Consider the following 49801-nt stretch of genomic DNA (forward strand, 5'->3'; position numbering starts at 1 on the left):
ATCATGCACCCGCTGTCGTAAGTAAATTTATAAGCGTGATCTCGCTTTTTATGCCAATCAATCTTACCTACATCGGTAAATACGGTTTTATACCCGTCATTTATAGAAACTTTTGCCTTCGTCCATAGATACATTAAGGTATTATCATGCGAAAGATGACAAGCCGAGCACTCGGCTTTGACGCCAAGTTTGTTGTTGCCTCCGTGAACGTCGTTTTTATATGCCGTTACCATAGGATTCATAGTATGACACATAGTGCAGAATTTATCGCTTCCGGTATAATGAAGCATATCGGCGATACCGATTGATGATATTAAACCTATAAATATGCCAAGTACAACCGACCAAACAAAAAACTTCTTTTTCATACGGATCCTTCTTGTAACATTTTATTTTCTTTAAATATTATAATAAAATATTTAAATTATTATACCTAAGCCGGAATTAAAAATTATTGACGAAAATCAATTAATCTTAATTTGATATTAAATATTAGTTATCAAAAAAATCTTTAAGTTTATCTTCGGAAATACTGATGATTTTATTATTTGAGTCCAAATTTACAAGCTCTTGGGCTTTAAATTTAGCAAGTATTCTTGAGAAAGTTTCAGGAGTTATGTTTAAAATAGAAGCTATTTTGATGTGTTTTAAGGCATTAAAAAGATCAGAGTGATTTACTAAAAATTTAGCCACTTTTGCCTCCGAGCTTAAAACAAGCTCTTGATGGATAAGTTCGCTTGCGATTTTTAGTTTCTGAGATAGAGATTTTATGATGCTGACTGAAATTTTAGGATTGGATAAAAATTCTTTGTAAAATTTATCGTAATCTATCTTTAGCACTTCGCCGGAAGATACAAATATCGCCGTAGCGGGAAATTTGATATTTTCAAAATTCGCAAGCTCAGCGACAAAGGTCATGCCATTTAGCTGATGAAGGAAAATTTCCTTGCCCTTAGGCCCGATTTTATAAAGTTTCAGCGAACCTTTTATCATGAGATGAAGCCACTTTGACTCCTCTCCTTCCATAAATAAAAACTCGCCTTTTTTATATTTCTTAACTATGCTTATATCTTCAAGTCTTTTAAGTTCGCTTTCATTTAGCTCGTTAAAAAATCCTATTTGCCTAAGCATTCCTCTGTCCACTGCTGTTTTGATTATATTAAATTTTCATGAAGGAGAGCTCCTTCATGAAATTAATTTTATTTTCTAAGAAGATCTCTAATCTCAGTTAGCAATACTATATCTTCGCTTGGAGCGGCAGGTGCTGCAGGAGCAGGCTCTTCTTTTGGTTTTTTAAGTGAATTTATAGCCTTGATAACACAAAAAATACAAAATGCGATTATTAAAAAATCAACCGTAGTTTGAATAAACGAACCGTAATTAACCGTTACGGCAGGCGCTTCGCCGGCAGCTTCTTTAAGCACAAATTTAAGATCGGTAAAATTTACTCCTCCGGTTAAAACTCCAACGATAGGCATGATAACGTCGCCAACCAATGATGAAACAATCTTACCGAAAGCCCCGCCGATAACGACACCCACAGCCATATCAAGCACGTTACCGCGCATCGCAAATTCTTTGAATTCCTTAACGAAACTCATTTAGTACTCCTTGTGATTAAATTTTATTAGATATAAAATTCGATTTAGTTTTAAGACGCTAAATGAAAATCAAACTAAATATTGCGTTATTATAAACAATTTTGTTTAACACATTATTTACATACAAAATGCTATAATCAAGCCCAAATCAACTTAAGGAAATGCTCAATGTATCGTTTTGCACCCTCTCCTACGGGAGATATGCATCTTGGAAATTTGCGCGTAGCTATATTAAATTATCTTTGCTCTTTACAAGATAAAAGTGGCTTTATAGTGCGCATAGAAGATACCGATAAAGAAAGAAATATAGAAGGAAAAGACCAAGAAATTTTAGAAATTTTAACTAAATTCGGCATCAAATGGGACCAACTCTACTATCAAAGTGAGAATTTAAAATTCCACCGCCAGCTTGCTTCAAAACTAATGATAGATAAGCGAGCGTTTGCCTGCTTTTGCACTGAAAGCGAACTGGAAGCAAAAAAAGAAAACGCTAAAGCCAAAGGCATAGCATATCGCTATGACGGCACTTGCGAAAGGATGAGCAATGAAGAGGTTTTAGCCTGCGAAAAGCCTTTTGTAATCCGCATGAAAAAGCCAAAAGAAACGATGAAATTTACAGACGCTATCAAAGGCGAAGTAAGCTTTGAGCCTGAAAATGTCGATAGCTTTGTCATCATGCGTGCCGATAAAACCCCTACTTACAACTTCGCCTGTGCGACTGACGATATGCTCGAGGGCGTTACTTTCGTCATACGCGGAGAGGATCACGTAAGCAACACGCCTAAGCAAGAGCTTATCAGAGAAGGGCTTGATTACACGAGTAAAATTCGCTATGCACATCTGCCTATCATCTTAAATATAGAGGGCAAAAAGATGAGCAAGCGTGAGAACGAAAGTAGCGTAAAGTGGCTGCTTTCTAAAGGATTTATGCCGGAAGCCATAGCAAACTATATCATATCGCTTGGCTATAAAGCTCCTGTGGAAATTTTTACTATAAAGGACGCTGCACAGTGGTTTGACATCTCTAAAGTCTCGCCAAGTCCTGCGAAATTTGACATCAAGCAGCTAGAGCACATAAATAGAGAGCACATTAAGCTTGCTAGCAGTGAGCGACTTGCCGCACTTAGTGGATTGGATGAAAATTTAGCGGGTCTAATCAAATTTTATACCCAAGAGGCAAGCTTGCTAAACGAGATCAAGCAAAAGATAGAGGCGATATTTGCGCCAAAAAACATTCCTGATGAGTTTAAAAACGAGTGCGAGATCATAAAAGGCGCTGCAAATTCATTGAATTTAGATGAATTTCAAAGCTTTGACGAGTTTAAAAAGGCTTTAATGAGCGCTACAAATTTAAAAGGCAAAAGCTTTTTCATGCCGCTTAGAATTTTGCTTACAAACGAACAGCACGGACCTGAACTAAGTGAGTTATTTCCGCTCATCAAAGGAAATTTAAAGGAAATTTTAAAATGATTTTATCAACTCTCATCTCGGCCATAGCAAGTATTTTACAGATGGTTGTGCAAATTTACGTTTGGGTCATCATCATCTCAGCTATCGTTAGCTGGGTAAGACCCGATCCTTACAATCCTATAGTCCAGCTTCTTTATCGCTTAACCGAGCCCGTATATGCGCTTATAAGGCGCTTTGTGCCGACCGTATTTGGTGGCATAGATCTAGCGCCCATCATCGTGCTTTTGGCTCTTAAATTTATAGAACTATTTTTCATAAGGCTACTCTTTGAATTTGCTGCTTCGCTTTAGCCTTATCTTGTCCGTATTGAGCGCATTTGCTTTTGGCGGAGTAAAAGATTTTGAAGAGATAAAGGATAAGCCAAAGGGTTTGGCAAAAGATTACTATATATATAGATTAATCAGCGAAGGCAATTACACTAAAAAGCAAGTTGAAATTTTAAACGAAGATATTTTTAGGCGCTCTCCTACGATGCTAAAGGTTCTTGATACTATCATAAAGCCTAAAAAAGTCGCTTCAAACTGCGATCCCGTAAATGCTACAAATATAATGGACGCAAATTTAACCTGCCAAAGAACTCTGCTTAGAGTGCCTTTCATGATGAAGATAAAACAGGCCCAGAGGGCGCTTTTAGCCGATAAATTTGACGATATAGATAAAAACGTCGCAAGAAGACTAAGGGCGCTTAACGCTAAAAATGCCGCTTTAAAATTTGCCGATCAAAACGACACGGACGCGTTTATAGCACTATTTAACTCAAGCAGTCAAAAAGACAAAGAGAAATTTAACGTCAAATTTGAGCCTCATTTTATGAATTTACTTTCAAACCAAAAATCGTTTCAAAAGATCGCAAGCAGTCTTGTGATAGATAAAAAAATGGTTAAATTTAGAGAAAATTTCTTAAACATTGACGCTAACGCTTCAACCCAGCAGCACTCTTACATGCTAGGGCTTAATGCTATTTTACTTGATTCGCCGCACATCGCGCTTAAATTTTTTAAACAAGCCGAAGAGAGCTTTCAAAACCAAGGCGCAAAGGACGCCGCAATTTTTTGGCAATACCTCATAACTAAAAATCAAATTTTACTTGAAAAGCTAAACAAAAGTAGCGACATAAACATCTACACTTTATACGCAAACGAACTAACGGGCAAAGAAATTCCAAAAGTTTTTTCGCCGACACCTACCAAGCAAAAGCTTGAAGACTACGACATCAAAGATCCGTTTTTATGGCAAAAAACCTTTGCTATCGTAAAAGAAGTAAATGCTACTAAAGCTCTTGAATTCGCAGAGCTTTTCAACACCAAAGAAACACTTGGGCAGCACGCTTACTTCATGGAAAAAGCAAGCGGATATAAAGATCACTACTTTGTCATGCCGTTTTTAGAAGAACTTGAGGATATAAACGCAACCAGAAAGGCTACGATTTATGCTATCGGCAGGCAAGAAAGCAGGTTTATCCCATCTGTAATATCGACATCTTACGCACTTGGGATGATGCAGTTTATGCCCTTTCTTGCAAATCACATCGGCAAAAAAGAGCTTATGATAGAGGGCTTTGATCAAGACGATATGTTTGATCCGAGGGTTGCTTTAAAATTTGCAGATCACCACTTAAACTATCTTGAAAAATTCTTGCACCATCCGCTCTTTATAGCTTATGCATATAACGGCGGCATCGGCTTTACCAAGCGCATGCTTCAGCGCGGAGATCTATTTAACGAAGGAAAATTTGAGCCGTTTTTATCGCTTGAGCTTGTGCCATATGCCGAAAGCAGGCACTATGGCAAAAAAGTGCTTGCAAACTACGTTATATACTCGCACTTGCTTAATTCCAGTACATCGATTTTGAAACTTTTTGAAACTCTAAGCTCACCTGATTTGACGGATAAATTTCGAAAGAGAGATTAAGTTTATCCGAACTCTTTTCAGGTGCGCTTACTTCGATATATTTCCCCCACGGCATTTGAAATGTGATGAGCTTTAAAAGCTCGTCATTTTCGTCTAAAATTCTGGTTTTAATGCCGCTTATGTCGTTATTTAGACTAAAACTTTTTAAATTTACGTCAGCATCTTTTGGGTGGATGGCGATTATAAATTTCTCATCTTTGTTTTCTTTTATAAGCTCGCTATGAACGGGGTTTAGATAAGTTCCTAAAATCAAAATTTTAAAATCTTGTTTGATTATTTCACTCTTGCTCGTATAAGCCAAAAGCTCGTTTTTAAGAGGTTCGTGAATGACAATTTTATTAGAACACCCTAAAAAAGCCGTCATAAGAGCTAAGCATATCAGTAGATTTTTCATAATAATACCTTGAAATTTTTTCTTATTTTATCTTTAATTTGGGTAATTTTTGCTTTAAGAAAGCCTAAATTTGTTATAATCTTACGAAAATTTAGAAGTTGGAACTAGATGAAAAGATTGGCAATGGCGTTTTCAGGACCCTCAAATAGCGGCAAAACTACGCTTATATTAAAGGTGGGGCAAAAATTTATAAAAGACGGACTAAAGGTAGTTATCATTAAGCACGATCCGGGTGACAAGGCTCGCTTTGACGTAGAGGGAAAGGATAGCTATAGATTTAGCGAGATAGGTGCTGACGTGGTTGTACTAAGCCCCACGCGCACGACATACTTTTCAAAAGAGCAAAAGAGTCTTGATGAAGTAGTGTCTATGGTGGGCGAATTTGACCTACTGTTAGTAGAAGGGCTTAAAACCCTGCCGCTTCCTAGGCTAAGCGTGTTTAAAGACGAGATAAACACTGAATATATCGGATTTTCAAACGCGATCGCAAGTTATAAAAAAGAGTGTGAATTTGATATTTTAAATATGAATTTAGACGATATAGATACTATTTGTGAGTGGATTTTACAAAACGCAAAGGCTTTATGATGGAAAGAATTTTTGAAACAATTAAACAAATCGCCGTTAAAATCAGCAACGAGATAAAATTTGCAGATCTTGGCTACACCGATCACGCAAACGCCACTGGAGACACCCAGCTTAAGCTTGATGTGCTAAGCGATGAGATCATCACGCGCGAATTTGCAAATTTAGATTGTGTAAAAGCTCTAGTTAGCGAAGAAAAAGATGAGATGCTCTCACTAAACGAAAATGCAAAATTTATCGTAGCCTACGATCCGCTTGACGGCTCAAGCTTGGTTGATGTAAATTTTGCTATCGGCTCGATATTTGGCATATATGAAAACGAACTAAAACCTGAAAATTTAGTAGCTTCAGCGTATAGCGTTTACGGTCCTAGACTTGAACTCGTTATCTGCACGGATAAGCCAAAGCTTTATAGGCTCAACAAAGAGGGCAAATTTCAGTTTATAAAAGATTTGCAGCTAAAAGAAAAAGGCAAGCTAAACGCCACAGGTGCCACGCAAAAAGGCTGGAGCGATACGCACGCTAAATTTATAAGAGAGCTTTTTGAGCGAGGGTATCGCTTAAGATATTCAGGCGCAATGGTAAGCGACTTGCATCAAATTTTGCTAAAAGGCGGCGGGCTTTTTAGCTACCCGGCTACCACCGATGCGCCAAACGGCAAGCTTAGAGTGCTTTTTGAAGTGCTGCCTTTTGCCTTTATCTATGAGCGCGCAGGCGGAGTTACGAGTGACGGCTACTCTGCAAGTCTTTTTGATATAAAGATAGAAAAAATCCACCAAACCACACCATGCTTCTTTGGCTCCAAAGAGGAGATAAAGACTCTGCATGAATTTTACGGAAGCAAAAATGGCTGAAGAGCTTAAGCAAAAAGACAAATTCGAGCTTGAGCTTGATAACCAAATAGACATACTAAAGTCATGCCAATCTCAAAAAAACCTAACAAGCTGTTTTGCCTGCGAAAATTTATTTGAATGCGAAATTCGTAAAAATTATGTTGATGCCGTCTATAATTCAATGTCCAAGGGCAGCACCGGCGGATTTGATTTTTAATTAAGGAAGATTATGAAAGCTTATATAACAACACCTATTTATTATGTAAATGACGTTCCTCATATCGGACACGCCTACACTACGATCATCGCCGATACGATGGCTAGATTTGCAAGGCTTAAAGGCGAAGAGACGTTTTTTTTAACAGGAACCGATGAACACGGACAAAAGATAGAACAAGCTGCGCAAAAAAAAGGCAAAAGCCCAAAAGCATACGCAGACGAGATAAGCGCAAAATTTAAAGAGCTTTGGGATGAATTTGAGATAAGTTACGATCACTTTATCCGCACAACCGATGAGAGCCACAAACTAACCGTTCAAAACGCTTTTAACAAAATGCTTGAAAAAGGCGACATCTACAAAGGCGAATACGAGGGTTTTTACTGCGTTAGCTGCGAGACGTTTTTTACCCAAACTCAACTTTTAGATAACGAGTGCTGTCCTGACTGTGGGCGACCGACAAACTTAGTCAAAGAGGAAAGCTACTTTTTTAAACTATCAAAATACGAAGACGCCCTTCTTAAATGGTACGAGCAAAATGAGCAGTGCATACTTCCAAAAGGTAAAAAAAACGAAGTCGTAAGCTTCGTAAAAGGCGGGCTTAAAGACCTATCTATAACTCGCACCAGCTTTGACTGGGGCGTAAAACTACCTGCAAATTTAAACGAGCCAAAGCACGTGATGTATGTCTGGCTTGATGCTCTGATGAACTATCTTTCAGCACTTGGCTACACTAGAGACGGCGAGAAAATGGGCTTTTGGGAAAATGCGGTGCACTTAGTCGGCAAGGATATCTTGCGCTTTCATGCGATTTACTGGCCAGCGTTTTTGATGAGTCTTGATTTGCCGCTTCCTAAGCATATCGCGGCACACGGCTGGTGGACCAGAAACGGCGAAAAGATGAGCAAGAGCAAGGGCAACGTAGTCGTGCCAAAAGAGGTTGCAGACGCTTATGGGCTTGAAAATTTCAGATACTTTATGCTGCGTGAAGTTCCGTTTGGTCAAGACGGGGATTTCTCGCAAAAAGCACTTATCGAGCGCATAAACTCAGAGCTCAGCAACGATCTTGGAAACTTACTAAACCGCATAATCGGAATGAGTGGTAAATACTCAAACTACGAGGTTTCAAGCAAAGATGTAAAAAAATACCATAAAGAAATCTTGGACGAATCAACAGCTCATCTAAAAGCAGCTTGTGAGAATTTAGAAATTTTTGCCACAAATCGCTACCTAGAGGAGCTTTGGCGAGTACTAAATATCGCAAACGCAAGTATTGCAAAATTTGAGCCTTGGAATTTGATAAAAGAGGGCAAAAACGATGAAGCAAACGCTCTTGTAAGCCTTTGTGCAAATTTGCTTGCACGTGTAGCGATCTTGCTAAGTCCTGCGATGCCAAAGACTTGCGAAAAGATAGCTAGAGCGATGAAATTTGAAATTTCAACACAAAATTATCAAAAGATAATACTTGAAAACGAAGTTTTAGACTTTGTTTGCGAGCCTACGGCGCCGCTCTTTCCAAAGATAGAAAAAGAGCTTATGAGCACTCCTGTGCCAAGCATAGCCGAACTTAGCAAAGACGAAACGCCAAAGATAAAGATAGATGAGTTTAAAAGGTGTGTTATCAAAGTTGGAACTATCCTAGAAGCTGCAAATATCGAAGGCAGCGACAAACTGCTTAAATTCAAAATAGATCTTGGCGAAAGCGAGCCAAGACAGATCGTATCGGGAATTGCTAAATTTTATGATCCAAAAGAGCTTGTAGGCAAGCAGGTTTGCGTGCTGGCAAATTTAAAAGAGGCTAAGATATTTGGCAATATCTCTCAAGGCATGATACTTACGGCAGAAGACGGCTCGCTAGCGCTGTTAAGTCCTATCTCAAGCGTTAAAAACGGAGCGATCGTCGGCTAAATGATGAATATAGAAAACTTAAAACGTCTAATCAACGGCGGCAGCATGAACACGCCAAGTGTGACAAGCGTTGTTGATTTTTCGTTTGAGGCTAAGAGTATTCGCCAAGGGTACGCATATATAGGCATAGACGCTACGCAAGAAGACATCAATGAAGCTACGGCAAACGGGGCATACGCGGTCTTGGTCGATAAAGAGTGCGAGATTACCGACAAGGAAGTCGCATTTATCAGAGTTGATAATCTAAATACGGCCATCATGCGCTTGGTTCGCTTTGAGAGTAGCTCAAAAAGACTTAAATTCTGCTCTATAAATGCCGTTCAAAAGGCTATCTTAAAGCGCATGAGTCTAGCAAAAAACGCATCTATCCTTCCAACTGACATCAAAGAGCTCTTTATCAAAATTTTTCACGCCAAAGAGGGCGATACGTTCTTTTGCGATGATCTTAAAATTCTCTCTAAGGTTGCGCCTTTTTACGATACCGCATGGACAGATATGAGTGCTGAAGCCATAAATGAAGGCTCGATTTTCTTTACGACTCTTATTTGTAGCGGCATCTATTATCAAAATTTGGCTATATCCAAAGTCTTTAAAGGATTTTTAGCAGGGCTCATAGGATATCTAAGCAAAAACGAGATTGAATTTAGACTCGGTGATCTGCGAGGGATCGAGCACTTTGAGCCTATATTTATAGATAGAAATTTTAAAATCACTCCATTTGGAGCAAGCTTTAGGGCTTTTATAGTAGAAAACGACGAATCTCTTTTTGAGATGGAAGCAAATTTTTTAAGGCGAAATTTTAGTGAAATGATAGAAATTTGCGTTCCTGCTAATTTCAGATCAAATTTAGAACCAACCTTTGTTTTTAACGATTTAAGTGAACTTAAAAAGCTTACAAATTTCCGCTACTCGCTTGTTAAATGCCAAAAATCAGAACTGGAAGCGATGCTAAACAAGCAAGACAAAGAGGCGAATTTATTCGGATTTTAAGCGGCAATCCTGCCAAAATTAAATACAAAAAACTGCTTTTGATGACTTAGTCTAATTAATTTTACTTGTGTATTATAAATTCTCTTATCGACACTATTGATAAATTTACTTACCGATAGATTCTTTGCAAACTCCTGAGTTAAAAGCAAATTTGTTTAGCTTGTTGTTTTCTTATACCTTATCTCATCTCTTACGCCCGCTTGCTTAAATCCTCTAAGCCTAAGCAAGCAGCTATCACACTGCCCGCACGCCTCCTCTTCGCTCTCATAACAGCTCCAAGTAAGCTCTAAAGGCACTTTAAATTCCAAAGCCTTTTGCACGATATCAGCCTTTGTAAGATTTACAAGCGGGGTTTTTATCTCTATCTTTGTTTTTATAGCCGTGCCTTCGTTTATAACCGCCGTCATCTTATCTATAAACTCGCTCGTGCAGTCAGGATAGCCGCTTCCGTCAGCCTCTATCACTCCGATATATATCGCTTCGGCACCTTCTTTTTCGGCAAGTGAGGCGGCGATTGATAAAAATATTCCATTGCGATACGGCACGTAAGTTATGGGGATATCTTCTCCAAGGCTATTTTTAGGAACGTCTATAGATGTATCGGTTAGTGCGCTACCTCCGATATGAGCGATGAAGCCAACATCAAGCACCAAGGATTTGCTTACGCCAAGATCGGCGCAAATTTGATAAAAAGCCTCGCGCTCTTTTTTCATGGTGCGCTGATTGTAATCAAAATGAAGCGCTATTATCTCATATCCGGCACGTTTTGCCATATAGGCGCAAAGAGTGCTATCCATACCTCCGCTTATGATACAAACCGCCTTTTTCATCTGCTGCCTTTGGTCTAAATTTGATGTTTTGCTTTAAATTTGAGTTTATACATGCAAAATTTAGCTAAAATTATACTCAAATTTATCAAAGGAAGCCTTATAAATGATACTTTGCGAAGATGATTATCCTGAAATTTTAGATGAAATTTGCGAATTTTTAACAAGCGGCGACGTGGAATTAAGTTTCGTTGATAATGAGCAGATGAGAGAGATAAATCTAAGCCAAAGGGGTATCGATAAGACAACCGATGTGCTTAGCTTTCCGCTTGTTTATCAACTTCATTTGCCTCTTGGATGCGTTGTGATAAACACAAACTTGGCAGAGCAAAAAGCTGTCGAACTGGAGCATGAAAGAGATTCCGAAATAGCCCTGCTCTTTACGCACGGCTTACTTCACCTGCTTGGCTTTGATCATGAGATAGATAGCGGAGAAATGAGAGCTAAGGAGTGCGAAGTGATAGAGAAATTTAGCCTTCCAAAAAGCCTGATAGTGCGCACTATGGATGAAGATTAAGAGGCTTTCTTTTTCTCTTTTTTCTTCTCCTCTTCGAGTTTCTTTTTCTCTTCTTTTTCAAGAGTGCTTTCGATAACGTATTTTTGATCTATGTAGCCAAGCTCTATAAGCTTGTTAAAAATTTTAGCCGTAAGCGGTCCTGCGGCAAGTCCGCCATGTCCGCCATGTTCTATGATGACGGTTACGACATATCTTGGATTTTCATAAGGACCGTAAGTAGTCATCCACGCATGAGAGCGCTGAAGATACTTCATATCTTCTTCTTTCATACGTTTTTTCTCGGTTTGCGAAATCGCTACGACCTGTGCGGTTCCGGTTTTTGCAGCAAGCTTTAGCTTTGCCTCCTTAAAGTGCTTAAACGCCGTGCCTTTTTGGTGATTTGCGACCTCATACATCGCTTTTCTTATATAAGGAAGCTGTTTTTTCTCAAAAGCCGTGAATACATCATCACTTTGCTCAAATTTAGCCACCTCTTCACCCACGCTATGCAAAAAATGCGGTGTGATATTTTTGCCGGTTGCAAGCATGGCGGTATGTCTTGCTATCTGCATAGGAGTTACTAAGAAATTTCCCTGCCCGATGGAGCTATTTAAAGTCTCGCCGTGATACCAAGGCTGACCGTACTTTTGCATCTTCCATTCACGACTCGGCACGATTCCTATAAATTCATTAGGTAGATCAACTCCGGTTTTTTGACCAAAGCCAAGGCGCTCCAGCACCGGTGCGATAGCGTCTATACCGATTTTAAGACTACCTTTGTAAAAATAATCATCACAACTTTCTCTAATCGCCGAGTTCATATCTACAAAACCGTGTCCGTACTGGTTCCAGCACCTAAAATTTCGCCCGCCGACCTCAAGAGTGCCGCTACAATAATACCCCGAGCTTCTATCCATCTTGCCTGAATTTAAAAAAGCAAGCGCAACGCCCATTTTGATAACCGATCCTGGCGGATAATGCCCGTTTACCAGCTTATTTAAAAAGGGATGATCTATGCCGTTTATCAGCTCGTCCCATTTGGCTTTTGAAATTCCCGTCACAAAAGGGTTTAAGTCATACTCAGGAAAGCTTCCCGCCGCTAAAATCGAGCCGTCTCGCACATCCATCACGATAACAGCACCTGCGTCTTTGTCAAAAATTTCTTCCACATATCTTTGCATCTCAAGATCGATGCTTAGAGTGATATCTCTGCTCTTTGGATAGGTCATAGATATCTCTTCTACCTGCTCGTTTAGGGCATTTACCTTTATCTTCCTCACACCCTCCTCGCCTTGCAAGATAGAGTTGTAAAACCTCTCTATACCGCTTTTGCCCGTGTGATTAGTAAGCTTGGCGATAGGGTCGTTTAAAACGTCATCTTTGTTTGCTCTTCCTACGTAACCGATGATATGAGAAGCAAGGTGCGAATACGGATAATGCCTTTTGGAAGCGGGCTTGACGCTTAAAACCTCACGAAGCGAAAGCGAAGAGATGTGAGGTATCATCGTGTCATAATCGATAAAATTTATGATCTCGATGAAGTCTTGATTATAAGGCGAATCGGCTTTAATGTAATCGCGTTTTAGCTTGGTAACGTTTATATCTTCAAAAATTTGAGCCAAATTTAAAAGCTCTTCGTCTAAAATTTTACTCTTGCTTAAATGCGGCTTGACAGATACCGAAAATCCAAGACGATTTACCGCCACTGGATTTCCTTTAACGTCTAAAATTTGACCTCTTACAGGCGGGATGAATTGAGATTTTACTACGTTTTGCTCGGCAATCTCTTCGTAAATTTCGTTTGACTTGATACTAATGTGATAAATTCTAACAAGCAGCAAGATCCAAACGCTAAATATGACGGCAAAAACTATGCGCATTCTCATGCAAATCGCTCGCGAAATAAGATAGTCGCCAAAAGAGCTTCAAAGGCTATGTAAATAAAATACCTGTGGTCAAAATTTAGCATAGGTAAATTTGCTACGTAGCGCAATAGTAAAGTGATCAAACAAGTCATAAAGTATCCGCTTGCGACAAAAACTACAAGCAAAATTTCACGCGATTTAAATGTTACAAGCAGCCAATCAGAAACCAGATAATAAAACAGCAAAAACCCTATCATCGTAGAAAAAAGCGCATATCCATGCACCTGCTCGGCAAAAATCAGATAAAAGATAGCAAAATACCATCTTTTGTCGTACTTTTTGACTTTTTTATTCTTTTCGATATTTAAGATAATCATATAGGTAAAAAATATGCCTATAAGCGGCGGCAAGTAGGTAGCTACGCTTGTGGCGGCTTGATATACAAGCAAAAACGCCGTCCAAAGAGCGAATTTTAGAATTTGTAAATCAGAGCTATTTCGTCGCATACCGGAAAATGCTTGCATTTAATACAATCGGCCCAAATTTTTTGCGCAGGCAAATCAGACTTTGGAATTTCAACAAAACCAAGCTTTTCAAAGAAGCTTTTTCGGTAAGTTAGAGTAAAAACGGTCTTGATTTCATACTCTTTAGCCTCCCTAAGTATCTTTTGCACGAGCTTGCTTCCAACTCCGCCGCCTCTTAAATTTTTAGACACTACAAGGCTTCTAACCTCGGCTAAATTTACAGTATGTATATGAAGTGCACAAAACCCGACAACCTCTTCTTCCTTACCGTCTTCATGCAAACAAGCAAGCATATAAGACCTGATATTGGTTGAAATTTCATCATCACTTCTTGGCAGGATAAGTCCGCTTGCAACCTCTTCACGGACAAGCTCTTGCATAGCTTTTATATCCTTTAGTTTAGGCTTTCTGAAGTTTATTGCGCCGTTCATCTATACACCCAATGCGTTTTTTACTATCAGCTCATTAGCCTTATCAATGCCTATCTTTTTAAGAACGGATACAAAGTGAGCGTTTGGATAGGCCTTTAAAGCTGCGCTTTTTTCGCTTTGATTTAGTTTATCCGCCTTTGTTAGGATGTTTAAAATTCTCTGATCGGCTCTTAAAAAGCTTTGCAGGTAGTCATTTACATTTTTATCTATCTCAAGATCAAAATGCCTACTATCTATAAGATGAACGAACAACTTGATATTAGATCTTTGTTTTAAATATTCGTCTAAATTCTTCTTCCATTCGTTATGCATACTTTTTGCCACTTTTGCATAACCAAAACCGGGCAGATCGACAAATACAAGATTGATTCTTTGCTCATCGTATTCGTAGCCTACTTCAAAAAAATTTATAAGCTGAGTTTTACCTGGAGTAGAAGAGCTTTTGGCTAAATTTTTATGATTTACAAGAGCGTTTATAAGGCTACTTTTGCCCACATTCGATCGTCCCAAAAAAGCAACCTCGCTACCGCTAACAGGCGGAGCTAGGGAAATGTTTGGCGCCGAGATTAAAAATTTAGCATTAAGCGCTCTAATCACTTGTTCTTACTCTTTTCTTCAACCTGAAAGATAAATTTAACCGGCTTTTTGTTGCCGCTATTTACATTATACGTTCCGCTGTTTTGATTTACGGTTATCTTTTCGCCGTAGACTTTTTTATCGGTTTCTTCTTCGTGCAAAAAGCCGTTTCCGTTTATAGTGTATAAATTCGGCGCAGGCTCGTAAATAAGCTCGTTTCCGCTTCCGTTGTAATTTTTATTTTGTATGATGACTTTAAATTTGGCATCTCCGCTGGCTACATATTTAAGAGGGTTTCTTTTAGCGTCAAAGTATATCAAAACCTTATTTGCCGTTAAAATATCCTTGCCCTTTTTTATATTTACATTTCCGCTAAATTCGCTTATAAGCTTTTTTTCATCGGCGTAAAAATCATCGGCAGTTACCTCTACCTGCTCCGCAAAAAGAGCCGACAAACCAAATAAAACAAAAGCCCAAATTATCTTTTTTCCTCTATCCATGCGCGGATTCCTTTTACATATGTTCTTTTTAAATTTGTATCATATACCAAAGCATCACCTACGACTTTGTCGCCATTTTGAGTCATCACAAACGAAGTATCGGATACCGCGAGCTTTGATTTGATATCATACACCACTTCATCCGAGACAAATTTAAGCCCATCGCTACTTATATAATCAACGTTGCCTTTAAATTTAATCGTATCGTTTTGATAAAACGCCTTATCGGATGTTAAATTATGCTCTTTATTATCTTTTATAATCTCGGCTTTAAAGCTAAGAAATTCATCCTTATCGCTATACCTGTTCCACTCGTCAGCCTCGTATCTTGCGTTTATGATAGTGGAATTTAGCTCATAATCAATTACATCGTTTATCTTCATGCTCGCGATAGAATTATCAGGCTTTATACTCTGAGCATGATACGGATCTTGGATAGTCAGATAAACCATCGCTACGCTAAAAATAGATATAACGAAGTAAAAAATCTTTATAACCAACGCTTAGACCACTCTTCATAAAGATTTTCATGCTTTATCAAAATTTCAATCATCTGCCTAATCGCGCCATTGCCACCCTTAAAATCAAGCTTGGTTTTTACATCAAGTTCTTTTATGGCATTTTTTGGCTTGAAGCTCCACTTTACAGCCTTTAAAAGCTTATAATCGTTATAATCATCGCCTATAGCGGCTGCATTTTCAAAGCCTAGTCCTTCGAATTTTAAAATTTCTTCAGCTACGGCAAATTTATCGCTTACGCCTTGATATACGTGATCTATCTTTAAATTTTCAGCTCTTCTTTCTACGATTGCGGATTTTCTTCCTGTTATGATGGCTACTTTTTTACCGAGCTTAAGCCAACTTTCTATAGCGTATCCGTCTTTAACATCAAAGAACTTAATCTCCTCGCCGTTTGCACTATAAACTATCTTACCGTCAGTCATACATCCATCAACGTCTAAAAATATTATCTCTATCACAGCACTCCCTTTGTGCTTGGAACTCCGATTCTTTCGTTTTTAGCAAGCGCTCTTCTAAGAGCTACGGCTAGAGCTTTAAAGCTTGCTTCTATGATATGGTGAGAGTTTTTACCGCGAATTTTAGTTATATGAAGCGTGATATTTGCATTAAATGCAAGAGCTTGGAAAAATTCATTAACAAGCTCGATATCAAAATCACCTACTTTGCCATCGCTAATACTTTCATAAACCAAAAAAGGTCGGTTAGACAGATCAAGGGCGCAATCAACCGCCGCTTCATCCATTACGACAGTAGCCTCTCCAAATCTTTCTATCCCATTTACCGGATAAATGATCTCTTTTAAAAGCGAGCCTATAACTATGCCCGTATCTTCAACCGTATGATGAAAATCTATATGCAAATCACCTTTTGCAATAAGCCTCATATCAAACAAAGCATGCTTACCAAAAGCTTCAAGCATATGATCAAAAAATCCTATACCTGTGTTTATCTCGCACTTTCCGCTTCCATAAATTTCTAAATCTAAGCTTATATCGGTCTCTTTAGTCTTTCTTATCTTTTGCACGCTTACTCCCTTGCGATAAATGCGCCTTCTATATGTCCTGCCTCAATGAAGTCTCTGGCCTCGTTTTCGCTTCTAAATCCTGTTAAGAAAACTCTATAAATCGGCTTATTATCAAACGTATATTTTCTAATTTCGGCGGTATAGTTTTTAGTTGAGTGCTTATTTTTGTAAGTTGTAGCACCATTTAAATTTCTAAACGCTCCGATTTGAACCATAAATTCTCCGCCCACAAACACATCTTGCGGTTTTTGCGCTACAACTACGCCTCCGGTTGTCTTTTGCTCTTTTGTTGTACCAGAAGCAACTGTGGAGCTATCGCTTATCTTACCGTTAAATCCGATAACTTCCAAAAAGACAGGTGCGGTTCCAGCTGAGATCATATCTATCTTTGAAGCAGCGGTTTTTGAGAGGTCTATAACCCTGCCTGCCACAAAGGGTCCGCGGTCGTTTATACGCACCACAATGCTTTTTTTATTTTTTAAATTTACGACTCTAACCATTGTATTCATCGGCAAAGTCTTATGTGCGGCAGTCATATTGTACATATTATAAATTTCACCGTTTGAAGTTTTTTTGCCGTGAAAATCAGGGCCATACCAACTTGCAATACCGCTGGCCGTATCTCCTACGCTAACAACGGTAGGATAATAAGTCTTGCCGTTTATCTTATAAGGGCGCATAGTGGCTTCATGCACCTTTTTAGAGTTATTTATCTTTTCTTGTGTAGGCCCCTTTGGTCCGCTTGGTCCCAATATCCCGCTTACGACCGAACAGCCTGTAAAAAATATAACTATAAAAACACTAAGAAGCGTAAATTTTATACTATTCTGAGGTTGCAAGCTTTGCTCCGATAGAAGAATTTGAGCTCATCAAGCTATTTGCATCCTTTAAATCCTCAAAAGCTACATCAAATTTCTTTGCAACTTCACTTAAAGTGTCTCCACTTTTTACTATATATTCGGCTAGGTAATTAACATCTTGATCGCTAGGAATGACTAATTTTTGATTTGGCTTTATCTCGTTTGAAGCAAGAGCGTTATACTCCTTGATAATCTTATGACTTACGCCTGTTTTTTCAGCGATTGCAAGGAGCGTTTCGTTTTTGCCCACGGTGTAAATTTCAAATTTACGATTTTTAGCAACCTCGAAATTATTATCAAACATCTCTTTTTTATTTTTTGGTATATACATATAATACGGCTTATCAACAGGCGGAGTATAGACAAATTTAAGATGAGAGTTGTACTCTTTCATTCTTTTTAGACTAAGTCCGATACTGTCGCCTACCTCCATCAAAGTAGTTCCTCCGGGCACTTTTATCTTCTCAATCTCCATGCCCTTTGCATTTGTTATAAGCTCGGCATCTTTTGAACTAAGGAAGTTCTTATCGTTTGCGATATGCGCAACGGTTAAAATTTTCTTAACAAAATTTCTAGTTTCCTTTGGGATATAGCCTTTATTTGCATCAAGCAAGGTAGCTAAATCATCCGTCCCTGCCTTTTTAATAGCCGATCTTAACTTAGTATTGCCGCAGTTATACGCCATCATAGCAAGATACCATTTCCCAAATTCGTCTTTTAAGCTCTGAAGGTACTTGGTGGCAGCAATAGTTGCCGCGATAGGATCTTTTCTCTCGTCCGTATAGTTATCCACTCTAAGACCGTAAAGCCTTGCAGTAGGCGCCATAAACTGCCAAATTCCGATTGCACTCTTGCTTGATACGACATTATTGGAAAATCCTGATTCTATCATTGCAAGATACAAAAAAGACTCAGGAATACCTGAGTCTTTGATGATTTTTTGAAGAGTAGGTATGTGCCTATGTCCGTTTTTTAAAGTTTTTACGAATTCCTTCTTCTTGCTCTCTTTTATGCTATTTTTTATAGAGCTATAGTGTGGATTTTTCATAAATTTAGCATCTATATCAAACTCTTTTAATATCTTCTTTTGTATTTCTATATGATCTTTGTTTGCCGTTGATGCAGACAAAACTCCAAAACAGGTCATACACAAAAGAATTATCTTAAAATATCTCATTTTTCTCCTTGGTTTATGCTGTTTTAAAATGCCCAAAAAGCATCTTTGCATTCGATGTTGTTAAATTTATCAACCTCTCTTTATCTAAATTTAAAATTTCAGCCATTTTCTCAGCAACCAGCTGAGTATATATCGGCTCGTTTCTTCTACCCCTATAAGGTTCCGGAGAAAGATACGGACCGTCTGTTTCAATTAGTAACTTATCTTGTGGAATTTTAGGCAAAATTTCCACTAAATTTTTAGCGTTTTTAAACGTCAAAACCCCGCCTATGCCAAAATAGAAATTCCCGAATTTATTAAGTTCCAAAAGCAAAGGCGATGCGTTATAACAGTGCATTACGGCACCCACAAGCCTACTTGCATACTCTTTTAGTATATTAAAAGTATCCTCATTGGCATCTCTAATATGTAAAATAACAGGCATCTTTAACTCGCTAGCCAAATCAAGCTGAGAGATAAAAACCCTCTTTTGAAGCTCTTTTTCGGCTATTTTTTCACTATCATCTTTTGGCAATCTAAAATAATCAAGCCCGCATTCTCCGATAGCTATACACTTCTCATGACCGGCAAACTTACGAAGCGTATCGATATCTAAATCCTCTTTATTATATGGATGAACGCCTGCGGCAAAAAATACATTATCAAATTTCTCAGATATCTTAGCAGCTTTTGGTAAATCATTAATATCAGCCCCCGGGATTAAAACCCCTCCCACGCCTGCGTTATAGGCATTTTGCATGACCGCATCAAGATCGTCATCATATCTATTATCGTCAAGATGACAGTGAGTATCTATGATCACAGATTTATCTCCACACGGTTTCTTCCGTTTTTCTTAGCGGCATAAAGAGCCTTGTCTGCAAGCTCCAGCATTTCATCTACGTTAGATTCGTTATCTCCGAATGCCAAACCGATAGAAACGGTCATTTTAATACTCTGAGTTTTAAGAGTAACCATACTTGAAGCTATCACAGCTCTTAAATTTACAAAAAATTTAACCGCCTCTTCTTGAGGGATATTTTTAAGCACTACGCAAAATTCCTCGCCGCCAAATCTTGCCACTATATCGCTTCCCTTTGTGGCATCCATAAGCTTCTTGGCTAAAAATTTAATCGCTTTATCTCCGCTATCGTGACCATATGTATCATTTATCTTTTTAAAATGGTCAATGTCTATCATGGCAAGTGCGTAGTTTTCATTTTTTTGCTTTATTTTTTTCAGATATTCTTCTATATTTTCGTAAAAATAACGCCTATTGCAAGCTCCTGTCAAGAAGTCGTGATTAGCAAAATTTGCAATTCTTTCTATATTTTCCATGGCTTCTATGGTGTTATTTACTCTAGATATCAGCTCCTCTTTTTCAAAAGGCTTTGCTATGAAGTCATTAGCGCCGCTTTTAAGAAATACGGCTGCATTTATCTCGTCCTTAGGAGAGGTCATTACGATAACCCCCAAAGAGTTTTTATCTTTATCTTTTCTTACCTCTTTTAGAACTTCAAGTCCGTCTTTAACAGGCATTCTATAATCTGTAATAATGAGCTTTATATCGGGATTATCTTTAAAATAGCTAAGAGCTTCTTCGCCGTGAGCTGCGGCAAATACTTCAAACTGCAAGCTTTTTAAAATTTTTTTCGAGCTATTTCTAAAAGTCAAAGAATCCTCAATAACCATTACTTTATATTGCCTGTTTTGTCTAAGGCGATTAATCATATGAAATATATAATTTATATCCTCCATATTACCTTTATAAACATAATCCACAATATCTTTATGTATGAAAGTCTCTCTTGTTTTATTATCCATACTTCCTGTTAAAACTATGCTTGGCAAGCCTTTTAAAATCACATAATCAACAACTTCACCGTTTGGAGCATCGGGCAAATTTAGATCAAGCAACGCTATAAAATAATCATTTGGATTTTTTAAAAATTCCTGCGCCTCTTTTAAACTATAAGCTATATCAACCTCCATATCGACGTTGTCTTCCATCTTTTTAGCTATTAGTTTTGCAAGTGATTTGTTATCCTCTACTATTAAAATTCTATTTTTTTCCATAATTTTATGTTACCTATTAAATTTTATATTTAAACTATATTAACTTTTTTCAAAAGCGTTAGATATTATCATCTTTTTTCTTTTTTAAAAATAAAATTTCGGACATAACTACCCGTCTAAAAGTTGCTTGGCAAATTCCATCGCCTCTTTGCTCACGGTCTCTCCGCTTATCATTCTTGCAAGCTCAGATATTCGTTCGCTATTTTCAAGCTCTCTTACGATCGATTTTTCTTCAAATTTTTCAACCAAAAAGTGAGAATTTGCCTTTGAGCTAAGCTGAGGCTGATGTGATATAGCAAAAATCTGATAGAATTTAGCTAAATTTAAAAGCACATTTGCGATACTCATCGCCTCTTTTCCGCTTAAATTCGCATCTATCTCATCAAGGATTATGACCCCTTCTCCGCTTCCTGAAATTTGCGTTTCACTTGCTATAAAGGCAAGTCGCAAGCGGTTTAGTTCGCCCGAGCTTAAATTTTTTAAATTAGTCTCGTTTAAACTCAAAGCTATCTGGTCAACGCCGAATTTATCAAGCGGCTTTTGGCTTATTTTAAGAGTGATTTTGCTCATATAAAGCTCTTTAAGATATGAATTTATAAGCTCTTCAAGCTCTTTTAAATTTTCACTCCTTGCTTTTGTAAGCTTGCTTGACATATCGTTAATCTCACTTTTTAAAGCGTTAAATTTAGCTTCAAGCAAGCTCTTTTCAAAGCTTATATTTTCATATTTACTAAGCTCGGCTTTTCGTTTTTTTAAAGTTTCAAGCGCTTCTTCGATGCTTGCGTATCTGCGAATTAGCGAATTTAGTGCTTCGATCCTATCCAAAACGCTTTCTATATCAATATCTTCAAGCTCATCCATATTTAGGTTGTCGCGCGCTATTCTAAGCTCGTTCATGCACTCCTCAAAAAAGCTAGCATCTATATCGCTGATATTTAGCGCATCTATGACGGCTCTTTCAGCCTGAAATACGGCTTCGACCCTACTCCAAGCTTCATTTATCTTATCTTTTTTACTAAGGCGTTTTTTGATCTCCATAAGCTCTTCAAATTCGCCTACTTTTGGGCTAACCGACTCTATTTTTGATATCTCAAAGCTTGCAAATTCCTTAAGCTCTTCAATCCTTCTTTCATCTTCTATTATATTTTGCAACTCTTTTGAGATTTGATCAAATTCCTTAAATTTTGCCTCAAATTCCTGCTTAAATTTTAAAAATTCTCCGTTTTTTTTACTTTCGGCGATATCAAGCAAATTTAAAAATCTCTCGTTTTCAAACTCGTTTATCTCTTTGGCGGACAGATATTTTATATGCTCTTTTGCAATTGAGGCGAGATTTTTCTTTGAGATAGCCTGAGAGTTGATAAAATACCTTGTCGCCTTATCTCTAAACAGTTTAAAAGTATTTATCTGCTCGCTTTCAATCCCATACTCCTCGGCACTGAATTTATACTCCACATCCGCTTCAATCAGCTTTGCGTCGCTATCCTTAAGCCCAAAAACCGCCATTATCGCGCTCATTAGCACTGATTTACCAGCACCGCTTACGCCGGTAAATACGCTAAGCCCTTCTTTAAATTTAAGCTCAACGCTATCAAAATTTAGATATTCCTTTATCAAAAGCCTCTCAATCATTATAACCCCAGTGAAGTTTTTCTTTTAAAATTTGAAAGTAATCCCTGCCGATATGGCGGATAAATTTTGCCGATTTTTCACTCAAAGCAACGCTAACACTATCTAAATTTGACATGTTAAACCTATCTTGCCCATCGACAACCAAAACAGCATCGCTTTGGGTTTTAAATTTCATCTCAAACCCTCTTGGAAGCACTACAGGACGCTGAGTAAGCGAATGAGAGCATATCGGAGTAACTGCAAAAACATCACTTAACGGATAGATGATAGGTCCGTTTGCGCTCATGTTGTAAGCAGTCGAGCCAATCGGCGTTGATATAAGCACGCCGTCGCCAAAATACGAGTTAAAATCTTTTCCGTTTAAAAGCGCATTAATATGAGCCATAGAGCCTGGCTTCAAGCTTAGTATCGCGGCTTCGTTAAAGGCTATCTTTTTTACCGTATCGCCGCTTTTTTTATGCATAAATACATCAAGCATAAACGGGGTTTCGATATCGAATTTTCCCTCAAAAAAGTCTTTAAAAAACTCTTCGCACTCATCCATCGTGATATCGGTTAAAAACCCAAGTCTTCCTGCGTGAATTCCAAGCACAAACGGTGAAATTTCTGCACTCTGTCTGCAAACGGATATGATCGTGCCGTCTCCGCCTAAAGAGATTAGAAAATCACAATTTTTAGCCAAATTTATTAGCTCAAAACCCTGTTTATCAACCTCTTTAGCGCAACTTTTTTCAAGCAAAATTTCTACACCGTATTTGGCTAAAATTTTCTCAATCGTCTTTAAATTTTTAGCCAAATCGGCATTTATCTTAGCTATAACTCCGACTTTTTTTACATCGGCAATATTTAAATTTCTTTCTTTTTTCATAGTTTTGATTGTAGCATATTTTGGTTTAAAAGCTCGGCAAAAGCAAAATTTGAGTATAATCAGGCTTTCAAAAACGAATTTTAAGGAGTATCTAATGCGAAGCCATTATTGCGCAGAGCTTAGTGCGGCGGACATCGGCAAAGAAGTCGATCTTTGCGGCTGGGTCAATACGTATAGAGACCACGGCGGAGTTATCTTTATCGATTTAAGAGATAGAACAGGGCTAATCCAGCTGGTTTGCGATCCTGCCGATAGCATAAGCGCTCATGAAATAGCGTCAAAAGTTCGCGACGAGTATGTTTTAAAAATCAAAGGCAAGATAAGAGCGCGTGGCGAAGGACTTGTAAACCCAAGGCTAAAGACCGGTGAGATCGAAGTGGTAGTAAGCGAAGTAAAGATAGAAAATCCAAGCGAACCGCTTCCGTTTATGATCAACGATAACTCGGTGAATGAAGACATCAGGCTTAAATACCGCTTTTTGGACTTAAGAAATGAGCGCTTGCAAAATATCTTTAAAATGCGCTCAAAGGCTGCGATTGCTGCTAGAAACGCACTTGACAGGCTTGGCTTTATAGAATTTGAAACACCTATCCTAACTCGCGCTACACCTGAAGGCGCAAGAGACTATCTGGTGCCAAGCCGCGTATATCCGGGACAATTTTATGCACTTCCGCAAAGCCCTCAGCTATTTAAGCAGCTTTTGATGTGTTCGGGCTTTGATAAGTATTTTCAGATAGCAAAATGCTTTAGAGATGAGGATTTGCGAGCTGATCGCCAGCCTGAATTTACGCAGATTGATATCGAGATGAGCTTTATTAAGCAAGATGATATCTTAAATATGGCCGAAGAAGTTCTAAAAGACATCTTTGCAGCCTGCGGATATGATGTCAAAACGCCGTTTAGACGCATGAGCTACAAAGAAGCGACCGAGACATACGGCTCGGATAAACCTGATCTTCGTTACGATCTAGCTATGGTTGACGTGATTGATATATTTGCTCGCTCGACAAATGAAATTTTTAGCTCTATCGCAAAAGATCCTAAGAAAAACCGCATAAAAGCGCTTAAAGTTCCAAACGGAGACAATATATTCAGCAAACGAGAGATGAATAGGTTTGAAGAATTTGTGCGCAAATTCGGAGCTCAAGGCTTAGGATACTTCCAAATGAAAGAGGACGGTCTAAAAGGTCCGCTTTGCAAATTCTTTGAAGAAAAAGACCTTCAAGAGATAGTTGATAGATGCGAGTTAAAACTTGGCGATGTCGTATTTTTCGGTGCAGGCAAGAAAAAGATAGTACTTGACTATATGGGAAGATTTAGAATTTTCTTAGCTGAGCAAATGGGAATCATCGATCAAGACAGAATGGAATTTTTATGGGTGCTAGACTTCCCTATGTTTGAACAAAACGACGACGGAAGCTACTCTGCAATGCACCATCCGTTTACCATGCCTAAAAATATAGACGAAGAGGACTTAGAAGATATCCTATCCATAGCTCACGACGTTGTGTTAAACGGCTTTGAACTAGGTGGAGGAAGCGTGAGAATCCACAAAAACGACGTTCAACAAAAGGTATTTAAACTTCTTGGCATAGACGAAGCCGAGCAAAGAGAGAAATTTGGCTTCCTGCTTGACGCGCTTAGCTTTGGAGCGCCACCGCACGGAGGTATCGCGATAGGATTTGATCGCCTTGTGATGCTGGCTACTAAATCAACCAGCATTCGCGACGTCATCGCATTCCCTAAAACACAGCGCGCACAATGCCCTATGACAAAAGCGCCGAGTGAAGCAAATTCCGAGCAACTTCGAGAGCTTGGACTTAGACTAAGAGAAAAAACCAACTAAGGAAATTTGATGAAAAAACTATTTTTGATAATCGGAGCACCGGGAAGCGGTAAGACAACAGATGCAAATTTGATCGCAAAAGGCGATGAGAGCTTTACTCACTACTCCACGGGCGATCTGCTTAGAGAAGAAGTTGCAAGCGGAAGCGAGCTGGGCAAACTCATAGACAGCTACATCTCAAAAGGAAATTTAGTCCCTCTTGAAGTGGTTGTAAATGCAATAATAAGCGCTATAAAAAGCTCAAAAACGCCAAATGTAGTGCTTGACGGATACCCTAGAAGCGTTGAGCAGATGACAGAACTTGATAAAGTTTTATCCGCTCAAAACGAGATCTTGCTAAAAGGCGTTATCGAAGTGGACGTTAGCGAAGATGTGGCTAGAGAGCGTGTGCTCGGACGTGCAAGAGGCGCTGATGACAACAACGAAGTCTTTAATAACCGCATGAAAGTATATCTTGAGCCGATCGGCGCAATCCGAGAATTTTATTCAGGCAAAAATTTGCTTCACGAGATAAACGGCGAAAGAACGATCGATGAGATCGTACAAGACATGAGAAAACTAATAAATTCACTTCTATAAAACTACTAAAATTTAATTTGCCACGCTTTGCAAATAGCGCAAAATGTGGCAAATTTACTATTTTTTAAGCAATATTACCCCTTAACTTTTAATTAACAAATTCGCATTACAATTCGCTTCAGTTTATAACAAAATCATACTAAGTTATAAAAACTAAGTTTAGAAGGTTACTCTGATTAGCAGAGTTTAAAAATCAAAAATTTAAAAGGATTAAAAATGTTTAAAAAAATTACAATTTCAGCTCTTTTGGCTAGCTCGCTTCTAGCAAGCGGAGGATTTACGGGCGCTAACGCCAACACGACGCAAAATCAAGGCGGATTTACAGGCAAGGGAAGTGCGACTTTAATGAGCGTAAAAGAGGCTTTAAATTTAAGAGATGATGCCCCTGTGATACTTGAAGGTAAAATAAGATCGCAAATCAGAGCCGAACACTACGAATTTGTAGGTAAAAGCGGCGATGTAGTCGAGATAGAAATAGACAATCACATCTGGAAAGGCGTAACAGTAGATGAAAACACGCCTATAAGAATCACGGGCAAAGTTGATAAAGATCTTACAAAAACAACAATAGATGTAAAATCTGTTGAAATAATAAAATAACTAGCCATACACTCTAAAGTCCTTTTAAAACTCAAATTTTTAAAGAGGGCTTTAGACTAAATTTGATTTGCAACTCACCAAAACAGCCATATAACTTATCATAACTTTACAAAAGTTAATTTAAGACAAAACTTTAAAACCGCCTCATCTCAATGTTTATTAGATTTAATCTCAAACCTACTTTATCAAGTATCGTAAATTAACTTATACCAAAGCCGATATCAAGTGCAAGCTATCAAATTTAACTTAAATAAAAGCCGCAAATAAGTATAATCACACGCAAATAAACCAAGGAGCAAACATGGATATATCAAAAATCAAAGCGGGCTCAAATCCCGATAAAATCAATGCCGTAATCGAAATCCCATACGGCTCAAACATAAAATATGAAATTTGCAAAGACAGCGGTGCGGTTTTTGTTGATCGCGTGCTGTATTCTGCGATGTTTTACCCTGCAAACTACGGCTTCGTGCCAAATACGCTAGCAGAAGACGGCGATCCTGCCGATATCTTGGTGCTTAACGAGTATCCTTTGCAAGCCGGCAGTGTCATCCCTTGCCGATTGATCGGAGTGCTTGTGATGGAAGATGAGGCGGGAATGGACGAAAAACTTCTTGCGGTTCCTGTTAGCAAGATAGATCCAAGATACGAGAATATAAAAACATACAAAGACCTTCCTGAAGCGACGCTAAATAAGATAAAAAACTTCTTTGAAACCTATAAAATGCTTGAACCGAACAAATGGGTAAAGGTAAAAGAGTTTAAGTGTGCCGATACGGCAAAAGAAATTTTAGATAAAGCCATAAAAAGCTATAAATAATATAAGCCCCTAAATTTGGGGCTTTAAAAGGTAAAATTTGAAACAAATACTACTTATACTAACAGCTTGCGCCTCATTACTTGGCGCCTCGCAAGAAAGAGGCATCATAGATATGCACGGAGGCAAAACTCAAAAATACGGCGGATTTTCAAAGAAATTTGAGGACTCAAACTCTAGCGGATTTGGCAAATTTAAAGAGCAATCCAAAACTTACAAACAAGACAAATATCCGTCAAAATAAGCAAACCAAGCGCTAAATCATTTGCGTTAAAGAAATTTATCATACCTTTTATATTATCAGGATCGCTTAGATAAATTATATATAAAATCGAAAGCCAAAATATCGTGCGTGTAGCACTCGCCACGCCACCGGGCTCAGTCTGAATCGACGGTCTAAACATAGAGATAAAAGCGGTAAAAAACACTATTATAAGAGCAAGGACAAAAAGCTTTTTCATGGATTTATTATAACGAGTTATTTTATAAGACGCGATAAATATAGCTAGTGCTAATTAATTTGCATAGATCGCGTTTAAATTTTAAAAACTACTTAATACCCTTTTTAAGCTTTCGTATCAAAAATCTAGCCGGATGAAGTGCGTCAAAAAGGCTCTTTTCTATACATAACGGTCGATCAAACATAAGATCGCAGATGAGCTCAGCCGCAAGCACGGCGGTACAAAGTCCGCGCGAGCCGTGAGCGGTATTAATATAGACATTTGGGATATATTTGGCGCTTAAATTTTCGCTTTTATTTTTCGTCCAAAGAAGCGCTTTATAACTATTTTTATAAAATTCCTCATCATAAAGCCTTCCGACAATCGGAAATCTATCTCCGCTATAGCTTCTATAGCCTACTTTTGAGCCTAAAACTTCAGGCTCTTTGCTAAACAAAAACTCGTCTATATCGGCTAAATTTTTATCATCATCGCAGCTTCTAGGCCCATCTAGTTTTAAATTTCTATCATAGGTTGCGCCGACAACCTGCACACCGTCAACCTGAGGGCAAACGTAACCTTTTGCGCTAAAAGGCAAGCTTGTTTTGATAGCCTCTTTGATATGTGTAACCTGCCCGCGAACCGAGCTAAGCTGCATATCAAAATTCGCAAAGAATTCCATACTATCACTACCGATAGCAAGTATCAAAACGTCGCTAATTATGGTTTTTCCATTTTTAAATTTCGCCGATATTTTACCATCCGGTAAAATTTCATAACTCTCAAACTCGTATCCAAGCAAGACATTGGCGCACCTGCTTGCAACCTCACACATCTTGCGAGGTCTAGCCTTGGCACCCTCTTTTATAAATGCACTTGGATACGGCAAGCTATTTAAATTTATATCAAAAACTCCGTTTTGACTATCAAATTCCTGCCATCTTAAAAGACGCTCAAGCAGCTTATCTTCGTGTGCATAGTCTATAACACCGCTAAATTCGCACTCGCTTGAACTCATCGTATCTTTATAAAACCTAACGGCCTGCAAAAAAGCGTTCATGTGCATTCTACCAAGCTCCACCTCTGGCTTTGTGATAAGCGGCATTAAAATTCCAGCATGATTTCCAGAGCCGTTTGTAGCTATCTTGTCTTTCTTTTCAACCAAAGTAACTTTTATGCCAAGCTCATTTAGCTTATAAGCGCTAACGCAACCTGCCACGCCTGCACCTATGATAAGCGCTGTTTTTGCCTTTTTAGAGTTATTTTGCGTGTCATATCTACTAAACCAAGGATTTTTTACCGTGCCATTTTCGCTCATAAGTCTAGCGCTTATCATCTCGCGCTTTTTGCCAAAGCCTTTTAGTAACGTAACTTCAAAATTATTTTTAGCAAGAGCGTCTTTTACGACCCTTGCGCTTGAATATGTTCGCAATATCGTATCTGTTTTTCTTAGATAACAAATCCCCTTAAAAACCTCATCGCTCCACATACTATCGTTTTTGCTCGGCGCAAATCCGTCCATAAACCAGATATCGGCTCTAAATTCAAGCTCGGGCAAAATTTGATCGATCTTGCCAAAGCAAAGATCAAGCGTGATACGTGAATTTGCAAAATTTAGCCGGTGAAATCCTTGTATAAGCGGCGGGTAGCTTTTTATAAGCTCATTTGAAAGCTCTTTAAAAACACCTAATTTCTGATAAATCCTAACAAGATCTTCCTTGCTAATAGGATTTGCCTCGATGCTAACATAATGCAAAAATTTGCTTGAGTCTTTAAATTTGTTTAGTGTTGTTAAAAAATTTAGCCCCGCTCCAAAGCCCGCTTCAGCTATTATAAACCGATCTTGCCTGTCCCAAATTTCATCAATTGCACTTGCAAACACATACTCGCTCTCGCCGGCAGGATTATCGGCACTAAAGTATATATCTCCAAAATCCTCGCTATAAGCAACTCCGTCTTTAAAGGAAATTTGAGCGGTTTTCATTGCTGATTTGCAAAATAGACATCAACGCCGTTAGCAATTCCTTTAGCGATAGCGTCTTGGTAGTTTGACTTGCTTATTAGCTTGCCTTCATCAGGATGTGAGATGTAGCCTACTTCAAGCAAAACAGCGGGCATAAGCGCACCCACTAGAACCCAAAACGGAGCCTCTCTTACTCCACCGTCAACGACCTTTGAATTTATCTTTTTGGTTCTGGCAAGAACCTCTCTTTGGATATCGATGGCAAGCTTGTTTGAGGCTATGATCTTTTCTCTGTTTAAGAAATTTAAAAAGGTCTGCTTAGAGAAAAAATTCATCTCGTCTATGTCCGATTTGTTTTCAAGCGCGGCTACGTTTTTGCTACGCTCGCTTCTTGCAGGCGAGAGGAAAAATGTCTCGATACCTTGCATAACTTCGCCTTTTTGCTTATTCGGAGCGGCATTTGCGTGTATAGAGATGAAAAGATCGGCAAGCTTGTCGTTAGCAAGCTTGGTTCTACTTCTGAGGTTTATAAATTTATCCTTTGTACGAGTGTAAAAGACCTTATATCCGCGTTTTTTAAGCTCATCGCCGGTCTTTAAAGCGATATTTAGCACGATATTTTTCTCTTTTAGCTTTCCGTTTATAGCGCCCGGATCATCGCCGCCGTGTCCCGCGTCAAGCACGATAGTTTTACCGCCGGTTTTTTTAATAGGTATCGCGCCTTTATTTGAGCTTTGCTCGTTTTGAACTTGCTTTTTATCCTGCTTCAAGCTTTTTTGCTTGTCGTCTTTAGCTACTTTTAAAGCAGGCTTTTTTTGTCCGGCCATTATAAAATGAACGGAATTTGCGTCTATATAAAAATCAAGCTTTTGTTCTTTTTTGTTTGAAAAAACCACCCGAATAGTATTTTTATCAAACTGACTTACTCTAACTTCTTCTGAAAGCACATCTTTAAAAGTGTGAGATTTGCTTGTCCAAACGCCTCTGAAATCATATACGTTTCTAAACATTCCTTGAGTGTTCAAAAGCATATGTTTGATGTCGCTTGGGTGTAAGGGTTGATTGAATTTAATCTCAAAACTATCTTCATTTTTGATAATGGCAAGAATTTTTAAAGGATTTTTCTTGGCAGAGCCTTTATCTATAATGATAGTCTCTTCTTCTACGTAAGTTTGCTTTTTTACATCCTTTTTAGCAGACGTCTTGGTGCTTTTAGTATCGGCTTGTCCGATATTTTTACCTTGATTTATTGTAGCAAGCTCTTTTTCATAAGGCTGTGCGTCAAGCTGAAGAGCCTTGGAGCTCTCAATAAGCCTTTTTAAAGTTTCTACTTTGGTCTTGGTGTCGTTATCGATAATTGACTTGATATAAAGGCTCTTCATATCGTGATGAAGTTCAAGCTTAACTTTTTTGCTCGCATTAGTAAATGCGCTGTCAAATTTCTTAAGCCTTGCACTATCGGCGTATGAAAAACCGACAATCAAGAGCAATAATAGTAAAATTCTACCTATCTTCGCCATGTAAAAGTTTTGCAAAAAGTCTCTTTACGCTTATTATCTCGGTTAGTTTATATCCGTTAGCACCCGTAAAAAATAGCCCTGTTTCTTTTCGTCCGGAAAATGCGTCAAAAAGTCTATCGGCTATGCAGTAGCCAACCTCTTTTGCCTCTTTTCCTCTTTGGCAAGGAGCTACACAGTTGCTTATGCAGCTTATCTTTGGTCCGGCCTTTTGATCGACTAAATTTATAAGATTTGTCCTAACTCCTCTAGCAGGATATCCTACAGGGCTTTTTATAAGCTCGATATCCTCTTTTTTAGCGTTTAGCAAGACTTCCTTAAAGCCTTCGCTGGCATCGCATTCATGCGTTCCTATAAACCTAGTTCCCATTTGAACGCCGTTTGCACCAAGAGCCATAACTCTTTTGATATCGCTATTATCCCAAATTCCGCCAGCTACTATTAACGGGAAATCACCCCACTCTTTAATTTCCTCTTTTACCGGCTTAATCAAATTTTCAAGCTGATATTCAGAATCAAGGCACTGCTCGTAAGTAAAGCCCTGATGCCCACCGCTTAAAGGACCTTCAAGCACAACGGCATCAGGCAAGCGGTTATATCTCATACTCCAGCGCTTACAGATGATCTTAAGAGCTTTGGCCGAAGATACTATAGGCACAAGCGCTACTTCTTTAAAATTTTGCGTAAATTCCGGCAAATTCGTAGGCAGGCCCGCTCCGCTTATGATCACGTTTATACCGTGCTCGCAAGCATCCTTTACGATACGAGCATAGTCGTTACTCGCACAAAGCACATTTATACCAAGTGGCAAATTTCCGCAAATTTTTCTTGCGTTATCAATGACGGCCTTAAGTCCATCACGAGAATAGAAATTTTCGCTTCCCAAAGGCTTTGAATTAAGCTCTTTTGTGATATGAGTTCTGTTTTCATAATACCCTGTTCCAACCGAGCTAATCACTCCAAGTCCGCCTTCCAGGCTAACATTTCCGGCAAGTCTGTCCCAGCTTATACCAAGCCCCATTCCGCCTTGAACTATCGGATACTTTATCTCGTATTTTCCGATTTTGATCGAGCTAAATTCCATTAAATTACCTTTAGTCTTGCAAATTTTCTCTTACCGACTTGCAAAACATACTCGCCCGAGTCAAGTTTAATCTGCTCATCACCTATTTTTATCTGATTTACACTAACGGCATTTGCCGCTATATCGCGTCTTGCTTGCGAATTAGTAGGGCTTAGCTTGCAATGAGCAAGAGCTTCCACTATCCAAACGGGCGCTTTTAGGCTAAATTCCTCTATATCGGTTGGAATTTGATTTTGCGAATGCACTCTATCAAATTCAGCCTTAGCCTCATTGGCTTGCTCTTTGCCGTGATATCTAGCGGTGATCTCAAGAGCAAGGGCCTCTTTGACCGCTTTTGGATGAGCCTTGCCGTTTGCGACTTCGTCTTTTAAAATCTTAATTTCACTTAAACTTTTTTCACTTAAAAGCTCGTAATATCTCCACATAAGCTCATCGCTCACGCTTAAAATTTTGCCGAACATATCGTTTGCATTGTCCGTCACGCCGATATAGTTTTTAAGGCTTTTACTCATTTTATTAACCCCGTCAAGCCCCTCAAGCAAAGGCATCATGATGACGGCTTGCTCTTTTCCGACATTATAAATTCGCTGCAAAGTTCTTCCCATAAGAAGGTTAAATTTCTGATCCGTTCCGCCCATTTCGATATCACATTTCATCGCTACGCTATCATATCCTTGAAGCAGCGGATATAAAAATTCGCTTATCGATATTGAAGCTCCGCTTTTAAATCTCTTTTCAAAGTCGTCTCTTTCAAGCATTCTGGCTACAGGAAACGTGCTTGTAAGCTCAACTATACCTGCCGAGCCAAGCTCGTTTAGCCATTTTGAGTTAAACATTATCACCGTTTTTTCGGGATCTAAAATTTTAAAAACCTGCTCCTCGTAGGTTTTAGCGTTTTTTGCTACGGTATCTTTATCAAGCTTCTTTCTTGTTTCGCTTTTGCCTGTCGGATCGCCGATTTGCCCTGTAAAATCGCCTATTAGAAACTGAACGATCGCACCGTGTTTTTGCAAAAGCGCCATCTTTTGAAGCACTACCGTATGGCCAAGGTGTAAATCAGGAGCCGTCGGATCAAAGCCGGCTTTAACGTAGAAATTTTCACCCTTTTCGTAGTAGTTTTTAACCAAATTTACAACCTGCTCTTCGCCGATTATCTCCGCAATACCCTTTTTAATCTCTTCTATTATCTTTAAAATTTTCTCTTGCACTGCCTCTTTCCTTAATTTTGATGATAAGCATCATCAAGCGATATAAATTCCATTATCTTATAGCGATCTTTTAATCGCTCTTTTATCTCAGCCATATCTAAATTTTCTCCGATTTCTACGGTTAGATCAAAAAGATCGGCCGTAGCGTCGTGAGTCTCCAAAAGAGTTATTGTAGCTAAATCAACTTGCATTCTAGCAAGATATGTTAAAAATTCAGCCAAAGAGCCTCTGCGATTTTCAAGACTTAAGATGATCTTGTATCTATGCGGAGCATTGCGAGTCCATTTGACAAATATCATTTCGTTTTTATCTTCGACAAGCTTCATCGCTCGCTCGCAAAGCTTGTGATGAACGGTTACGTGAGATCCGCTCCTAAAGCCAAGGATATCATCGCCTCTTTTTGGATTGCAACAATAATCAAACTCAACGGTTGCTATTTTGTGATTTGAGTAGATAACTATATGATCAAATTTTTGCTTTCTGACAAGATATTTATCCGTTAGCCTAAGCGCAAATGGCCTATCTTTTCTTATGTATTTTTTAAGCGCATTTACGACATCTTGCAGATACACCGAGTCATAAGCGGCTTTAAAAATTTTCTTAGTTAGCTTTTCGCTCTCTAGCCACACAAGAATTCTATTTGTAGAAACCCCGAAAATTCCGCTTAAAATTTCAAGCGCTACGAGATTGTTTATGTCTTTTATCTTTTGTTTGCAAAGAGATCTTATAGTAGCTTTTGCCTTGCCCGTCTTTACGCTTCCAAGCCAAGAACAGCGATATTTAGGCTCATCTCCGGTTACTATATTTACTATATCGCCGTTTTTAAGCTCGGTTAAAAGCGGCACTCTCATGCGATTTATGTAAGCTTCTTTTGCGTGAAGCCCTATCTCGGTGTGAATTTCATATGCATAATCAAGCGCCGTAGCGCCACGTGGCAGAGTAAAAATATCTCCCTTTGGCGAATAAACGGCTATATCCTCTACATAAAGGCTGTCTTTTGCGTATTCGTATAGCTCTTCGGGATTGTTTTCAGTCTCGTTTTGCATGCCGATATCGCTTAACCAGTCAAGCTTAGGATTTAAAAATCCGCCGTTTTTATACTTCCAGTGTGCGGCAACTCCGTATTCTGCGGTTTTATGCATATCAAATGTGCGAATTTGAACTTCAAATATGCTTTTATTGTCAAAAATCGTAGTATGAATTGTTTGATAGCCGTTTTGTTTAGGAAGCGCTATGTAATCCTTAAATCTTGAAATGAGAGGGTTGAAATTTATGTGCAAACTTCCAAGAGCAAGGTAGCAATCCTTAGGCTGCTTAACTAAAATTCTAGCCGCCAAAAGATCAAGCACCTCTTCTATAGAGATACCCTTTCTTTGCATTTTTAGGTATATGGAGTAGTGATGTTTAACCCGCTTTTGTATCTCAAAACTGCCTTCGGTAAAGCCGTTTTGCAATAAAATTTGACTAAGTTTATCAATAAATGAATTTAACTTAAGCTGAAGCTGCTGCTTATGCTCAATTATGTAGTCATCTATCTTCTTATACTCTTGCGCAAGTGCATATTTAAAGCTTAAATCCTCAAGCAAATTTTTAATCGAAGAAATTCCAAGCCTGTGCGCGATAGGAGCATAAACCATAAGAGTTTCTTCGGCGATTCTTTTTTGCTTATCAAGCCTTAATGCGTCAAGAGTAAGCATATTATGAAGCCTATCGCAAAGCTTAATCACAAGCACACGCACATCTTCAATCGACACCAAAAGCATCTTGCGAAAAGTCATCGCTGAGGCAGCAAGTCGCTCGTTAGAATCAGAACTTGCAAGTTTATCTTCTCTGATCGCAACGATCTTAGTTAGTCCCTCAACCAGCTTAGCTACCTCTTCGCCAAATTCTTCTTGTAAATTTTCCGTAGAGCATTCCGTATCTTCTACCACATCATGCAAAAGCGCAGAGATGATCATGCTGTCATCACCACCCATATGAGCAACTATTGAAGCTACCAAAATAGGATGTATTGCGTAAGGTTCTCCGCTCTTTCTAAACTGCCCCGCATGAAAAGTTATACACCAATCAATAGCTTTTTCGACATTTGGAGTAACTTCAAACAAAGAGTATAGTATCTCTTTTGCTTTTGTAACATCTCTGCAATCAGAAATTTTATCAACGAGTTGCTCTAAAAAAAGCCCGTTACTTGTTATCTTCAACTATACCCTCTAAGCCGATTTTTCCTTCGGCTATTTCACAAAGCGCAATATCTGCAAATTTCATCTTGCTTACATCTCTATCAAGCAGACTTTTAGCTCCCGCAGCAAGCGCTTCAGCACGCTTTGCCACCACTAAAGAAAGCTTATATCTATCGTTTCCTACTGTTTTTAACGCTCTTGCGGCTACTTCTTCTAGTCTCATCATCTCTCCTTAAATTTAGTTTTTAACTACCGAACAAAATGCCGATTCGTCTTCGTTGATAATGCTTAATAAATTTCCGTCCTTAAACATATTGCATACTAAAATCGGTAGTTTGTTATCCTTAGCAAGAGCTATGGCCGTATCATCCATAACTTTTATATTGTCATTCATAGCCACTTCATAGCTGAGCTCTTTTAGTAGTTTAGCATCTTCAAATTTCTTCGGATCTTTATCATAAACACCATCTACTTTAGTAGCTTTTATGATCATATCCGCATCAATCTCAATAGCCCTTAGAGTCGCAGCCGTATCGGTCGTAAAGAACGGATTTCCCGTTCCTGCGGCAAATATAACCACCCGTCCTTTTTCAAGATGTCTTTGGGCGCGTCCTACGATAAAGGTCTCGCAAATTGCTTCCATCTTGATAGCGCTTTGAACGCGCACGCTTAAGCCTGTTTTCTCAAGCGCCTCTCTCATGGCGATTGAGTTTATCACGGTAGCAAGCATACCCATATGATCGCCGCTTGTGCGCTTTATGATGCCGTCTTTTGCTGCACTTACGCCTCTTATGATATTTCCGCCGCCTATAACTATACCTACTTCAACGCCGTTTTCAACAAGTCCCTTAATCTGATTTGCGATAAATTTCAAAATTCCGTTATCTATCCCAAATCCGCTCTCACCTGCTAACGCCTCGCCCGAAAATTTAACCAACACTCGCTTTTTACGTTCCATAAATTCTCCTTAAAATTTACGCATTTTAGCAAATTTGTGTTTAAATTTTACTAATTCTAAGCCCTAAACAGCTATTTAAGGCTTATCATCTCAAGCGGATTTATGTGGTAGTTTTTCTGTGTAACTTCAAATGTAAGATCTCTTGCCACGCGTCCTATGACGTATCCTCTAGGAACTTTTGAGCCGACCTTTATCGTAGGAGCTATCTGGCTTAAATGAGCATATATAGTGTGAATTCCGTTTGCATTTTCTATGATCACCACCTTATCAAGCATAGCCGTATCTTTAGCAAAGACTACTTTACCGCTTAGCACGCTTTTAACCTTGGCATTTGGCGAATTTGAGCTAAGAACTACCGATTCGTTAAAAATTTTGATGTTATATATAGGGTCTATATAGTTACCGAATTTTTGCTTTACGGTAAAGCTATCAAGCGGAGCTATGGTCTTTTCGCCGCTATATTTTTTTACTTTACTTGCCTGATAGCTTGATCCTATCTGCTTAACGTCGCTGTCATCGGGAGTAGTTTTATTTATCACTATTTGAGTGCTTCCGTCAGATTTTTTATCTTTGGATTTTTTAGCTGCCTCTTTAGCCTTTTTCTCAGCCTCTTTTTTGGCCGCTTCACTCTCTTCTTTGGCTAGTATCTTAAGCTGCTCAAGCGTCTTTCTGATCTCTTTTTGCTCTTTGTGGATAACGGAAAGCTGCCTTGAATAGTTATTTTTATCTTTTTTTAAATTTGCAAGCGTCTTTGACTGAGCCTCTTGCAAAGCGGCAAGTTCTGATTGCTTTTCTTTGTATCCTTTGAGGTTTGATTTGATATTTTCTATCTTTTTGTTTTGCGTTTTTATAAGCTCCAGCGTCTTTTCATAATCTTTTGCCAAATTTTTAAAATCCTCTTTAAGCACGCTGTTTAAATTTGATAAAATTTCAGTGGCAATAATGCTTTCGTTGCTATCTTCATACTCTTTTGGAGTTATAAGATCAAACGCAAAATGATCCGCTATTATACGTATCAAGCTTTGTTCGATATATTTTTGATTCTCAAGAAGCTCTTTATTTTGCTCGGTTAGATCTCTTAGTTCGGAATTTGCGTCTATAGCGTTTTTTTCAAGATCGGCTATCTGAGCGATAACCTCTTTCATCTTCTTGTCGCTTTGCTTAACCGCATCTTCACCCGCTAAAATATCTTTTGCAAGATCGTCAAGCTTTTTATTGAGCTGCTTTTCTATCTCTTTTGAAATTTCCAAAGATGAGGTTTGAACCTTGATCTTTTCGTTTGTAGTCGCACAAAAAGCAAGTGAAAAACAAAAAAATAAAAGAGTAAAAATTCTCATAAGCTCTCTTTTTTAGCTCGTCTCATCACAAAGCTAACCGCTATCATGCTTAAAATAAGCGATATGCCAAGAAGCGTCGCTCCATCAACTATGATGTCGATTTTGGCTAGGTCTATACCCACTTCACTTGCCGTAGCTTTTATGATCTCAAAATCAGGAAGCATGATATAAAGAGCCACAACGCAAACCGTAGCTATAAAAGAATCAATCACCGCGATGTTGTAAAGAACTCCCGATTTTAGCCAAAAGGAAGCGCCAAAAAGCGTCATGATATCAATCCTCTCTTTATGCTCATAAAGCCAAATTCTCATCTGCTTAAATAGCAACATAAGCCCTATAACAAGTATCAATAGCGAGAAAATTTGAGATATTTTCTTGATAAGCTGAAGAATTTTGTAAATTTTATCGTGAGTTTTTGAAAATGTCTCAACTTTGCTCACTCCGTCTATTTTTAAAATTTTATCTCTTATTTCGTTCATGTAGCCGGTGCTTGGAAAGCTATTTAGTTTGAGCGAATAAAATTTAGGCAAGGCGTTTTCAAGAGCTGATATATTTTTAGCCGAAATATCCTTAGATAGTCTATCAAGGACGGATTTAGCACTTAAGCTTTCAATGGATTCAAAAGTATTTACCATCGGCTTTATCATGCCCTCGTCAAGCTCTTTTGAACTTACGATTATGATGTTGTAATCTTTATTCATCAATCTTTCATAATCTTTTATCGTATTTTCCGTAAGCGTTATAAACTGAACGCAAAAAAGTAGCGCTATCAGCGGAAAGATCACTCCCAAATGGTTTTTAAGCGATCTCATGCAAGCCTCCGTTTTCTATGACGAAATGGCGATAAGGTATGCGCAAAGTGGCGGGAATTTTATGCGTTACGACCACTACGCAAGTTCCCAAAAACTCTTTTGCCGATCTCAATAAAGACCAGATCACATCGCTAGAGTAATCATCCAAATTCCCCGTAGGCTCGTCACATAAAAGCAGATGCGGATTGTGCGCTAAGGCTCTTGCCATGGCTACTCTTTGCTGCTCGCCGCCACTTAGCTCAAGCGGATATTTATGGGATTTATGAAGCAAATTTACATGCTTTAGCAGCTTTTGAGCTTGGTTTTTGCAAACGTTTTGCGAAAGTCCTTTTATCATCAAAGGCAGCATGACGTTTTTTTCGACACTCCATTCGTTTATAAGGCGGTAGTTTTGAAAGATGATGCCGATCTTTTTTCTTAATTCATCCAGCTTGCCCTGCTTGATGTTTGCCATCTCGCTTAAGCAGACGTTTAAAGAACCCGAATACGGCTTAATCTCTCCGTAAAGTGATTTTATTATCGTTGATTTGCCGCTTCCGCTCTTGCCTGTTATTAAAACAAAATCGCTCATATCTATTTCGAAATTTACATTTTGCACGATGAGTTCGCTTTGAGTATAGCCCAAAGATAGCTCTTTAGCGCTAATTATTTTTTGCATTCGCCAAATACTCCTTTAACGCCAGATGCGCCTTTAAATTTTCCCTTGTAACAAGCGGCTTTTTGATTAGATATTCACACTTCTGATTTCCAACCAAGACATAGCAATGCTCCGGTGAAGCAAAAGCTCCAAACGCAACACGAATTAAAATTTCCCCGCTTTCTAGCTCAAATTTCTCCTCTAAATGCAAAAAGCAATCATCCATTTTTATAGTGAAATTTTTAAAATTCGAAGCTATTTTTTGCGTATCGTATCCATGCTCAAATTTTAGTTCATCAAGCATTTCAAGCTCAGGACTATAAGTCTCGCACTCAAAAATAGCGTCGTAGATGTCCTTAGACTGCTTTTTCCATCTGTCTTCATATTTACTACTGACGGCTAAATTTCTATTTTTATAAAGGCTTAGCTTTGCGCTTGTAAGATTTAAAATTTGCTCTATCGTGTAGTCGGTATAAGCCCTTGAATCGCTTCTAAGCTCAAATTTACCGCCATTTTTTAGCGTTCTTTCACACTCTTTTATAAATTTTTCAGACACTACCCTTCTGTGAGGTGCATCATCCCAAGGCACGGGAAAATGAAGAAAAATTCTATCTATAAAATTTGATTTTATAAGAGATAAAAGCAATCTCGCATCGGTATTTATAAGCGCTACATTGCTTAATTTTTTAGCTTTAGCAAGCTTTGCAACCTGCTCTAACGAGGGTTTATAAACCTCTATGCCGATTACCAGCGCATCCGCGTTAGTTTCGGCTTGATAGAGCAAGTGTCTGCCAGAGCCAAAGCCGATCTCTATAAAAATTTTGCCGAATTTAGACTCTTTTAAAATTTCTAAAATTTCATTAGTATCAACGATAGCTGATGATTTTTGAGTTAGATGAGTTTTTTTAACAGCCATCGCTTCGGTTAAAATTTCTTTACAATTTAGCTCTTTAAATTTAACCAAAGCGCGTTGCAAAAGCCCTATTTTGGCTGGCTTTGTAAGCTTTTCACCCTTTATCACAAAGCCTTCTTTTTCGCGCTTTTTAATAACTATAAAAAACTCCTCGCCACCGCTTTTAGTGTAGATCAAATTTGAGTTTCTACCCTTTGCTTCCCACTGAAATTTGATATCTTCATCGCCGAAAGGCAAAGGGTTAATTTTTAAGTTTTTGGCTACGAAATTTGGCATTATTCGATACTTACCGATGCCTTTTTGGACTCGTCTGAATTTATGCCGTATTCATCTACGGCGATTACCCTATAAGTGTATTTAAGTCCGTAAGCTACGTTTGTATCGATAAATTCGTTGCCTGTTATATTTGTAAATTTTTGCTCCCCACTATCACCGCCCTCTCTTATGACTGTATAGCTTCTTGCTTTTTCGGAACTACTCCACTGAAGCTTCACCGCAGAACTATCCGCAACGATTGAGGTTACTACCGGAGCTTCCATCGCCGCTAACGTAGATCCCACTACGGCTTCTTCCGGACGCTTTGACTCAAGCCCGTCTTTATCTACGATAGTGATCTTATAGTATCTTGTAGCGCCGTTTTCGTTTATTAAATCCTCGTAGCTGTTGGTTTTGGTTTTAGCAAGATAGGTGTAAGGCAAAAATTTATTTGAAGCGCTGTAAATTTTATAGTATCCAAAATCATCGCTTGCTACGCTATCCCAAGTTAAGATGATCTTCTTAGGAGTGTTATTGCTGGCTTGAATGTTTGTCACCGTGCTAGGAAGCGGCTTGGTAGTAGAATCGACTATGGCGCTTGGCTTTGAGACGGTTCCCGTGCTTGTTTTTACAAAAACTCGGTATTTATAAGCTCTGCCCGATTTTACGCTATCGTCTATGTATTCGGCATTTAGCCTGCCTTTAACCTCTGCGATCTGTCGCCAGTTTTCCTTGCCGATGTCAGCTTTTTCGACTATATAAGAAGCTACGCGAAGATCAGGGTGCGGTCTCCATATAAGCTTAACGCGCTCAGGCAAATTTGTAAGCGCTCTAACGAACGGCACCGAATCCATAAGAGCTTTAGTGCTTGCACTTATCATGACGCCGGCATTTGAAATTTGCTTATTTGCGTTATATGTTCTCATTTCGTATGAATATGTCGTTTCAGGAGCCAAATTTGAATCCACGTGGTGGCTTGCGAAGCGATCTTTGATGTCTGCTACCACTTTCATTTTTCCATTGTTTTCGTTCGGGTTTGAGCGATACAGATAATACCCCGCCACTTCAGGGCTTGGCGTAGGCGTCCATTCAAAGCCGATTTCGGTCATATCGCTTATGGTTTTTAAATTTTGGATAGTCGGCAAGCTTGCATTGACTTGCGTAGGCGCACTAGGAGATACGCAGCCACTTATCACAACCGCTAAAAGCGTCAAAGAGCCCTTTAAAATCAATTTTTTCATCAATAGTCCCTTTCTCAAATTTACTCAGTAAAATTTCTTCAAAATCGCCCCAAATAGAAGCGACAAAACTCATATGCTCACCGCTATTGGGATGTTTGAAATAAAGTCCGTAGGCGTGAAGCATAACTCGTTTGATTTTATCATTTTCGCTCTTAAATCCGTATAAAGTATCGCCTAAAATATGGCGGTTTATGCTTGCAAGATGAACTCTTATCTGATGAGTTCTGCCTGTAAAAAGTTTAGCCGCGATCAAATTTACATTTCCGCTTTCCGCCAAATTCAAAAAAGCGCTTTTAGCCTCTCTTCCGTCTTTAGTAATGGCTTTTTTAAGGCGATTATTTGGATTTCTGCCTATCTTTCTTTCAATTACGCAAGCTTCTTTTAGCGGTAGATCAGTGACGGCAAGATAAATTCTGCCCATTGTTTTATCGCTAAGTTGGGCGGAAAGTGCCGCGTGAGCGCGGTTGTTTTTAGCAACCACTATCGCTCCGCTAGTGCCTTTATCCAGCCTATGAACAATTCCTGCCCTACTCTCTCCGCTTAAGGTAGAGAGCAAAAAGCCCTTTTTGCCAAGCCAATCCACAAGAGTAGCTTCCTTAACGCTTGGCGCTCCGTGCACGACTAAATTTGCAGGCTTATTTAGCACGATAAGATCATTATCTTCATAGATGATCGGCACATCAAAATCAGCTTCAAATTCTAAATTTTCACTCACGGTTTCTTTGAACTCAACTTCGATAACATCGTCTAAATTTAGCTTAACCGAGCCTTTTAAAACAGGTTTTAAATTTAGCTTTACACATTCGTTTTTGATTAAATTTGAAATTTGATTTCTTGAAATTTTAAGCTTTAAGGAAAGATAACTGTCGATTCTTTCGTTTATATTAGGCGCCTCTACGACGATAGTTTGGTTCAATCCATTACCTTTTTGTGTTATAATTCGGCTAAAAACAAGGCGAAAATTTTGATAAGACTTGATAGGCGAATTTTAACTCATTTTGATTTTGTGCAGCCCATTTTAATACTGCCTATTATAATTTTATCATATATTTTAGTACTAGAAGCAAACAGCGTCTTAGCAAGCAAACAGATAGTTTATTTTGCGGTTGGCTTTTTGGCTTTTGGATTTTTTTTCTTGCTACCGATTAAAAAGATCGAATGGATAATTCCGATGTTTTATTGGATTTGCATCATACTTTTAATAAGCGTTGATCTCTTTGGAGTAACCAAACTCGGCGCAAAACGTTGGCTTGAAATTCCATTTGTCCACTTTACTATCCAGCCTTCAGAGATCATGAAGCCGTCATTTTTGCTTATGCTAGCATACCTCATCAAGCGCAGACCGCCTGACATCAAAGGATACGGGCTTAAGGATTTTTTGATATTTAGTTTTTATATCCTGCTGCCTACATTTTTGATTATGAAAGAGCCTGATCTTGGCACGGCCCTTATACTTCTTATAGTCGGATACGCCGTACTTTTTGTGATCGGGGTTAATAAAAAAATTTGGATTACTATCTTTGTAGCTATCGGAATTTCCGCACCTCTTATCTATGAAAACGTCCTTCACGATTACCAAAAAAAGCGAATAACCGATTTTTTAAGCGAAGAGTCAAGCTATCACGTGCGCCAAAGCATCATCGCCATAGGAAGTGGCGGACTTACTGGAAAACCAAAAGATGAAGCCACTCAGACGCACTTTAAATTTCTGCCGATTTCTACGAGCGATTTTATCTTTGCTTATACGATTGAGCGATTTGGCTTTATAGGCGGTCTTGGCTTGCTTATGCTTTATGGCTTTTTGATAGCTCACTTGCTTAGTCTAAATTACGGTCTAAAGGATGATTATTTCACGCAGGTTATCACGACGGGAATTGGAATTTTGATATTTATCTATGTCAGCGTAAATATCATGATGACTATCGGTTTTGCGCCTGTTGTGGGCGTGCCGTTACCATTTTATAGTTACGGCGGAAGTAGTTTTGTAACGTTTTTAAGCCTGTTTGGGATTTTACAAAATTTGCTTACTTTTAGATTTGATCCGACATACCGCTTTGTGAAGATTAAATTTTAATTTAAGCCAAATTCATGGCTTAAATTTAGACTTTCTTTAAAAACTCGGTTTTAAGCACGATAACGCCCATTTTATCGATCCTGCACTCAACCTCTTTGTCATTTCCCGTTAGCTTGATGTTTTTAGCCATTGTTCCGCGCTTCAGAGTTGCGCCCGCACCTTTTACCTTAAGATCTTTAATCAAAGTTACGTTATCTCCTGCGTTTAGTTCTGTTCCGTTTGCATCTTTTGGCATGTTTTCTCCTTGTAAAATTTCAGCCATTATAGCAGGTAATTTCCATAAAAGCTAAAATTTACCGCCTCTTAAAATTTCCATAGGCAAGACGCCAAATTTCTCTTTAAATATCTTAGTAAAATGTGCAAAACTGCTATATCCCACTATCTTTGCAGCCTCTTTTACGTTTATATCGTTTTGTTCAAGAAGGCTTTTGGCGATCTTAAGGCGCTCATCCTGTAAGGCTCTATGAATTGTTGTGTTAAAGCAGTGTTTAAACCCGTTTTTAAGCTTAAATTCGTTCGTAGCACAAAGGTTTGCAAGTTCTTTTATGGTAGGTGGATTTTGTATATTTTTAAGCAAAATTTCTCTTGCTTTGTGTATCATCTTTAAATCATCTTCGCTGTATCTAAATTTGTCGCTCTCTTCGGTTTTTACCTCCGTAAAGCTTTTATAAACCATCTCTAAAATTTTAGACTCTATAAAAATTTCTCTCATCTTTCCGCTATAAATTTTAGAGTTTGCGAGCTCTTTTAGTATCAAATTTTGAGTCAAATTTGTATCTGTTATCCTAGCGCAAAATTCATTATCGCTACTTAAAATTTTAAAAATTCCAAGCTCTTGGATGAGCGAATTTTCAATTATTATCGACTGGCTTTTGTAGCTTTTGCCGTGATGCTTGCTTGCAGCCATAAAGCTATCGTTTATACTACCCATACAAAGCTGCCCCGGCTTTAAAACAAGGCTATCCTTTGACCAGCTTAAGCTGTTTGCACTCTGCCCTACATTAAAACATAAAAAGGAGTGTGGGATCTTTTTTGAGAGATATTTTAAATTTTCACTATATCTTATATCGTAAGAGCAGTAGCCAAATCCACTTCCGGTATCGTAATACTCAAGTTCGCAGTTTAAATTTTCATCTTTAAATGAAATTTCTTTATATCTTTTCTCTTCGCCAAATTCAACTCTGCACTCAAATTCATCAAAAAATTTATCAAGCTTTCTGCTTTCACTCATAGTCTCTCCCCAAATTTGAAAATAATCCGATTAACGCTATCTTTTAATCCTTTTAGCGATATTTTTGTATTGATAATAATTATCCCATTATAGTAAAATGAAACTTAAATATTTTTACAATCAGGAGTTAAAGTGAAAGCTAAATACCTAAAAGTTGCAGCCGTTATCTCTTTAGCGGCATGCCCGTATATCTTTGCAACAGAGAGCGTATCTCTTGGCGAAGTTAAAGTAACAGCAAACAAAATAGAAGAAAAACTAAAAGATATCCCACAAAGTATCAGCGTGATTGACGGCGTAGAAGTAGAAGAAAAAGGTATAAAAACCATAGAGGACCTACTAAAAAGCGTGCCTAGTATATCAACCACAACGGGACTTCACGGAGGAATTTTTACAAGAGGGCTTAACGGCTCGATATTTACTAGAACAAATCCTGTCACGATCTTCATAAACGGCGTAGCGCACGGTAATCAATTCGGAGCATACGTGCCTATCACAAACATAGAGAGAATAGAAATACTAAAAGGTCCGTCAAGTACGATTTACGGCAAAGACTCTATCGGCGGCGTTATAAACGTAGTCTTAAAAGAGCCTAGCAACGAGTGGTCTGGAAGTGTTGGCGCAGAGTACGGCTCATATAAATACAGAATCGGCACCTTTGAAGCAAACGGCGCACTTGTAGATGACGTGCTATATCTTGGGCTAAACGGCTCGGCATCCAAAGATCAAGGCTGGATCACGGACGAGATAACAGGCAAAAAATCAAACGGCAAAGAGCTTAACAACTTCGGACTAAATTTGAAATTTATACCTACGGATAGGCTATCTTTCAAGCTTTTTGCGGATAGATACTACAAGAAATTTAACGGCACGGACGGTATAGTAATCCCTTATGACAAATTTAAAAGCTTCAAAAAAGACGATGTCAAAACAACAAGGCTTGAAAGTGAAACACACTCACTTGAAAAGTCAAATTCCATCGCCCTAAACGCCACTTATAATTTTGACAGTGTAGATCTAAGCTCTATCACCACATATAAAAAGATAGATCAGTCAAGCAACTACGACCTAGATGCAGGAAGCAAGTATTTTCCCCACAATAACAATCTAATCATGTTTTCTGATATGAGAATTAAAAATTTATCTCAAGAATTTAGACTCTCGAGTAATGAAGAGCAAAATTTAAGATGGATTGCCGGGCTTTTCTTTGAAAACGAAAAGATAGATATAAGAAAAATGGGCATGCAGTTTATGATGATGGGAGCGCCTAAGGAAATGGATGCACCTGCAAAGATGAACAGCAAAACCGCTTCATTTTTTGCACAAGCCATATATCCTATCACCTCAAAGTTTGATTTAACACTTGGAGGAAGATACCAAAAGATCAAAAAAGATATCAAGGTAGACACCTATATGTATCCTGTCGGCTCAAGTAAAACTGCGCCTTTTTACTCGCTTGAAAACGATGCAAGCTGGAACAAATTCCTACCAAAGATAGCTCTTGAATACGCTCTGCAAGATGAGCTTAGCGTCTATGCGATGTATGCCAAAGGCTACCTAGCGGGAGGATTTAACTCATTTCCCATGGGAGGAACAAAAGATGAGAATAAATTTAAGTCACAAACCAGCGACAACTATGAAATCGGCATAAAAGGAGCTTATGATAGTTTTAGATTTTCAGCGGCTGCCTTTTATATGGATATAAAAGATACCCATATCTACATGATAGATCCTAAAAATCCGGCAAATTTCATAACAGGAAACGCCGATAAGGCAACCTCAATGGGCGTTGAGCTAGAAAGCGTAGTAAGAGCTACAAAAGAGCTTGGTATAAACATGGCTGCAAGCCTACTTAGAACAAAATACGGCAATTATATTAGCCCTAGCGGCAAAAACAACAAAGGCAATAAGATAGAATACAATCCGGAATATAAATTCTCGCTTGGAGCTTCTTACTATGTGCCGTTTGGACTATATGCAAGGATAGATGGTAATCTCATCGGCAAAACATACTTCGATCCTCAAAACTCGGTCGCCAGAGCAAGCTACTTCACGGCTGACGCTAAGATAGGCTATATGAAGAAAAATTTTGACGTATATCTATACGCTAAAAATATAGTCGACAAAGAATATCCGATGAATGTCTTTGATAGATCTTACGGTGTGCTTGTAGAGTATGATAAAGGCAGAATTTTTGGGCTTGGAGCTAAATATAGCTTTTAAAATTTGGCGTTAAATTCGGCGCCAAATTTCTATATCAAAGGAAAAATATGATAAATAAAATTTTAGCCGCACTACTTGCGTTTGCGACATTAAACGTAGCGCAGGCTCATGACTTTTGGGTGTTTGGAGAAAATTCCGATAAATTTAGAGCCGATATAGGCTACGGACACAACTTCCCTCATCAAGAGATAATACCCAAAGATGAAGCCAAGTCCTTTGTTCCACTTGCAATTATCTCAAAAGACGGAGTCAAAACAGAGCTAATCCAAATAGGAGAGAACTACCGCTACGAAGGAGAAAGACTTAAAAAAGGAAGCTATATCCTAGCAGGCGAATACAAAAGCACGTTTTGGTCAAAAGACGCAAACGGCAAATGGTATATGGATAAGACAAAAGATCAGGTAGCAGATTCCGCTTACTGCATGCAAGCTTCAATGTATGCAAAAGAGGTTGTAAATATTGACGGCGAACAAGATGAGTTTGTAACTAAAACCATAGGGCAAAAGCTGGAGATAGTGCCACTTGAAAATCCTGCAAATTTTGATATAAATAAGCCTTTTAAAATTCAAATTCTGCTTGAAGGAAAGCCGCTTAAAACGGCTAGAATAGACGGAACATTTGATAAATTTTTAAAAGACAAATTTGCATTTTCGGCAACTACTGATTTAGAAGGTATAACCGAAGTTATGGCTTTAGCACCCGGCAAATGGATACTAAAAGTCATGCACAAAAGAGCCTTTGGTGAGAGTAAAAGATGCGATGAGGAGATACTGATCGCTTCGTTTACTTTTAAGATAAAGTGATATTTGTGTGCAAATTTTAAGAATTTATACGAAACAAAATCAAACATCCCCTAAATTTAGGGGATGTTTTAACTATTAATAAAATCCGCTTGGTTTTCCCGTTAGATCGATCATGATATTTTTCATCTGAGTATAGTGCTCAAGTATGATTTTATGCGTCTCTCTGCCTATGCCTGAGTTTTTATATCCGCCAAATGGGCTTCCGGCAGGAATTTGGTTATAGCAGTTTACCCAGACGCGACCTGTTTCCATCGCGCGCGCTGTTCTTAGCGCTTTTGTGATATCTTTAGTAAAGACCCCTCCGCCAAGGCCATATTCGCTATCATTTACCATCTTAATAAGCTCTTTTTCATTCTTAAATTTGATGATAACGCCTACAGGCCCAAATATCTCCTCTTGCGCCACTCTCATATCGTTTGTTACGTTTACAAGAAGAGTAGGCTTCACAAATGACTTGCCCGCGCTCGCAAGCTCTCCGCCGACCGCTACTTTTGCGCCTTCTTTTTTGCCGATTTCTATGTATTCTAGTATTTTTTTGGCTTGCTTTTCATTTATCTGAGAGCCCATTTGAGTCTTTTTATCAAGAGGATCTCCAACTTTTATCTTTTTAAATTTCTCAACAGCCGCAGCTACAAATTTATCGTATATACTCTCTTCGACAAAAATTCTACTTCCGGCACAGCATACTTGACCTTGGTTAAATAAAATTCCTATCTGAATTCCATCAATTGCCAAGTCAAAATCAGCGTCAGCATAGATGATGTTTGCCGACTTTCCGCCAAGCTCAAGTGTCGCAGGTATGATCTTCTCTGCTGCGGCGATAGCGATATCTCTTCCTATTTCGGTTGAACCCGTGAAGGCTAACTTATCTAAGCCGTTGTGTTTTGTTATGTATTCTCCCGCCTTACTGCCTTTTCCTGTGATTACGTTTACAACGCCTTTTGGCAATACATCCTTAATCAGCCTCATAAGCTCAAGTACGCTAAGGCTGGTTTCTGAAGACGGTTTAAACACGCTGGTATCGCCAGCTGCGATAACGGGAGCTAGCTTCCATGCCGCCATCAAAAACGGAAAATTCCAAGGAACTATCTGACCTACAACACCGATAGGCTCGCGCAAGATCACGGAAAGCTGCTTTTCATTAAGGACATTTGCACTTCCCTCTTCAGCTTGTATAACGCCGGCAAAATACCTAAAATGCTCTGCTGCGTAAGGGATATCTACATTCATAGTCTCGCGAATCGGCTTACCGTTTTCCATAGTTTCGACAGTCGCCAAAAACTCTTTGTTGTCATCTATAATATCTGCGATTTTTAAAAGAATTTTTGAGCGCTCCGCTACGGTTGAGCGCCTAAACGTCTCAAACGCCTTTCTTGCAGCCTTTACCGCAGCATCGACATCTTTTTTGGTCGCATCGGCTATTGAAGCTAATTTCTTGCCTGTTGCGGGATTAAAAGTATCTAGAGTTGCACCGTCGCTAGCAGGCACAAATTCGCCATTTATAAACAGCTGATATTTATCTTGCAGTTTAACCATAATACAATCTCCTTTAGTAGAATTTAACAAGAAAATTATATTACTCAAACTTAAATACTCGGATAACTGGATAATATTTATTAATAAATTTTTATATAAAAATATCAATTTTACTTCCGGTATTTTTATATAAAAAGTTACTAATGGATAAGAATTAGCTTAAAAGACTTATTTTAAACAACAAATACAAAAATATTTTTGACGATTTGGAAATTTAAAAGATGAGTAAATTATAAGATGGTGGGTTCACCAGGACTCGAACCGTATCGTTTTAAGTCAATATTT

52 protein-coding genes are annotated in these 49801 nt (G+C 38.5%); 17 read left to right on the forward strand and 35 right to left on the reverse strand.

Annotated elements, in window-relative coordinates; genetic code table 11:
- The 3 genes from CDOM16188_RS09860 to mscL all read right to left on the reverse strand — a co-directional run.
- Positions 1–368: NapC/NirT family cytochrome c (locus CDOM16188_RS09860; RefSeq protein ID WP_172201830.1), on the reverse strand; the 368-nt coding region annotated here is incomplete at its 3' end.
- A 124-nt stretch (positions 369–492) separates the two neighbouring features.
- The gene (locus CDOM16188_RS09865) at positions 493–1131 is read right to left on the reverse strand and encodes a Crp/Fnr family transcriptional regulator (RefSeq protein ID WP_172201832.1); all 639 of its coding nucleotides are present in this window, start codon (positions 1129–1131) and stop codon (positions 493–495) included.
- 68 nt (positions 1132–1199) lie between these two features.
- A complete protein-coding gene (gene mscL / locus CDOM16188_RS09870; protein WP_169942514.1) occupies positions 1200–1601 on the reverse strand; it encodes a large-conductance mechanosensitive channel protein MscL in 402 nt (133 codons plus the stop codon).
- 168 nt (positions 1602–1769) lie between these two features.
- Here mscL and gltX point away from each other — a divergent pair, with 168 nt between their 5' ends.
- Genes gltX through CDOM16188_RS09885 form a run of 3 tightly spaced genes read left to right on the forward strand, consistent with a single transcriptional unit; the run spans position 1770 to position 4982 of the window.
- Positions 1770–3071 (forward strand): glutamate--tRNA ligase, encoded by a 1302-nt coding sequence (gene gltX / locus CDOM16188_RS09875; protein ID WP_172201834.1) that lies wholly within the window; start codon positions 1770–1772, stop codon positions 3069–3071.
- On the forward strand, positions 3068–3361 hold the full coding sequence (locus CDOM16188_RS09880; protein WP_169942518.1) for a YggT family protein: 294 nt from the start codon (positions 3068–3070) through the stop codon (positions 3359–3361). The genes gltX and CDOM16188_RS09880 overlap by 4 nt, the downstream gene beginning before the upstream one ends.
- Entirely contained in the window at positions 3339–4982 is a 1644-nt protein-coding gene (locus tag CDOM16188_RS09885; RefSeq protein WP_172201836.1) for a lytic transglycosylase domain-containing protein, read from the forward strand. The genes CDOM16188_RS09880 and CDOM16188_RS09885 overlap by 23 nt, the downstream gene beginning before the upstream one ends.
- On the opposite strand, the gene CDOM16188_RS09890 is transcribed toward CDOM16188_RS09885, so the two are convergent.
- Positions 4900–5376, reverse strand: a complete 477-nt coding sequence (locus tag CDOM16188_RS09890) for a hypothetical protein (protein ID WP_253908185.1) — start codon at positions 5374–5376, stop codon at positions 4900–4902. The two genes, CDOM16188_RS09885 and CDOM16188_RS09890, sit on opposite strands and share 83 nt — an antisense overlap.
- A gap of 108 nt (positions 5377–5484) precedes the next feature.
- On the opposite strand from CDOM16188_RS09890, the gene mobB reads away from it, so the two are divergent.
- From mobB to CDOM16188_RS09915, 5 genes are read left to right on the forward strand one after another with little or no spacing between them, the layout of a single operon-like run.
- Positions 5485–5964 carry a molybdopterin-guanine dinucleotide biosynthesis protein B gene (gene mobB, locus CDOM16188_RS09895; RefSeq protein ID WP_172201837.1) on the forward strand — a complete coding sequence of 160 codons (480 nt, stop codon included), beginning with the start codon at positions 5485–5487 and terminating at the stop codon, positions 5962–5964.
- Positions 5961–6815 carry a class 1 fructose-bisphosphatase gene (locus CDOM16188_RS09900; protein ID WP_172201838.1) on the forward strand — a complete coding sequence of 285 codons (855 nt, stop codon included), beginning with the start codon at positions 5961–5963 and terminating at the stop codon, positions 6813–6815. Before mobB ends, CDOM16188_RS09900 begins: the two co-directional genes overlap by 4 nt.
- Positions 6808–7011 (forward strand): hypothetical protein, encoded by a 204-nt coding sequence (locus CDOM16188_RS09905; RefSeq protein WP_170018665.1) that lies wholly within the window; start codon positions 6808–6810, stop codon positions 7009–7011. The genes CDOM16188_RS09900 and CDOM16188_RS09905 overlap by 8 nt, the downstream gene beginning before the upstream one ends.
- 12 nt (positions 7012–7023) lie before the next feature.
- A complete protein-coding gene (gene metG / locus CDOM16188_RS09910; protein WP_172201839.1) occupies positions 7024–8919 on the forward strand; it encodes a methionine--tRNA ligase in 1896 nt (631 codons plus the stop codon).
- Between the two features lie 3 nt (positions 8920–8922).
- Positions 8923–9909, forward strand: a complete 987-nt coding sequence (locus CDOM16188_RS09915; protein WP_172201840.1) for a ferrochelatase — start codon at positions 8923–8925, stop codon at positions 9907–9909.
- A gap of 155 nt (positions 9910–10064) precedes the next feature.
- Here CDOM16188_RS09915 and queC read toward each other — a convergent pair whose 3' ends face one another.
- The gene (queC, locus tag CDOM16188_RS09920) at positions 10065–10739 is read right to left on the reverse strand and encodes a 7-cyano-7-deazaguanine synthase QueC (protein ID WP_172201841.1); all 675 of its coding nucleotides are present in this window, start codon (positions 10737–10739) and stop codon (positions 10065–10067) included.
- A gap of 103 nt (positions 10740–10842) precedes the next feature.
- Here queC and ybeY point away from each other — a divergent pair, with 103 nt between their 5' ends.
- Positions 10843–11253: an rRNA maturation RNase YbeY gene (ybeY, locus tag CDOM16188_RS09925; protein WP_172201842.1), complete on the forward strand. Its 411-nt coding sequence runs from the start codon at positions 10843–10845 to the stop codon at positions 11251–11253.
- Here the strand turns inward: ybeY and mrdA are convergent.
- The 14 genes from mrdA to CDOM16188_RS09995 form a co-directional block, all read right to left on the reverse strand.
- Positions 11250–13118: a penicillin-binding protein 2 gene (mrdA, locus tag CDOM16188_RS09930; protein ID WP_172201843.1), complete on the reverse strand. Its 1869-nt coding sequence runs from the start codon at positions 13116–13118 to the stop codon at positions 11250–11252. The two genes, ybeY and mrdA, sit on opposite strands and share 4 nt — an antisense overlap.
- A complete protein-coding gene (locus CDOM16188_RS09935; protein ID WP_253908186.1) occupies positions 13115–13621 on the reverse strand; it encodes a hypothetical protein in 507 nt (168 codons plus the stop codon). The genes mrdA and CDOM16188_RS09935 overlap by 4 nt, the downstream gene beginning before the upstream one ends.
- A complete protein-coding gene (locus tag CDOM16188_RS09940; protein WP_172201845.1) occupies positions 13570–14052 on the reverse strand; it encodes an N-acetyltransferase in 483 nt (160 codons plus the stop codon). Before CDOM16188_RS09940 ends, CDOM16188_RS09935 begins: the two co-directional genes overlap by 52 nt.
- A complete protein-coding gene (gene yihA / locus CDOM16188_RS09945; protein WP_172201847.1) occupies positions 14053–14649 on the reverse strand; it encodes a ribosome biogenesis GTP-binding protein YihA/YsxC in 597 nt (198 codons plus the stop codon).
- Complete coding sequence (gene lptA, locus CDOM16188_RS09950; protein ID WP_172201849.1) at positions 14646–15128, reverse strand: lipopolysaccharide transport periplasmic protein LptA; 483 nt, start codon at positions 15126–15128, stop codon at positions 14646–14648. Before lptA ends, yihA begins: the two co-directional genes overlap by 4 nt.
- Positions 15107–15628, reverse strand: coding sequence for an LPS export ABC transporter periplasmic protein LptC (gene lptC, locus CDOM16188_RS09955; protein ID WP_172201851.1), 522 nt, complete (start codon positions 15626–15628; stop codon positions 15107–15109). Before lptC ends, lptA begins: the two co-directional genes overlap by 22 nt.
- Positions 15619–16107 (reverse strand): HAD hydrolase family protein, encoded by a 489-nt coding sequence (locus tag CDOM16188_RS09960; protein WP_172201853.1) that lies wholly within the window; start codon positions 16105–16107, stop codon positions 15619–15621. Before CDOM16188_RS09960 ends, lptC begins: the two co-directional genes overlap by 10 nt.
- A complete protein-coding gene (gene hisB, locus CDOM16188_RS09965) occupies positions 16104–16673 on the reverse strand; it encodes an imidazoleglycerol-phosphate dehydratase HisB (RefSeq protein WP_172201855.1) in 570 nt (189 codons plus the stop codon). Before hisB ends, CDOM16188_RS09960 begins: the two co-directional genes overlap by 4 nt.
- A 2-nt stretch (positions 16674–16675) precedes the next feature.
- Positions 16676–17512 carry a septal ring lytic transglycosylase RlpA family protein gene (locus tag CDOM16188_RS09970; protein ID WP_253908187.1) on the reverse strand — a complete coding sequence of 279 codons (837 nt, stop codon included), beginning with the start codon at positions 17510–17512 and terminating at the stop codon, positions 16676–16678.
- Positions 17496–18710, reverse strand: a complete 1215-nt coding sequence (locus CDOM16188_RS09975; protein ID WP_172201857.1) for a lytic transglycosylase domain-containing protein — start codon at positions 18708–18710, stop codon at positions 17496–17498. The genes CDOM16188_RS09970 and CDOM16188_RS09975 overlap by 17 nt, the downstream gene beginning before the upstream one ends.
- A 13-nt stretch (positions 18711–18723) precedes the next feature.
- Positions 18724–19512: a TatD family hydrolase gene (locus CDOM16188_RS09980; RefSeq protein ID WP_172201859.1), complete on the reverse strand. Its 789-nt coding sequence runs from the start codon at positions 19510–19512 to the stop codon at positions 18724–18726.
- Positions 19509–20765, reverse strand: a complete 1257-nt coding sequence (locus tag CDOM16188_RS09985; protein WP_172201860.1) for a diguanylate cyclase — start codon at positions 20763–20765, stop codon at positions 19509–19511. The genes CDOM16188_RS09980 and CDOM16188_RS09985 overlap by 4 nt, the downstream gene beginning before the upstream one ends.
- A gap of 108 nt (positions 20766–20873) precedes the next feature.
- Positions 20874–22397 (reverse strand): AAA family ATPase, encoded by a 1524-nt coding sequence (locus CDOM16188_RS09990; protein ID WP_172201862.1) that lies wholly within the window; start codon positions 22395–22397, stop codon positions 20874–20876.
- On the reverse strand, positions 22390–23265 hold the full coding sequence (locus CDOM16188_RS09995; protein ID WP_172201864.1) for an NAD(+) kinase: 876 nt from the start codon (positions 23263–23265) through the stop codon (positions 22390–22392). Before CDOM16188_RS09995 ends, CDOM16188_RS09990 begins: the two co-directional genes overlap by 8 nt.
- Before the next feature lie 94 nt (positions 23266–23359).
- On the opposite strand from CDOM16188_RS09995, the gene aspS reads away from it, so the two are divergent.
- From aspS to CDOM16188_RS10020, 5 genes are all read left to right on the forward strand, one after another.
- Positions 23360–25111: an aspartate--tRNA ligase gene (aspS, locus tag CDOM16188_RS10000; RefSeq protein WP_172201866.1), complete on the forward strand. Its 1752-nt coding sequence runs from the start codon at positions 23360–23362 to the stop codon at positions 25109–25111.
- A 9-nt stretch (positions 25112–25120) separates the two neighbouring features.
- Positions 25121–25690, forward strand: coding sequence for an adenylate kinase (locus CDOM16188_RS10005; RefSeq protein WP_172201868.1), 570 nt, complete (start codon positions 25121–25123; stop codon positions 25688–25690).
- 216 nt (positions 25691–25906) lie between these two features.
- On the forward strand, positions 25907–26290 hold the full coding sequence (locus CDOM16188_RS10010) for a YgiW/YdeI family stress tolerance OB fold protein (protein ID WP_169942566.1): 384 nt from the start codon (positions 25907–25909) through the stop codon (positions 26288–26290).
- Between the two features lie 301 nt (positions 26291–26591).
- Positions 26592–27110, forward strand: coding sequence for an inorganic diphosphatase (gene ppa / locus CDOM16188_RS10015; RefSeq protein ID WP_169942569.1), 519 nt, complete (start codon positions 26592–26594; stop codon positions 27108–27110).
- A gap of 37 nt (positions 27111–27147) precedes the next feature.
- Positions 27148–27351 (forward strand): hypothetical protein, encoded by a 204-nt coding sequence (locus CDOM16188_RS10020; RefSeq protein ID WP_172201870.1) that lies wholly within the window; start codon positions 27148–27150, stop codon positions 27349–27351.
- 305 nt (positions 27352–27656) lie between these two features.
- Here the strand turns inward: CDOM16188_RS10020 and mnmC are convergent, their stop codons facing one another.
- The 13 genes from mnmC to CDOM16188_RS10085 form a co-directional block, all read right to left on the reverse strand.
- Complete coding sequence (mnmC, locus tag CDOM16188_RS10025; protein WP_172201872.1) at positions 27657–29531, reverse strand: bifunctional tRNA (5-methylaminomethyl-2-thiouridine)(34)-methyltransferase MnmD/FAD-dependent 5-carboxymethylaminomethyl-2-thiouridine(34) oxidoreductase MnmC; 1875 nt, start codon at positions 29529–29531, stop codon at positions 27657–27659.
- Positions 29528–31045 (reverse strand): N-acetylmuramoyl-L-alanine amidase, encoded by a 1518-nt coding sequence (locus tag CDOM16188_RS10030; protein ID WP_253908188.1) that lies wholly within the window; start codon positions 31043–31045, stop codon positions 29528–29530. Before CDOM16188_RS10030 ends, mnmC begins: the two co-directional genes overlap by 4 nt.
- On the reverse strand, positions 31014–32111 hold the full coding sequence (locus tag CDOM16188_RS10035) for a nitronate monooxygenase (RefSeq protein WP_172201881.1): 1098 nt from the start codon (positions 32109–32111) through the stop codon (positions 31014–31016). The genes CDOM16188_RS10030 and CDOM16188_RS10035 overlap by 32 nt, the downstream gene beginning before the upstream one ends.
- Positions 32111–33319 (reverse strand): tyrosine--tRNA ligase, encoded by a 1209-nt coding sequence (gene tyrS, locus CDOM16188_RS10040; RefSeq protein ID WP_172201883.1) that lies wholly within the window; start codon positions 33317–33319, stop codon positions 32111–32113. Before tyrS ends, CDOM16188_RS10035 begins: the two co-directional genes overlap by 1 nt.
- An 11-nt stretch (positions 33320–33330) precedes the next feature.
- On the reverse strand, positions 33331–35514 hold the full coding sequence (locus tag CDOM16188_RS10045) for a RelA/SpoT family protein (protein ID WP_172201900.1): 2184 nt from the start codon (positions 35512–35514) through the stop codon (positions 33331–33333).
- Complete coding sequence (locus CDOM16188_RS10050) at positions 35504–35722, reverse strand: DNA-directed RNA polymerase subunit omega (RefSeq protein ID WP_172201885.1); 219 nt, start codon at positions 35720–35722, stop codon at positions 35504–35506. Before CDOM16188_RS10050 ends, CDOM16188_RS10045 begins: the two co-directional genes overlap by 11 nt.
- Positions 35723–35737: 15 nt before the next feature.
- Positions 35738–36457 (reverse strand): UMP kinase, encoded by a 720-nt coding sequence (gene pyrH / locus CDOM16188_RS10055; RefSeq protein ID WP_172201887.1) that lies wholly within the window; start codon positions 36455–36457, stop codon positions 35738–35740.
- 71 nt (positions 36458–36528) lie between these two features.
- Positions 36529–37794 (reverse strand): murein hydrolase activator EnvC, encoded by a 1266-nt coding sequence (locus tag CDOM16188_RS10060; protein ID WP_169942580.1) that lies wholly within the window; start codon positions 37792–37794, stop codon positions 36529–36531.
- Positions 37791–38606, reverse strand: a complete 816-nt coding sequence (locus tag CDOM16188_RS10065) for an FtsX-like permease family protein (protein ID WP_172201889.1) — start codon at positions 38604–38606, stop codon at positions 37791–37793. Before CDOM16188_RS10065 ends, CDOM16188_RS10060 begins: the two co-directional genes overlap by 4 nt.
- The gene (locus tag CDOM16188_RS10070; RefSeq protein ID WP_169942584.1) at positions 38593–39264 is read right to left on the reverse strand and encodes a cell division ATP-binding protein FtsE; all 672 of its coding nucleotides are present in this window, start codon (positions 39262–39264) and stop codon (positions 38593–38595) included. Before CDOM16188_RS10070 ends, CDOM16188_RS10065 begins: the two co-directional genes overlap by 14 nt.
- Positions 39248–40432: a tRNA (guanosine(46)-N7)-methyltransferase TrmB gene (gene trmB / locus CDOM16188_RS10075; protein WP_172201890.1), complete on the reverse strand. Its 1185-nt coding sequence runs from the start codon at positions 40430–40432 to the stop codon at positions 39248–39250. Before trmB ends, CDOM16188_RS10070 begins: the two co-directional genes overlap by 17 nt.
- Positions 40432–41652 carry a fibronectin type III domain-containing protein gene (locus CDOM16188_RS10080; protein ID WP_172201891.1) on the reverse strand — a complete coding sequence of 407 codons (1221 nt, stop codon included), beginning with the start codon at positions 41650–41652 and terminating at the stop codon, positions 40432–40434. The genes trmB and CDOM16188_RS10080 overlap by 1 nt, the downstream gene beginning before the upstream one ends.
- Positions 41582–42568: an RluA family pseudouridine synthase gene (locus CDOM16188_RS10085; RefSeq protein ID WP_216656283.1), complete on the reverse strand. Its 987-nt coding sequence runs from the start codon at positions 42566–42568 to the stop codon at positions 41582–41584. Before CDOM16188_RS10085 ends, CDOM16188_RS10080 begins: the two co-directional genes overlap by 71 nt.
- A 48-nt stretch (positions 42569–42616) precedes the next feature.
- Between CDOM16188_RS10085 and CDOM16188_RS10090 the strand changes: the two genes are divergently transcribed.
- Positions 42617–43726 carry an FtsW/RodA/SpoVE family cell cycle protein gene (locus CDOM16188_RS10090; protein WP_172201892.1) on the forward strand — a complete coding sequence of 370 codons (1110 nt, stop codon included), beginning with the start codon at positions 42617–42619 and terminating at the stop codon, positions 43724–43726.
- A gap of 25 nt (positions 43727–43751) precedes the next feature.
- Here CDOM16188_RS10090 and CDOM16188_RS10095 read toward each other — a convergent pair whose 3' ends face one another.
- Together CDOM16188_RS10095 and CDOM16188_RS10100 are read right to left on the reverse strand one after the other, a co-directional pair.
- A complete protein-coding gene (locus tag CDOM16188_RS10095; RefSeq protein ID WP_172201893.1) occupies positions 43752–43961 on the reverse strand; it encodes an alkylphosphonate utilization protein in 210 nt (69 codons plus the stop codon).
- Positions 43962–44012: 51 nt separating this feature from the next.
- A complete protein-coding gene (locus CDOM16188_RS10100) occupies positions 44013–44957 on the reverse strand; it encodes an AraC family transcriptional regulator (RefSeq protein WP_172201894.1) in 945 nt (314 codons plus the stop codon).
- 132 nt (positions 44958–45089) lie between these two features.
- Here CDOM16188_RS10100 and CDOM16188_RS10105 point away from each other — a divergent pair, with 132 nt between their 5' ends.
- Complete coding sequence (locus CDOM16188_RS10105) at positions 45090–47177, forward strand: TonB-dependent receptor (protein ID WP_172201895.1); 2088 nt, start codon at positions 45090–45092, stop codon at positions 47175–47177.
- Positions 47178–47224: 47 nt separating this feature from the next.
- A complete protein-coding gene (locus tag CDOM16188_RS10110; protein WP_216656284.1) occupies positions 47225–47980 on the forward strand; it encodes a DUF4198 domain-containing protein in 756 nt (251 codons plus the stop codon).
- 75 nt (positions 47981–48055) lie between these two features.
- Here the strand turns inward: CDOM16188_RS10110 and CDOM16188_RS10115 are convergent, their stop codons facing one another.
- On the reverse strand, positions 48056–49516 hold the full coding sequence (locus CDOM16188_RS10115) for an aldehyde dehydrogenase family protein (RefSeq protein ID WP_172201896.1): 1461 nt from the start codon (positions 49514–49516) through the stop codon (positions 48056–48058).
- Positions 49517–49801: the final 285 nt, after the last annotated feature.

Origin of the sequence: Campylobacter sp. RM16188 (assembly GCF_012978795.1) — a bacterium.
GTDB classification, from domain to species: Bacteria; Campylobacterota; Campylobacteria; order Campylobacterales; family Campylobacteraceae; genus Campylobacter_A; species Campylobacter_A canis.

Bases quoted from the DNA above. Each gene is read 5' to 3' on its own strand.
- CDOM16188_RS09915 (WP_172201840.1), top strand. From the start codon at position 8,923: ATGAATATAGAAAACTTAAAACGTCTAATCAACGGCGGCAGCATGAAC.
- CDOM16188_RS10070 (WP_169942584.1), bottom strand. From the start codon at position 39,264: ATGCAAAAAATAATTAGCGCTAAAGAGCTATCTTTGGGCTATACTCAA.
- queC (WP_172201841.1), bottom strand. From the start codon at position 10,739: ATGAAAAAGGCGGTTTGTATCATAAGCGGAGGTATGGATAGCACTCTT.
- ybeY (WP_172201842.1), top strand. From the start codon at position 10,843: ATGATACTTTGCGAAGATGATTATCCTGAAATTTTAGATGAAATTTGC.
- CDOM16188_RS10035 (WP_172201881.1), bottom strand. From the start codon at position 32,111: ATGGAATTTAGCTCGATCAAAATCGGAAAATACGAGATAAAGTATCCG.
- CDOM16188_RS09905 (WP_170018665.1), top strand. From the start codon at position 6,808: ATGGCTGAAGAGCTTAAGCAAAAAGACAAATTCGAGCTTGAGCTTGAT.
- CDOM16188_RS09935 (WP_253908186.1), bottom strand. From the start codon at position 13,621: ATGCAAGCATTTTCCGGTATGCGACGAAATAGCTCTGATTTACAAATT.
- CDOM16188_RS09975 (WP_172201857.1), bottom strand. From the start codon at position 18,710: ATGAGATATTTTAAGATAATTCTTTTGTGTATGACCTGTTTTGGAGTT.
- mrdA (WP_172201843.1), bottom strand. From the start codon at position 13,118: ATGAGAATGCGCATAGTTTTTGCCGTCATATTTAGCGTTTGGATCTTG.
- trmB (WP_172201890.1), bottom strand. From the start codon at position 40,432: ATGCCAAATTTCGTAGCCAAAAACTTAAAAATTAACCCTTTGCCTTTC.
- mscL (WP_169942514.1), bottom strand. From the start codon at position 1,601: ATGAGTTTCGTTAAGGAATTCAAAGAATTTGCGATGCGCGGTAACGTG.
- CDOM16188_RS10005 (WP_172201868.1), top strand. From the start codon at position 25,121: ATGAAAAAACTATTTTTGATAATCGGAGCACCGGGAAGCGGTAAGACA.
- lptA (WP_172201849.1), bottom strand. From the start codon at position 15,128: ATGGATAGAGGAAAAAAGATAATTTGGGCTTTTGTTTTATTTGGTTTG.
- CDOM16188_RS09990 (WP_172201862.1), bottom strand. From the start codon at position 22,397: ATGATTGAGAGGCTTTTGATAAAGGAATATCTAAATTTTGATAGCGTT.
- CDOM16188_RS10080 (WP_172201891.1), bottom strand. From the start codon at position 41,652: ATGAAAAAATTGATTTTAAAGGGCTCTTTGACGCTTTTAGCGGTTGTG.
- CDOM16188_RS09880 (WP_169942518.1), top strand. From the start codon at position 3,068: ATGATTTTATCAACTCTCATCTCGGCCATAGCAAGTATTTTACAGATG.
- gltX (WP_172201834.1), top strand. From the start codon at position 1,770: ATGTATCGTTTTGCACCCTCTCCTACGGGAGATATGCATCTTGGAAAT.
- CDOM16188_RS10050 (WP_172201885.1), bottom strand. From the start codon at position 35,722: ATGAGACTAGAAGAAGTAGCCGCAAGAGCGTTAAAAACAGTAGGAAAC.
- CDOM16188_RS10115 (WP_172201896.1), bottom strand. From the start codon at position 49,516: ATGGTTAAACTGCAAGATAAATATCAGCTGTTTATAAATGGCGAATTT.
- mnmC (WP_172201872.1), bottom strand. From the start codon at position 29,531: ATGAAAACCGCTCAAATTTCCTTTAAAGACGGAGTTGCTTATAGCGAG.
- CDOM16188_RS09985 (WP_172201860.1), bottom strand. From the start codon at position 20,765: ATGGAAAAAAATAGAATTTTAATAGTAGAGGATAACAAATCACTTGCA.
- CDOM16188_RS09865 (WP_172201832.1), bottom strand. From the start codon at position 1,131: ATGCTTAGGCAAATAGGATTTTTTAACGAGCTAAATGAAAGCGAACTT.
- ppa (WP_169942569.1), top strand. From the start codon at position 26,592: ATGGATATATCAAAAATCAAAGCGGGCTCAAATCCCGATAAAATCAAT.
- CDOM16188_RS09900 (WP_172201838.1), top strand. From the start codon at position 5,961: ATGATGGAAAGAATTTTTGAAACAATTAAACAAATCGCCGTTAAAATC.
- CDOM16188_RS10065 (WP_172201889.1), bottom strand. From the start codon at position 38,606: ATGAGATCGCTTAAAAACCATTTGGGAGTGATCTTTCCGCTGATAGCG.
- pyrH (WP_172201887.1), bottom strand. From the start codon at position 36,457: ATGGAACGTAAAAAGCGAGTGTTGGTTAAATTTTCGGGCGAGGCGTTA.
- CDOM16188_RS10095 (WP_172201893.1), bottom strand. From the start codon at position 43,961: ATGCCAAAAGATGCAAACGGAACAGAACTAAACGCAGGAGATAACGTA.
- metG (WP_172201839.1), top strand. From the start codon at position 7,024: ATGAAAGCTTATATAACAACACCTATTTATTATGTAAATGACGTTCCT.
- CDOM16188_RS09890 (WP_253908185.1), bottom strand. From the start codon at position 5,376: ATGAAAAATCTACTGATATGCTTAGCTCTTATGACGGCTTTTTTAGGG.
- CDOM16188_RS10060 (WP_169942580.1), bottom strand. From the start codon at position 37,794: ATGAGAATTTTTACTCTTTTATTTTTTTGTTTTTCACTTGCTTTTTGT.
- CDOM16188_RS09940 (WP_172201845.1), bottom strand. From the start codon at position 14,052: ATGAACGGCGCAATAAACTTCAGAAAGCCTAAACTAAAGGATATAAAA.
- CDOM16188_RS10100 (WP_172201894.1), bottom strand. From the start codon at position 44,957: ATGAGTGAAAGCAGAAAGCTTGATAAATTTTTTGATGAATTTGAGTGC.
- aspS (WP_172201866.1), top strand. From the start codon at position 23,360: ATGCGAAGCCATTATTGCGCAGAGCTTAGTGCGGCGGACATCGGCAAA.
- CDOM16188_RS10110 (WP_216656284.1), top strand. From the start codon at position 47,225: ATGATAAATAAAATTTTAGCCGCACTACTTGCGTTTGCGACATTAAAC.
- CDOM16188_RS09995 (WP_172201864.1), bottom strand. From the start codon at position 23,265: ATGAAAAAAGAAAGAAATTTAAATATTGCCGATGTAAAAAAAGTCGGA.
- mobB (WP_172201837.1), top strand. From the start codon at position 5,485: ATGAAAAGATTGGCAATGGCGTTTTCAGGACCCTCAAATAGCGGCAAA.
- CDOM16188_RS10010 (WP_169942566.1), top strand. From the start codon at position 25,907: ATGTTTAAAAAAATTACAATTTCAGCTCTTTTGGCTAGCTCGCTTCTA.